Raw genomic sequence first — 57,671 nt, forward strand, 5'->3', positions numbered from 1 at the left:
GGTGATCGCTCCCTGGTTTTTCAAGATCATGAGCAACAAGAATATGTTTACAGATATTGTCCATGGAGCACGGACCCTCGGATTTATCATCGGTGGTTTTATCATAGTTGGTGGCATACTTCCGGCTATTTTCAACAAAGAGCGATTCGGCAACTTAGCGAAACCTGAAAAAGGCAAGGGTCTTCTGAATAAACTGAAAGATTTCTTCAAAGGTTTCGCGATTACTTTGAAATGTCGTCCATTTGTCAAACTTTGCGCAGCGACATTCTTGATCTTCAACGGATTCATGCTCGCTTCCGCCTTCTCAGCCTATGTTATTTTCTTCTACGTTTATGGCGGCGATTATTCAAAAGGCGGGACATTGCTCGGTTGGTTTGGATCGATCAGTTCCGTTTGTACTTTTTGCGTCATCTTCTTGACCACATGGATCTCCACAAAGATCGGAAAGCGAAAGACCTTTTTAATCACCATTTCCCTTTCGATCATCGGTTACGCTTTGAAATGGATAGGGTATAATCCAGATCAGCCATATTTACTGCTGATCGCTGCTCCATTCATAGCGTTTGGCCTGGGATCTCTCTTCACGCTGACCGGTTCCATGGTAGCTGATGTTTGTGACCTTGACGAACTCCAGACCGGCACACGCAGAGAAGGTATGTTTAGCGCTATTTACTGGTGGATGGTAAAACTAGGATTAGCAGTTGCATCGCTTCTTTCCGGAATCCTCCTCAACGCGACTGGTTTCGATGTTGCGTTAGGCGCTAACCAAACAGTCAAAACTTTATTGTGGATGAGGATCTGTGATATCGGCATTCCGATTATAGCCTCTATTGCTGCTATTTTTATTATTATGACCTTTAAGATCTCAGAAGCTAAGGCATATGACATTCGTGAACAGGTCGAAAGACGAAGAAAAGAAAGACGAGGAGAACAAAGACGAGGAGAAGAAAGACGAAGAGAAGCGTAATATAGACAGCTTGTGCCGTTTAAAACCTCGTACCAAGGGACAAGTGACAAGCAACAAGGGACAAGGAGTATCTAAGCCCCCTTGTCTCTTGTCCCCTGTCCCTTGTCACTAAAGTATCAACATCGTATAGCCATATCCTGCTATAATATTCCATTATGACCAAGAAAAGAATCTGCATCCGCACTTTTGGCTGTCACTTCGACTCGCTTCTCGCACTTTGTGCTCGGCGCTCGCTCAGGATTAACCAAAAGCTTCGAAGAAAGGAATAAGCCTTTATGAATAAAAAATTCTATCTTCGAACTTTTGGTTGTCAGATGAATGAGCATGATTCTGGGAGGGTAAGGGATTTGCTTTTGCAGGAGGGGTATTTTCTTAGCAAAGATCTGGAAGAGGCAGATGTCTTACTTTTCAATACATGCAGTGTTCGTAAGCATGCTGAGGATAGGGTGTTTGGGAGAGTGGGTTCTCTTGAAAAGCGGCCTGGTGTGGTTTTTGGAATCATAGGCTGCATGGCAGAGGCGCAAAAGGATTTGATATTTAGAAAACTTCCGCATGTGGATTTTATATGCGGGCCAGCTGATTTAGATAGGATCCCAGGGATTATAAAGAGGGTAAGATCTGGTGCTGGACATATTATTTGTATCGGAGGCCATAGCGCTAAAAAGATCCCGGATTTTCCTAAGGAAAGAGGCGTGGGTAAAAATGCGCATGTTAAGATAATGGAAGGTTGCGCTAATTTTTGCTCATACTGTATTGTCCCTTATGTAAGAGGCCCTGAGAGAAGCAGGCCTTCAGTGGAAATTTTAGAAGAGATAGAGGGGCTTGCAGGTAAAGGTGTTGAGAAGATCACTCTCCTGGGGCAAAATGTCAATTCTTACGGAAGAGGGTTAAAGGAGAAGATTAGTTTTTCAGGACTTTTGAGAAAGATAGACGAGCTTGCTAACAGGAATAGTAGGCCAGGTTTAAACCCGGCCTACAGTTGCAAGTCAAAGAGCAGCATAAGGATAGATTTTATGACTTCTCATCCTAAAGACGCGGGAATAGATCTATTTAAGGCAATGGCAGAGACTGAGTCTCTTTCAAAACAGCTGCACCTGCCTTTACAGTCTGGGTCGAACAAGATCCTGAAGAGAATGAACAGGGGTTACACTGTTGAGCGATACAAGAAGCTCATAAAGGATTTTAGACGAATAGTTAAAGATGGAAAGATTGCCTCGGATTTCATAGTAGGTTTTCCAGGAGAGACAAGAAAGGATTTTAATGATACGCTAAAGGCAATCAAAGAGATCCGCTTCTGCAATGCTTATATATTTAAATATTCGCCAAGGCCTTTTACAAAGGCCGGAAAGTTCAAGGATAATGTCTTAAAAGAGGAAAAAGAAAGACGTCACGCCTTGCTTTTGGAGACACAAAAGAAGATTTCATTATGCAGGTAATATTTTTAGTAGGACCTACCGCATCAGGTAAGACCAAGGTTTCCCTTAAATTAGCCAAAAAGCTCAACGCAGAGATAGTGTCCTGTGATTCCATGTGCGTATATAAAGGTATGGATATTCTTACTTCTAAGCCGAGTAAGAGCGACAGGCGAAAGGTAAAACATCATCTAATAGATATCATCCCTCCTACTAAAGAATTTAGCGTGTCTGAATATAGAAGATTGGCGATTGCTGCAATAGAAGATATATTTAAGCGCGGCAAGACTCCATTGTTTGTAGGAGGCAGTGGTTTATATGTTAAGGCTATGGTCGACGGGTTATTTACTTCAGCAGGAAAGGACGAGAAATTTAGAAAGGCTCAGTATGTCCTGGCAGGGAAATATGGCAATAAGTATCTTTACAATAAGCTAAAAAAGGTAGATTCAGAGAGGGCTAAGAAGATACACCTGAATGACCTGAGAAGGATAGTAAGGGCGCTGGAGATCTATCGCACTGAGAAGAGGCGGCCATCTGAATTATTGAAGAAGAGAGAAGCGCTGGGTTATTCTTTTAAGATCTTTGGTATAGACAGGCCCCGTGAAGAACTCTATAAAAATATAGACGAACGGGTAGAAGATATGTTCAGGCAGGGCATAGTAAAAGAGGTAAGAAATCTATCTCGCAGGAAATTGAGCCTTACGGCAAAAAAGGCTTTAGGGTATAATGAGGTAATGGGGTATATTAAAGGAGATCTTTCACTTGGCCAAGCAAAGGAGCTTTTAAAGAAGAACACAAGGCATTTTGCCAAGCGCCAACTAACCTGGTTCCGTCCAGACAAGCGCATCCAATGGAAAAGGCTATACTAGTAACAGTTGATTTGAAGAAAGAAAAAGGGTGGTCGGCAGAGGATCGCGCTAACGAGCTCAAAGAGCTTGCGTGTTCGAGTGGCGCGTCTATAGAGGCAGAGATCGTATGTCATAGAGAGAGGCCCACGCCTGATCTATTTATTGGCAAAGGTAAGTTCGAAGAAATAGCTTTGCTTTCAAAGAAGAAGAGCGCGAAATCAGTTATTTTTAATAATGACCTTACGCCTACGCAGCTCAGGAATTTAGAAAAAGGGCTTGATGGCATCAAAGTCATTGACAGGACCCAGCTCATACTTGACATATTTTCCCAGCATGCAAGGAGCATGGAGGGCAAGGTCCAGGTAGAGCTGGCACAGTTACAATATTTATTGCCAAGGCTTACTGGCAAGGGCATTGAGCTTTCAAGGCTTGGCGGTGGTATTGGTACGCGCGGCCCAGGAGAAAAAATACTTGAGCATGACAGGCGAAGGATCGGGGATCGCATTGCAAGGCTAAAGAAAGAATTAAAGGACTTAGAGAAAAGGCGTCATGCCTTACGGAAAAGGCGCAAGGACGCTATGCTTGCCACTGTTTCAATCGTGGGCTATACCAACGCAGGCAAGACCACTCTTTTAAACCACCTCACCAACTCCAGAAAATTAACTGCTGACAAACTTTTTAGCACACTTGATCCTATAGCAAGGAGTTATGTGCTTCCGAATAACCTGAAGATCCTGTTTAGTGATACAGTAGGGTTTTTGTATAAACTTCCGCATCATCTTATAGAGTCGTTCAAGGCTACGCTGGAAGAGGTCAAGGAGGCAGATCTACTGATACACGTGCTTGACTGTTCGAATCCTCGCGTTCAAGAGCTGAATGAGGCAGTGTATAGTGTATTAAAGGAGTTAGGAGCAGAAGGCAAGACTATAATCAATGTGCTCAACAAGGTCGATCTGGTAGAGAATGGGTATCATTTGGACCGCATTAAAAGTAAATTCAGAGACCCAGTATTAGTTTCTGCATTACGTGGGCATGGCATAGAGGATCTCATAAGCGAAATTTCAAATCTCTTGTCAAACCTTGTCACAAAGGTAAAAATCGAGATCCCGAACAATAGGATGGACAAGGTGAATTTGATCTACGAACACGGCAAGGTCCATAAAAGAGAGGACAGGCCTACCTCGGTTTATATAGAAGCCATAATACCTTTAAGACTAAAGAATCAGCTCAAATTTTAGAATAAGATCCTTCGTCCGCCTGCGGCAGACTCAGGATCAATAAAAATCTGCTAAAAATTTAGCAGATTTTTATTGACAGGTAGCACTCTGGGTGTTAGAGTGCTAATCTGCTTCGCCGAGTAGCTTGCGTGCTTGGCTTCGCAGAATTTAAGGAGAGCAGTTTTCTGTCTCTTGGTAGGCCAGGTTTAAACCTGGCCTACTATCGAAGATAGCAACAGTAAGAGCCGTGTTCGTAAGGGCGTAGGAATCTACGGGATGCAGTAATATGAAACATGTGGATATCGAACAAAGACAGAAGAAGGTGCTCTCGGCTATAGTGGAGTCGTACATTGACGGTGCCGCGCCTGTTGGGTCGCGTGCTGTGTCGCAGAGATTCCGCTGGTCTATGAGCCCCGCGACTATACGCAATGTAATGGCTGATCTGGAAGAGGCAGGCCTTATCACACACCCGCATACCTCTGCTGGAAGGGTACCTACTGACAAAGGTTATAGATTTTATGTGAATTCTCTCCTGGAGCCAAAACATCTGACAAAGGAAGAAGAATCTATAATAGTTAGGATGCTCAATAGAAAGAGCGAGGATTTTGAGTCATTGATGCAAAATGCCTCAAGGGCGATCAGTATGATAACGAATGAGGCAGGCATAGTGCTCACGCCCAGGCTCAAGAAGAGTATTTTCAAGAGGATCGAATTTATTCCTGTAGATTCCTCGCGAGCCCTGACAATACTTATTACCAGATCCGGCATTGTAAAGAATGCAGTTCTGGATATGGAAGAAGGCCTTACCAAATCAGAGCTTTTCAGGATATCAGAATTTTTAAATCAGGAATTAGAGGGTATGTTTCTGGGCGAGATCAGGAATCATCTTACACGCAGGCTGCTTGAGGAAAGAGATTCTTTTTATACATTTTTAAAAAAGGCAGTCAGCATGCTTTCAAATCCAAATTTTTTCAAGATGGAAGAGCGGCTCTATTTTGAGGGCACGAGCGGCCTCATGTCGCATCCTGAGTTCGAGGACATAAAAAAGGCAAGGGTATTTTTGAAACTCTTTGAAGATAAAACAGATCTGGTGGATCTATTCAATGAGGATATGGAGAGCGACGGTATCAAGGTGCATATCGGCAAGGAAAATAACTGCAAGCATATACAGGATTGCACCATAGTGACCTGTAACTACCAGATAAATGGCAGGACAATAGGCGCACTGGGCGCGATCGGACCTACCAGGATGGAATACGGCAAGGTCATATCTGCTGTGGATTATCTTTCAAAGGTATTGGGAAGGGTGTTGGAAGATCTTGGCTAAGAATATACTTTTAAATTCTAAGGAATACAAGTCTTTAAAGGAAAAGGCAGAGAAGGTAGAGGAGTGCCTTGACAGGCTTTTAAGGCTGCAGGCGGATTTTGACAATTATAAAAAGCGACTAGATAAAGACAGGATAGAATTTATCAAATTCGCTAATGAAGAGATAGTCGTAGACATATTGAAAATAGTGGATGACTTTGAGCGCGCGGTAAAGGCAGGTAAATCCAAACACGACTTTGATGTTCTATATAAAGGTATTGAGATGATACACAAGGATATGAAGGAATTTTTAAAAAATAACGGTGTAACAGAGATAGACGCAAAAGGTAAACCATTTAATCCTCATGAGCATGAGGCAATGATGCAGGAAGAGACAGACGAACATCCTGAGGACCATGTTAGCGAGGAGTTTCAAAAAGGATACATGTTGAATGGCCGGATTATTCGACCGGCGAAGGTAAAGGTTTCTAAAAAACCAAACAAGGAGGTTTAAAATGAGTAAAGTTATTGGAATCGATCTAGGTACATCTAATTCAGCAGCGGCAGTTATGGAAGGGGGCCGGCCTGCGATAATACCCAGCGCGGAAGGCGCGGGTGTTGCGAGCGGCAAGGCATTTCCGTCATTTGTGGCATTTACAAAGGATGGACAGAAACTTGTTGGTGAGCCAGCAAGGCGCCAGGCTGCTGTAAACGCAGAAGGCACTATCTACGCGGCAAAGAGAAAGATGGGTACTGACCACAAATTCAAGATCTACGGCAAGGAGTATACGCCGCAGGAGATCTCAGCATTTATATTGCAGAAGGTAAAGCAGGATGCTGAGGCGTATCTTGGGGATAAGGTAGAAGAAGTAGTCATTACCTGTCCTGCTTATTTTAATGATAATCAGCGCCAGGCAACAAAGGATGCGGGCGAGATAGCGGGCTTAAAGGTCCTGAGGATAATCAACGAGCCTACTGCCGCGTGCCTTGCATATGGCCTGGACAAGGTCGGCAAAGAGATGAAGATAATGGTGTTTGACTTTGGCGGCGGCACGCTTGACGTCACTATTATGGATATGTGGTATGACAAAGAGCATAGTGCCAGCGGATTTGAAGTAAAATCCACAAATGGCGACACACATCTTGGCGGAACAGACATGGATAATGTATTGATAGATCATATTGCAAATCAATTTAAAAAAGAGACAGGTATAGATCTGAAGAGCGACAAAATGGCAACGCAGCGTTTAAGAGAAGCAGCTGAAAAGGCAAAGGTCGAACTCTCAAGCACAGTTACAACAGACATAAACCTACCTTTTATTACAGCAGATAGCAGTGGGCCAAAGCACTTGACCATGGCTATAAACAGGGCAAAGTTAGAGGAATTGGTCGGCCCCATAGTGGATCGCTGCAGCGAGCCTGTTGACAATGCGCTTAAGGACTCAGGACTTACACCTAATGACATAGACAAGATCATTATGGTGGGCGGCCCTACCAGGATGCCTATTGTGCAGAAGTTTTTAGAAGAGCATGTTGGCAAAAAGATAGAACGCGGCATAGATCCGATGGAGTGCGTTGCGCTGGGCGCGGCAACTCAGGCTGCTATTATAAAGGGTGACGCAAAGGAAGTCTTGCTTTTGGATGTCACGCCGCTTTCTCTGGGTATAGAGACGTTAGGAAGTGTTTGTACGAAACTTATTGAGCGCAACACTACAATACCTACGAAAAAGAGCCAGGTATTTTCAACAGCTGCAGACAATCAGCCGGCAGTTACAGTGAGGGTCTTGCAGGGCGAGCGCCAGATGGCAAATGACAATACTGAGCTTGGTAGATTTGATCTCGTAGGCATACCGCCAGCGCCTCGCGGCATACCGCAGATAGAAGTCACATTTGATATCGACAGGGATGGCATCGTGCATGTGGGCGCAAAGGATCTTGGTACAGGCAAGGAACAGACGATCAAGATAACAGCCCCTAGGAAGCTCTCAAAAGAAGAGATAGAAAAGATGGTCAAGGACGCGGAGAAATTTTCCGAAGAGGATAAGAAAAAGAAAGAAGAGGTAGAGGTAAAGAATCAGGCAGACACCCTGGTGTATTCTGTTGAAAAATCTTTAAAGGATTTTGGAGACAAGGTCACACAGGATGAAAAATTAAAGATAGAACAGGGCCTGAATGATTTGAAAGAGGCAATAAAAGGTAATGATATTGAAAAGATCAAGAAAGGCATGGAGGAGCTGTCCAAGGCAGCGCATAAGTTAGCTGAAGAAGTGTATAAGGCAGCTCAGGCAAAACAGGCCCAGGCGCAGTCAGGAACTGCTGGCCCACAGCCAGACGCGGCTAAGCCTGAAGAGCCAAAGAAAAAAGAAGGCGACGACGTTATTGATGCGGAGTTTAAAGAGAAATAATGACGACTAAAAGAGACTACTACGAGATATTGGGTGTACAAAAAGGCGCGAGTGTGGATGAGATAAAGCGCGCGTACAGGGGCCTTGCGCTTAAACATCATCCTGATAGAGTGTCTCCAGATAAAAAGAAAGAGGCAGAGGATAGGTTTAAGGAGATCTCAGAGGCCTATGCTGTGCTTTCTGATCCTCAGAAAAAGAGCCAGTATGACCAGTTTGGCCACGCTGGAATAGATTCTCGTTATAGCGCGGAGGATATTTTTGGAGGAGCTGATTTTAGCAGTATCTTTGAGGACATGGGTTTTGGCGGCGGCCTTGGAGATATGCTTAGCGGTATATTCGGTGGTGGTTTTTCTTCCAGAAGAAGAGGCGGGCCCATGGCTGGCAGGGATCTGGAATATGAGATCGAGATCTCTTTTGAAGATGCCGCGTTTGGAATAAAAAAGACAATAAATATACCACGTTACGAGACATGCGAGACATGTAAAGGCGATGGCGCAAGACCTGGCACTAAGAGGACCAGCTGTTCAAATTGCGGAGGCAAAGGTCAGATCCTGCAGTCAGCAGGCTTTTTCAGTATCAGGCAGACGTGTCCCAGGTGCAGGGGCGAAGGCATGATCATAAAAAGTCCATGCGTGAAGTGCGCTGGCAGTGGAAAGACCAGGATCGCCAAGAAGCTCGAGGTGAGCATACCTGCTGGAGTTGATACTGGTTCGCGGCTGCGTATCCAGTCCGAGGGCGAAGCAGGTTCAAAAGGCGGACCAAGGGGCGACTTGTATATTTATGTACATGTAAAAGATCATGCTATATTTGAAAGACATGGTTATGATATAATATGCGATGTGCCAATAGACTTTCCTACAGCTGCCCTGGGGGGAGAAGTAGAGATCCCGACCTTAAATGGAAAGGTATCAATGAAGATCCCTGATGGTACGCAGAGCGGAAAGGTCTTCAGGCTCCAGTCTAAAGGCGTGAAAAGACTAAGGGGTCACGGACACGGGGATGAGCTCGTGAGGATCATTATCGAGACACCGACGCGCCTAAATTCCCAGCAGAAACGCGCATTAAAAGAATTCGCAAAATCCTGTGACGAGAAAGTCAATCCGCTTTCAAAGTCATTTATGGATAAAGCTAAAAAGATATTCGGGAGATAATAATGCCGACATATGAATACGAATGCCAGAAATGCGGGAAGAGATTTGACTTTTTTCAGAAGATGAGCGATGAGCCCCTGTCTATTTGTCCTGAACAGAATTGCAAAGGAGCTGTAAAAAGACTCTTGAGCGCGGGCGCTGGTTTTATCTTTAAGGGCTCAGGATTTTACGCCACTGACTACAGGAGCAAGAATTACAAAGAGAGAGAAAAAGAAGAAAAGCCAAAGTCCGAATCTCCTTGCCAGGGTTGCGATAAAAAAGAAAGCTGCAAAGTTGACGAATAATATTGTCAAATATTGGATACCCTTATATCTATATGCAGGTTTGATATTTTACGTCTCGGGCATATCAAGGCCCTTACCTGGAGTCAGCATACCTTTTCTTGATAAGTTCCTGCACATATGCGAATACGCGGTTTTTGGTATTCTCGCGGCAAGGGCTTTTAAGAATTCTTCCAGAAAAACATTTTTTGAAAATTTTAAGATCTTTGCTATAATAGTATCTATCGTATATGGCATTTCAGATGAATTCCACCAGAGTTTTATACCGTTGCGTCAGTTTAGTATGCTTGATATGATGGCTGATGGTATAGGTGGGGTAATAGGAGTAATTTTATATGGCAAATGTAATCCCGTTTAAAGGCACACTCTATAATCCAGAAAAGATAAAAGACCTCTCAAAGGTAATGGCGCCGCCCTATGATGTCATCTCGCCGCAAGAACAGGCCCAGCTTTACGATTCCGAGGCCCATAACATAATTCACATATTACTGGGTAAGGTCAAGCCGGATGACAATGAAAAAGAAGATAAATATACAAGGGCCGCGGGATGTTTAAAGGACTGGCAGGCACAGGACGTGTTAAAAAAGGACAACGAACCCTGTATCTATGTTTACGAACAGGAATTTGAGGTGGATGGGAGAGACCTGCGCAGACTGGGCTTTATCTCGCTTTTGAAATTAGAGGAGTTTGATAGAGAGGATTCGAGCATCCATCCTCACGAAAATACACTTAGCGCGCCAAAGAAGGACCGTACTAAACTTATCAGTTCAATAGAGTCTAATCTGGGACCTATATTCGCGATATTCGCGGACGATAATCAATCTATCGATAATATTCTAGCACAGGCAACAAAATCACAGCCGATTATAGATGTCGTGGATCACCACGGTATAAAAAATAGGCTCTGGAGACTTTCTGATAAGGAAAGAATAGAAAAAATAGTCAACCTGATGAAGGACAAAAAACTTTTTATCGCAGATGGCCATCACAGGTATGAGGTCGGGCTTGAATTCAGTAAGACCAAGAAGGATCCAAAATTCGGTTATATACTCACTTATTTTACAGACCTTTGCGCTGATGGAATAGTGGTTTTACCGACACACAGGTTGATCAGCGGAGTGGATAAAAGTAAATTATCTGAACTAAAGCAGGATCTAAAAAAACATTTTACAACCGAAGAGATTTCTTCGAAGGAAAAGGCTAAGGATTTTCTTTCTAAGGCAGTACCTCCTGAAAAGAGATTTGTAATATATGAGAAAGACGGATTTACAGGATTGTGCGTAAAGAGCAATAATTCTCTGGATGTCAGCGTGCTTCACGATATGGTCATAGAGCCATTAAAGAAAAAGGTCGCCTCGCTTTCAATAGATTTCACAAAGGACATAGAATATGCTGTTAAAGAGGTGAATGAAGGAAGATTTTCTTTGTCCGTCATATTGAACTCCACAAAGGTTACTGAGGTTAGAGACATGGCGCTTTCAGGTAAACGCATGCCTCAGAAATCAACCTACTTTTATCCCAAGGTCCTGACAGGCCTGGTGATTAATGTGTTTTAATGACGAGGTTTCGTAAAGTTGCGTTAGGTTTCGTTAGGTTGCGTAAGGTTGCAGAAGCAAAATTTGAATTCTAGTTTTTTGTAACTTTACGAAACATTACGAAACTTCACGAAACCTTACGTAACCTCCATTGGGTTTATAAGGAGCATAGGATGCCTCTATTCAAGAAACCAAAATATAAAGTTGTAAAGGTCTCGAATCGCAAGGGCGTGCCTGACGGGAGTTGGCTTAAGTGCGGCGGGTGCTCGGACATGATATACAAAAAGACCCTTGATGAAAACTTAAGGGTCTGCCCGAAGTGCGGCTATCATTTTATACTCGGCGCATATGAACGCATCAATATGTTTCTTGATCAGGGCAGTTTTGAGGAGTTTGAAAAAGGAATGAAGCCGCGGGATATCCTGAAATTCAAGGGGCCTAAGAGTTATGTGGAAAAGATAGAAAAGGATACATTGACGACTGGCATGGAAGAGGCAGCAGTAGTGGGAAAGGGCCGCGTCAATAACAGGAAGATTGCGCTGGGCGTGACTGATTCGCGTTTTATAATGGGATCAATGGGCTATGTGGTGGGCGAGAAGATAACCAGGATCACAGAGTATGCCACTGAGAATGAATTGCCGCTGGCGATCATCTCTGGTTCAGGGGGAGGCGCAAGGATGTACGAAGGCATGATCTCGCTTATGCAGATGGCAAAGACCTCAGCCGCGCTCGCAAGACACAATGAAGCAGGAGGCCTGTACATATCTATTTTGACAAATCCTACAATGGCAGGAGTCTTAGCGAGCTTTGCTTCTCTGGGGGATATTATTATTGCTGAACCAAGAGCCCTTATTGGGTTTACAGGGCCCAGGGTTATAGAGCAGACCATACATCAAAAACTCCCTGAGGGCTTTCAAACATCAGAGTTTCTCCTGGAACACGGGCTTATAGATATGGTGGTAAGCCGCAAGAATCTAAACGACACTGTTACCCAGATCGTTGATTATACGACTTGATATTTAATGGCATTGGAAAATGGAAAATCGCAGCAAGATAAAGAACGGCATAATTTGTGGTGCCAGCTTTATTATTGTCTCCTTCCTGGTATTTCGCACTGATCTACCTAAGATCCCCACTATTTTTCTGTACAATCTGATCATTATAATGAGCCTGCAGGACCTTGGTTATTATCGAGGTCTTTTTTTTCTTGGCGCTTCGATCTTTCTCACGATCCTGACTTCTCTCGCAGTGAATTTTAACTATGTCTGGGGAGTACCGATGTTCTTCGTAACATTTTTGATCGTGGACGATCAGATAAAGAAACATAACTATGCTAGACATATTATTGAAACGCGCACAGAGGAACTTAGTAAGAGTACTGATCTTCTCACAGATGAACATTTAAGGCATAAAAGAGAAGCAGTCTCTCTTGAAAAGAAAGAAAGAAGATTCAATCTGCTCAAGGATATGACTGCCTGTCTTGGCTCTACGCTTTCCCTTGACGATGTTTCTAAAATTATTTTAGATAACGCGCTGAGTATAGTAGGAAAATCAGAATCAGCGCTTTTATTTTTAGTGGACACTGAAAAACAGGAATTAAATCTTGTTACGTCCAGGATGGAGAAGGTAAAGGCTAAAAAAGTAGATCTTCTGGACAAATGGGTTTTTAAACAGAGACAGTGTCTTCTTATCGAGGATATCAGAAAGGATTCTAGATTTGGCGAAGAAGAGAAAGGAGTTTTTCGTTCAATTATCTCTTCACCACTCATAGAAGAGAAAAAGGTCATAGGCATAGTGCGGCTTGAACATTCAAAACCTTATGCATATACCTCTGAGGATCTGCGGCTTTTGGACATACTGTGTGATCTGGGTGCTGCGAGTCTTGGCAATGCCAGGCTCTATCAACAGATGCTAACAGTTAACAGCTAACATGAAATTTCTAGTGTATTTTATAATTTCAGCGGTGGTATTATTTTTGAGCTACAGGATCAGTCTGTCTAAGGCCTTAACGTGGTCTGCATTGGCTAGTGTATTTATTCTGATCAGGGGGCTTAGAGCGTTTCCATATGAGACTATGGTCTTTGTATTAGCTATAAATGCCCTACCTTTTATTACGGATAGATTCAAGAAAGACTTTGATCACCATAAAGAGTCTATGCGCGCCAGATTTGAAGAAGTAAAGACGCGTTATGAGGATTTGGTGCGCCAGAATAATGGCGAGATAGAATCAAACCTTGAGAGAGAAAAGAAATTACAGCAGGTGCTTTCCCTGTACGAGATCTCTAAAGACATGTCCGGCTGTCTCTCGCTCGAGGATATATTAAGTATATTTTCGTCGACGCTGAGAAAGTCTTTCAGGTTCAGGGCTTCCAGGCTCGCGCTTTTAAATGATTCCCGAGAGGTAGTATCGGTTTATCAGATTAAGACCGGACAGACGATCAGCAAGGTCAGTCCTGATGACTTCGATAAAGAACTCGCTGTTATTATGATCGAAGAAAAAAAAGTGATCTCACTGTTTTCTCAAGTCGAGGCACGACTCTTAAAAAGGCTGGCCATTGTAAAGGATTTTGGGACGCTTGTAGCGATTCCTCTTTTTGTCGAGGAAAGGCTCGCGGGGATATTGTATATAGAAAATCTCCCTAGGCCGTATTTTGAGAATTTTATTATTCTTGGTAGCCAGTTTGCGATACAGTTTCAGAAGGTTGTCCTCTATAAGAAGGTGCAGGAGGCGTCTATTACAGATTCTCTGACAGGTGTTTCTACGAGGAGGCATTTTTTAGAGAGGTTGGCAAGGGAGCTAAGGCGTTCAATGCGTGGCAAGACGAATCTGTCCTTTCTTATGCTGGACCTGGACCATTTTAAGGAAAAGAATGATCGCCTTGGCCATTTGGTAGGGGATGTTGTTTTAAAAGAGGTAGCAGGTATTATCAAATCTAATCTGCGGGAAATAGATATTTTAGGAAGATACGGCGGCGAAGAATTTGCAATAGCGCTTGCTGATACAGATAAAGAGGGAGCCTTGCAGGTAGCTGAGCATATCAGGAGAAGCATCGAGTCTGCTATATTCAAGGCCTACGACGAGGTCACATCCAGCACTGTAAGCATAGGCATAAGTACTTTTCCAGAAAACGGAGCAGACGCAAACTCCCTAATCGAATCCTCCGACCGCGCCCTGTACAAGGCAAAGGAGTCCGGTCGCAATCGGGTGTGTTGACAAGCCAAAGGAAGTCCTGTTCGCTCAAGTGAAACTTTCCCCCTCGCTTTGCTCGGGGTCGCCTTTCATTTTGCATTTTGGTGGGGGTGAAAAAACTTACCCGACACCATAGGTGTCGGGGTCGAACAGTTTTCGCCCTTTTTGTCTCATAAAATGTGACAAAATAAACCCCCAAAATGCAAAATGAAAGGCTAAATTTTCAATTCGCTCCCAGGACTTCCTTTGGCTTGGAATAATTTGTTGCAGTAGGGTGTACCCAAATAGGACGTTTGTAGTATAGTATATAATATAGTACTTAAATTTTAGATTGCAAATGCCGTATTTGTATGATATAATTAAAATTACTAGATAGATAGAATAAATATATAGCCTTATAAAAAAACAAGGCTTATTTTTTATGTGGATTATGAGAAAGTTTAAAAAACATTACAATTTCAATATAAAGATTATATTCTTCATAGTTTCTGTTACATTTATATTTACAACCATTGTTCATTCTTGCCCAATTTCAAGAGGCTCACTAAGAGTTCCTTTTTTATTTCAAGACACAAGTAAAAAAGAGATAAAAGATAAGCCTAATGCATTTATAATTAATGGAAAGAAACTATCCCCTTTGATTGCACCAACGGCAATTACTCACCGATTTGAAAGTGATGATTCTAGTGTTGCATGTATTCGTGAGCTCGCGCCAAATGTCGCATGTGACCTTGTTATAAAGTCTGAGACTCAAGTTTTTATTTTTTTACCAGGAGATATAGAAGAATTAAAGAAAAATTTTACTTTAAGCGAGGCAGAGGAGTTGCTACAAAAAGCTAAATTTGGAAAGAATTCTGGTTTCTTCAAGCTGGGTAAAGAAGGAAGCATCCCTGAGTCAATGGGTATTGAATATATAGAATTAGTTCAACAGGCACTAGTCGAATTGGGCGAAACAAGAGAGTTTATTGCGATAGGAAACACCAGCAAGGCCAAAACACAAGAGGAAGCCATAATAATGGCAGGACTGTGGGCCGGATTTTTAAAAATGCCTTATGTTAAGCTTGAGATCAGAGATCAAGATCTAATGACAAAGAATGATGAAATAATAGATACTGTAGAACGATTGATCAAACTTAACAAGGATATTAAAATCCTCCCCTTAATAGGAAAAGGAATAACAAAAAAAATGCTAAAGAAATTATTGAACTTGAATCAAGTCATTGCGTTGCGTATCGAAGGAACGCAACCAGGCTCAGGTAAAGGTTTGGGAACAGAAAAGGAGAAAGATCGAATAAAAAAGATTATTACTTGGGTTAAAGAGATAAAACCAGATATTCCATTGATTGCCGAATGTGGTATAGGTATGCCTGAACATGCTAAGGAAGCAATGAATATGGGATTCGATGCTGTTTTAGTAAACGCGGCTATCACTGAATCTGATACTCCAGTTGAACTCGCTGTTGAATTCGCCAAAGCTGTTAACGATGCTACAAGGGTATCGCAACCACATATCTGGCTTAAAAGAGAAAATATAGATAAATTTTATACCCAGTTCTTGAAGAAAAATATATTATCTGAGATTCTCGAAAAGGTAAATGAGGCGATTAGACAAGGCCGCACTCGCAAGTTTTTTGTTGGCAAATATGAGTTACTTAAATTGCCGTCATCAAATATAGTTATGGCAAAGATTACATTTCCTGATTTGGTTAAGCCGAGAGCAACTACAAATGCAATAGAAGCAGGTAAGAGCACTCTTGTAAAGCCAAGTTTTTTAAAAGTAGACCAAGATGATTTACTATATGATTTAGATAAAATAGGATTACCATATAATTTTTTAGTTAGACATGCACCTTTTTGTAAAGATCAATTTATGTTTTGTAACAAGAAAGATAAATATATTGGCTTTGTACCGTTAATGATTATGTATGTTTTAGGAAAGATAAACCCTGATATTAGATGCTATCATCAATCTTCAGGTGCTGGAGCCACAGATCCCACTTTTCCTCACTATTCGTTCTTTTTTAAGATAGATATGAATGATATAAAGAATCCTGTTGTAGAAAATGAACTATTCAATACATCAATCGATCTAAGCGCACCTATTTTATCATTACCAACAAAGAAGATGCAAGACTATCCCAACTTACCTATTAATATGCTACCAAATTATCCTGGGGCTAATTTTATCATTGAAGGGGAGGATATAGTAAAAAATATCTTCATCACTCTGTTTATAATAAGATTGTTGGATGAGTTAAAATTATCATATAATTTTATTTATGCTGATGGTCGTTATTATATTTTTGTAAAATCAACTCAATATGGCGGAGAAGGAATTTTTAGTACTCTGAAAGTAGGGATATTAGAAACAATCGGTTATTTTGTTCTTGATGGAAGATCTTGTAAGGAGATTGAAGAGTCTTTAGTCAGAGACAGAATGAATCTGGAGTTTAACAGCTTAGACGGCCATATGTATGAGGAAATATTGAAAGACATTTTGTCTAAAGAGAAAGACCTCGAATTTGTTTACAAAAGACTAAAAAAACTTGATCAATGGTTTGCGGTTTTAGAATCACTAAACCTAGCTCCTGTAGAAGAAATTTTATCACGATTATCTCCGATATTGTCAGATAGAAAAAATAACATAAGTGCTTTTATTGAATCATTGCCTATAGATAAAAATCTTATATCTGAGTTACTAGGTGATAAATTGCTAGACCAGGTTAGGGCCATTGATTTTTATTTGTAGGTGTTAGAGGTATTAGTAAAGTATTAGGGACGGTTCTCAGCCCAATCCCAGGCCTGTCTTTAAAATTCAATAAAGTCCAATCAGTTTTCACTTAACTTTACATTTTAGGTCTTGCTTTAAATGTAAAGTTATTTTTTTGTGATTGACTAAAATCTTGAGTTACGGTATTATAAGTGGCAATGAGTAAACGGCTTAAGATAGGGATTGATTTGGGGGCTACTCGGATAAAGATGGGGCTTGTGGGCCGAGGTGGTAGGGTTTTGGCTCGGCGCGAGGTGGATACTCCTTTTAATGCGAAAAGAGTCGAGCTTATTAGTATTTTAGTGGGGAATATAGATTATATAATAAAAGAATCTAGATTTAATAGGAGAGATATCGCGGGCATAGGAATAGGTGTGCCTGGACCTGTGGACTCAAAGAAGGGTATAGTGCGTTATTTTCCTAACATAAAAGGATGGGAGAATGTCCCACTTAAGTCTATATTGCAGAGACGATTAGGTTTAAAGGTCAACCTGGACAATGACGTGAACGCAATGACACTTGCAGAGCACAAGTTTGGCGCTGGCAAAGGCGCGGATAATCTCGTCTGCCTTACTCTTGGCACAGGTGTTGGCGGCGGCATTATACTTAGTGGAGAGCTATATAGAGGCAGTACAATGGTCGCGGGAGAGATAGGCCATATTCCTATAAATGAAAAAGGACCCCGGTGTAATTGCAGAGGGACTGCGTGTATTGAAAGATATGTAGGAAACAGATATATACTGAATAGAGCAAGAAAGATCTTCGGAAAAAATATAACACTTAAGCGCATAGATAAACTTGCAAAGAACGGCAATAAAAAAGCAATAGGTATTTGGGCTGATGTTGGCATAAAGCTAGGCGTCATGCTTACAGGTGTAGTAAATCTCTTAAATCCTGACAAGATCATTATAGGTGGTGGTGTTTCAAAGGCAGGCGAGTTGATTCTAAAGCCTCTGAGACAAGAGTTAAAGACACGCGCAATGAAAGACCCTGCTGCTCACATAAAGATAGTTCGCGCAAAGCTTGGCACTGACGCAGGAATAATCGGAGCATCCTTACTGTGAAATCCCAAATCCCAAATTCAAAATCCCAAATAAATCCCAAATCCCAAATCCCAAAACATGGTTGGGATTTTGAAATTGGGATTTATTTGGTAGTATTGGTATTATTGGGATTTGGGATTTTCGTGCATATTTTTTTTATGCCCGATGTAGCTAGCGCTCAAGAGGCCGCACGGCCCGTAGAAGTAAACGGCGATCAGGTGGAGTATTTCCCAAAAGAAAAAAAGGTCACTGGTGTTGGCGACGTGTCTGTTGATTACGAGGACGTGAGACTTACGTGCGATAAGATAACAGTGTACACAGAGACAAAAGACGCGGACGCGGAAGGGAATGTACTCATAAAGAGCCTGGCTAGCGAAATAAAGGGCGAGAGGGTAAAATATAATTTTGAAACTAAGGTAGGAGAAATATTAGAACCCAGGATAAAATCAGGCGAGTGGTATGCTGGAGGAGACAGGGCAGAGTTTGTCTCAGATGGTTCAATAAATGTCGGAGAGGGTTACATGACAAGCTGCGATCTCGACAAGCCGCACTATAAGATCAGCTCAAAGAATATCATAATATATCCTGACAATAAGGTCGTGGCAAAGAATGTGATCTTCAAGGTCGGCAAGGTGCCGGTCGCGTATTTGCCGCGATATGATTATTCTCTGGATACAGACTGGCCCACAGTGGATGTGATCCCCGGTAAAAAGAAAAAATGGGGCGCATTTGCCCTTACCAGCTACAGGTATGCGTTGAACGAAGACAATAAGCTGACGCTCAGGCTGGACGAAAGAGAGAAATGGGGATTTGGCGAGGGCATTGATTATAAATATGGATCCGGAGAGGTTGGCGAGGGTATTCTGCGGACATATTATACACATCAGAGAGATAGGGATAGGGGCGAGGTTGGCATAAGGGCGGAAGAGGAAAGATTCAGGATACAGCTGCGGCATCGCTCAGATATAACTGATACAACAAGCGCCATAATCGAATATCACGAGCTCAGTGACGTGGATTTCACAAAGGATTTTTTTTACAGGGAAGAGTATGACAGCGAATCATCACCTGAGTCATATTTTTATCTATTAGATACGCAGCCAGAGTATTCCCTGAGCCTTCTGGCGCGCAAAAGGATGAATCGATTTCAGAGCGTTGTTGAGCGCTTACCAGAAGCAAGGTTTGACCTTAAAGACCAGAAGATGTTTGATCTGCCAATCTACTTTAAAACAGACACGGCTTTTAGCAGTCTGAGCTCTAAGACAGGAAACAGCTCTACAGATAGCGATGTCATAAGATTTGATACATATAATAAGTTAAGCGCGCCTCTGCACCTCGTAGATTTCCTGAGTGTTTCACCTTTTGTTGGGACCCGGGGCACCTTTTATACCAAGGACATAGACGGTGACGAGGAAGAATTCAGGACAGCCTTTTACACAGGTGTAGACCTGAGTACAAAGTTCGCAAAGACATATGATGCATCAGGTAGTTTTCTCGGAGTTGATTTTGACAGGCTTCATCACGTCATTACTCCTACGATAGAATACGAGTATATACATGAGCCATCTATGACGCCGGGTAATCTGCAGCAGTTCGACGATATTGATAATGTAGAGAGAAAAAGCGCCTTTGGCCTGGGCTTTGAAAACAGGCTACAGACAAAGAGATTAGTCGATGGTAAATTAAGGACAGTAGATCTTGGATGGTTTTTATTGACAGGAGATTATCTGTATAAGCCGGAAAACGGTAGCCGTTTTTCAGATGTAAAAGGAGATCTGGAGCTTACACCTTTTGACTGGCTCAGGATAGAGTCAGATACAGAGTATGATCCTGCTACCAGAGATTTTCAGAGCTGGAATGTGGATTTGAATATCAATAAGAATGAAGACTGGCAGCTGGGGTTTGGTTCCAGGTACTGGCAGGATGAAGAACATGAACTTACCTCGCAATTATTCTATAGGCTGAATAATGAGTGGGCGGTCAGGCTTTTTGGCAGATATGATTTAAAGGAGGTCGAACCTGATGGCCATAAGATAATCAATAGGTTTGACACAAAGGAGATAACTGTTATAAAAGATTTACACTGCTGGATAGCTGAGGCAAGTCTTGAGATAGGCAGGGATGGCGGCATAACTGCCTGGTTTACCATGAAGCTCAAGGCCTCCCCCAAAGTGCCCTTTGATTTTGGAGACTACTATGCGTATCCAAAGGAGAAACCATGAATATTTGTATAATCGGCGCAGGTTACGTGGGATTAGTGACAGGCGCGTGTTTTGCTGATCTAGGTCATAAAGTCATCTGCGTGGATAATGATAAGAAGAAGGTAGAGACGCTGAAAAGGTCAAAGATACCTTTTTATGAAAAAGGCCTCGGGGATATGGTGAGGAGAAATATAAAGGCCGGGCGGTTATCTTTTACAGATAGCATAAAAGATGGCGTAAAGAAATCCCTTGTTATTTTTATTTGCGTTGGCACCCCGAGTCGACAAAACGGAGAAGCTGACCTTTCGTACGTAGAGACAGTGGCAAAAGAGATCGCCGCGAACATGACTTCGTATCGCCTTATAGTCGAGAAAAGCACAGTCCCTGTTGAGACGGGAAAATGGGTAGAGCATACGATAAAGTTAAACATCAAGAAGAAAGTAAAGTTTGACGTTGCCTCTAATCCGGAATTTTTACGAGAGGGCACAGCGATACAGGATTTTTTGCATCCTGACAGGGTCGTAATAGGCGTAGGGTCTAAAAAGGCAGAGGAGATCCTTCTGGAATTATACAGGCGGATCAGCACAGAGATCGTAGTGACTGACATAGCGAGCGCAGAGCTTATAAAACATGCCGCAAATTCTTTTCTTGCCACAAAAATATCTTTTATAAATTCAGTCGCGAATATCTGCGAGCGCACAGGAGCAGACATTAAAAAGGTAGCGCGCGGCATGGGCCTTGATGCCAGGATAGGAAGGGGCTTTCTAAATAGCGGCATAGGTTATGGAGGCTCGTGTTTTCCTAAGGATGTAGACGCGTTTATCCATATATCAGGTAAATTAGGATATGACTTTGGCATCCTTAAGGCCGCGAGAAAGGTAAACGAGGAGCAAAAGGCGCTTTTTGTCCGGAAGATCGAAGAAGCGCTCTGGATAGTGAAAGGCAAGACCATAGCTGTCCTGGGAGTTTCTTTTAAGCCAAATACCGATGATATGAGAAGCGCTCCATCAATAGATATTATAAATTCTCTAAAAGAGGACGACGCTAAAGTAAGGGTCTATGATCCACAGGCAATGAAAAAGGCAAAGGCCGTAATAAAGGGAAAAGGCGTTACTTTTTGTAAGACCGCATATGATGCAGTCAAGAATAGCGATGCGCTTGTAATAGTTACAGAATGGCATGAGTTCGAAGTCCTGGATCTGAGTCGTATAAAGAGATCAATGAAGAATCCGTTAGTTATAGATGGGAGAAATATTTTTGAACCTGATAAGATGAAGAAGTTGGGATTTAAGTATATTTCAATAGGCAGATGATAAAAGACGTTAAGATAAAAAAACTCAAGTTAATTCCTGATGAGCGGGGCAGGCTCATGGAGATCCTTCGTTCAGATGATGAGATATTTCAGCGGTTCGGCCAGGTGTATATGACGACTGCTTATCCTGGAGTAATAAAGGCATGGCATTATCATAAAAAACAGGATGATCATTTTACATGCATATCCGGTACAATGCGGCTCGCGCTTTATGATGCACGCAAGGATTCTGATACATATAAAGAAGTTAACGAGTTTATTGTAGGTCTGGACGATCCTATGCTGGTCAAGATACCAAAATGCGTATACCATGGATTCAAGTGCGTTAGCGACAAAGAGGCAATTGTAATAAATACGCCCACACTGCCATATAACAGCAAAGAACCAGACGAATACCGTGTGGACGCGTTTGAGAATGATATTCCTTATGATTGGAGGAAATGATAATGAAGGGTGTAATATTAGCTGGAGGACTCGGTAAGCGACTTGAACCCTTGACTCGGATCACAAACAAGCATCTTTTGCCTGTGTATGATAAGCCCATGATATATTATCCTATACAGACTCTTGTGGAAGCGGGAATAAAGGATATCCTTATTGTTACTGGCGAGAATCATGCAGGCGAGTTCTTAAGGCTATTAGGCAATGGCAAAGAATTCGGCTTAAAGCATATAAATTATATTTACCAAAAGGGCGAGGGGGGTATTGCAGAGGCGTTGGGCCTTGCAGAACATTTTGTAGATAATGGCAAGGTGATAGTGGTTCTTGGCGATAATATCATTGAAAAATCAATAAAGCAACATATCGAAGATTTTAAAAAACAACAAAAAGGCGCGAAGATCCTTATAAAGGAAGTGGATGACCCTGAGAGATTTGGCGTGCCTGAGCTAAAAAATGACAAGATCGTAAAAATAGAAGAAAAACCAAAAAGGCCTAAATCAAAATACGCTGTCACAGGCATTTACATGTATGATACAAGGGTCTTTGAGATAATAAAGACATTGAAGCCATCTGATAGAGGCGAGCTTGAGATCACGGATGTGAATAATGATTATATTACTCGCAGCGAGATGACGTTTTCTGTTTTAGATGGCTGGTGGACAGACTGCGGCACGCACGAGTCGCTACTGAGTGCGAGCAATCTAGTGGAGAAAAAAGTTAAATGAGATTATTGATTACAGGTGGGTGCGGGTTTATTGGATCTAATTTCATTCGCTATATGCTCAAGAAGCACCCATCTTACAGGATTATAAATCTGGATAAGCTTACATATTGCGGTCGCCGGGAAAATCTCAAGGATGTTGAAAGGGATAAGCGCTATACATTTGTAAAGGGCGATATCTGCAACGAGAAGCTGGTCGCTAAATCAATGAAGAATTGTGACGCTGTGATAAACTTCGCAGCTGAATCGCATGTCGATAGATCTATTAGCGATGCCTCGGATTTCATCCGCACTAATGTGCACGGCGTGCAGGTACTTTTGGACGCTGCGAGAAAAAATAGAATTAAGAAATTCATTCAGATCTCAACAGATGAAACATACGGCAGCATTAAAAGAGGTTCTTTTAAGGAGACGAGCCTCTTACATCCTAACAGTCCTTATGCTGCATCTAAGGCAGGCGGAGACCATCTGGCATTGGCGTACTATACGACATTTAAGACACCTGTTATTGTCACAAGGAGCAGCAATAATTTTGGGCCATACCAGTTTCCTGAAAAGGTAATGCCACTTTTTATTACAAACCTCCTGGAGAACAAAAAGGTGCCTCTTTATGGAGATGGGATGAATGTGCGTGACTGGTTGTATGTCCTGGACAACTGCAGGGCCATAGATGTAATTTTACATAGGGGTAAGAACGGTGAGATCTATAATATCGGCGGCAGTTATGAGATACCTAATATAAAACTCACGCGCATGATATTAAAACTCCTGGGCAAATCCAGCAGGATGATAAAATATGTGCCTGACAGACTTGGCCATGACAGACGCTATTCTCTAAGTTCATCAAAGATAAAAAGGCTTGGCTGGCAACCAACAAAGGATTTTAACGCGGCAATAAAAGAGACAATTGAATGGTACAAGGACAATAAATCGTGGTGGAAGAGGCTAAAATGATAAACCAATTGAAATCTAAAATTACAGACAAGAGCGCGAATATCGGCATAATCGGACTTGGTTATGTGGGGCTTCCGCTTGCAGTAGAATTCGCAAAGGCAGGATTCAGTGTGACAGGTTTTGACGCTGATAATGAAAAGCTCTCCCAGATTCACAAGGGGGAATCTTATATATTGGATGTTTCGTCAAAGGATGTAAGGGATTTAACCTCGTCCAAAAAATTAATTGCCACGCCTGACAAGGCCTTGCTTAACAAGATGGACGCGATTATTATCTGTGTGCCTACGCCTCTTCGCAAGACAAAGGAACCAGATATCTCATTCATACTTTCAGCTGCAGAGGATATAGTAGCCAGTCTCAGAAAAGGTCAACTCGTAGTACTTGAGAGTACGACCTATCCAGGCACTACTGATGAAGTAATACTCGCTAAGTTAGGCGCAGACAGCTTAAAAGTTGGAAAGGATTTTTTTCTCGCGTTTTCTCCTGAGAGAGTAGACCCTGGAAATCCAAAATACAAGACAAAGGACATCCCGAAAGTAGTTGGAGGTGTTACTGAGACATGCACTGAACTTACAAAGCTTTTGTATTCTCAGATAATTAAAGAGGTGATTCCTGTATCCAGCACGCGTTCAGCAGAGATGGTAAAACTTCTTGAAAATACATTTCGCGCTGTAAACATAGGCCTTATTAATGAACTGGCCCTTATGTGCAATAAGATGAATCTTGATATCTGGGAAATCATAGACGCTGCCAAGACAAAACCATTCGGGTTTATGCCGTTTTATCCTGGCCCTGGCTGGGGAGGGCATTGCATTCCGTGCGATCCAATATATCTTTCGTGGAAGGCGAGACTACATGGTTTTGAAGCAAGATTTATAGAGCTGGCAGCAGAGATAAACTCTTATATGCCGCATCATGTCGTAGAGAAAATTTCAGATGGATTAAACAACCAGAAGAAGGCCCTGAAGGGCTCAAAGATCCTTATAATAGGTATCACATATAAGAAAGACATCAATGATATGAGGGAATCGCCTTCACTCGCGATAATAAATGCGCTTATTGAAAAAGAGGCAAAGGTTCAGTATCATGATCCCCTGGTGCCGAGTTTTAAAATAGATGGATTAAAGCTCGACTCTGTAGATTTGACAAAAGAAAATATCTCTTCAAGCGATTGTGCCGTACTTGTTACAGATCACACGTCACTGAATTATAGACTGATAGCGGATAACGCAAAACTGATCCTTGATACTCGCAATGCGTTGAAAGAGTTTAAAAAGAATGGGAATGTAATAACTTTATAGAGAGGATAGGTTATGAAATTTTTAGTTACAGGCGGCGCAGGTTTTATTGGGTCGCATATTGTTGAAAGTTTAGTAAATAATGGCGATAAAGTGACAGTTATCGATGATTTAAGTTCAGGTCAGCTTAGAAACTTAGAATCTGTAAGAGGTAAGATAAAGTTTGTAAAGGCGGATATAAGGGACAAGGGACAAGGGACATGGGACATGCAGGGGATTGATTATGTTTTGCACCAGGCAGCATTGAGGAGTGTACCAAAGTCACTTGGGAATCCAAAACTTTACAATGATGTAAACATAAACGGGACCTTGAATATCCTGACCGCGGCAAAAGATGCAAAGGTAAAAAGAGTGGTATTTGCCTCCTCAAGCTCTATCTACGGAGAGACAAAGACGCTCCCTAACAAAGAAGATTTTTACCCGCTTTTGATATCGCCTTACGCTCTTACAAAGCTGGCAGGTGAATACTACTGCAGGATCTTCAGTGAGATATATGGACTGGAGACAGCAAGCCTTCGTTATTTCAATGTGTTCGGGCCAAGGCAGAGCCTTGAGAATGAATATGCTGTTGTTATACCGAAGTTTATAACCTGCATACTAAAAGATGAACAGCCGCCTGTTCATGGTGACGGCAAACAGACACGTGACTTCACATATGTAGAAAATGTTGTTCAGGCCAATATTAAAGCTGCCACAATGCCAGGCGTAAAATGTGAGGTTTTTAACATCGCTTGTGGAAAGGCATACACAGTTCTTGATATAGTCAAATACACAAATAAGATCCTCAAAAAAGACATAAAACCAAAGCTAGATCCAGTGAGACCAGGGGATGTAAAACATACACTCGCAGACATAAGCAAGGCAAAGAAACTCATAAAATTTGATCCTAAGGTTAGTTTTGAAGAGGGGCTTGCGAAGACGGTAGAGTATTTTTCTAGACTCCATGTAGGCCAGGTTTAAACCTGGCCTACTGCTACTGCTAAAAAGGAGAGGCAATGAAGAAGGCACTCATAACAGGCATCACCGGACAGGATGGCGTGTATTTATCAAGGCTGCTGCTGGAAAAGGGCTACGAGGTCCATGGTATTGTCAGGCGCGTTGCGCTGGAAGATCCCGAGCATCGTCTGTGGCGCATAAAGGATGTGTTAAAAAAAATAAAGCTCCATTCAGGTTCTCTTGAGAGCTACGCGAGTTTATTTGATGTGGTGGAAAAAGTAAAGCCTGACGAATGCTATCATTTGGGCGCGCAGAGTTTTGTGAGTTATTCTTTCGAAGATGAATTCTCTACTATAAGTACCAATATAAACGGTACGCATTACGTACTCTCCGCGATAAAAAATAGGGCGCCCAAGTGCAAGTTTTATTTTGCCGCGTCGAGCGAAATGTTTGGCCAGGTAAGAGAAGTGCCGCAGAAGGAGACCACGCCTTTTCATCCACGTTCGCCTTACGGAATTTCCAAGGTGGCTGGTTTTGATCTAACCCGTAATTATCGCGAGGCCTACGGCCTCTTTGCATGCAATGGCATACTTTTTAACCACGAATCTCCCATGCGCGGTTATGAATTTGTAACGCGTAAGATATCAAGAGGTGTTGCCAGGATAAAAAAGGGCATTGCTAAAGAATTACGTCTCGGCAACCTGGACGCTAAGAGGGATTGGGGTTTTGCGGGAGATTATGTCGAAGCAATGTATTTAATGCTCCAGCAGGATAAACCTGACGACTATGTGATAGCTACAGGCGAGACGCATACGGTCAAGGAATTCGCAGAACTTGCCTTTAAACATGCGGGGCTTAACTGGAAAGATCATGTAAAGGTAGATGAATCATTATTTCGTCCTGCCGAGGTCCATGAGCTCAGAGGCGACTGCGCTAAAGCCAAAAAAACATTAAACTGGAAACCAAAGGTCAATTTTGAAGAATTGGTCAGGATGATGGTGGCTGAGGATTTAAAAAGGATCAAGACATGACAAAGACGATTTTAATTACAGGCGGCGCGGGTTTTTTAGGTTCACATCTAAGCGATCGTTTTCTTAAAGAAGGTTATAAGGTTATCTGCATGGATAATCTTATAACAGGCAGCCTTTCAAATGTTTCTCATCTTGAAAAAGATCCAAAATTTAGATTTATAAAACATGATATCTCAAAGTATATAGATATTGACGAGAAAATAGACATTATCCTGCACTTTGCCTCCCCTGCAAGTCCGATAGATTATCTGAAGTATCCTATACAGACGCTTAAGGTCGGTTCATTGGGTACACACAATGCACTTGGTGTTGCAAAAGCAAAAAAGGCTTCGTTTCTACTTGCCTCTACCTCTGAGGTCTATGGAGATCCAAAAGTCCACCCTCAGCCAGAGACTTATTATGGCCATGTGAATTGCATCGGGCCACGTGGAGTTTACGATGAGGCCAAGCGTTTCGCGGAGGCGATTACTATGGCCTATCATAAGACACACGGCCTTGATACTCATATAGTGCGCATATTTAATACATATGGGCCGCGGATGCGAAAGAAGGATGGCAGGGCAATCCCTAATTTTATAAGCCAGGCGTTAAAAAATGAGCCGATAACCGTATATGGCAAGGGTTCTCAGACCAGGAGTTTTTGTTTTGCCTCAGATCTGATAGAGGGGATCTATTTATTGAGCCAGTCTGATATCCATGATCCTGTAAATATAGGTAATCCTGTCGAATTAAGCATCATAGACCTTGCCAAAAAAATAATAAAACTCACGCGAAGTAAAAGTAAGATTATACACAAGGATCTTCCGGAAGACGACCCAAAGGTAAGACAGCCAGACATAACCAGGGCAACAAAACTTCTTAAGTGGAAACCAAAGATAAAACTAGAAAAGGGATTAAAAGAGACTATCGAGTGGTTCGCCTAGCCAGTTTTTTAATTTTTTGTTCTATTTTTTTAGCCCCTTCGATTCTATTGGCAAATCCCTCCGTCGATGTGCCTGTAAGGCATTGGAGCTATAATGCGATAGAGAAATTGGCCATATTGGATCTTGCTGATATCGCGGATATTGGTTTCAGGCCGATCTCTCGCATAAAAATGGCGCATATGATAAAAAGCGCCATTGAAAAATCAGCTGATTATGAGCAAAGTTTTGAATGGGCACAGCAGGAATATTTAGAGATACTTTTATATAACCTGATAGATGAATTCAGGGAAGAATTAGTTACGATAGGAGTTGATGTTGCCGCAGTAGGAGATGATGGGCCAAGAAAATATATCTTAAGCTCTCCAGAACTGAATATTGAAAAGATCTACGCGAATATAGATTCAGACCAACGGCTCTTTGAAAACAAAGAAGGCTGGAAACTAAAAGACGGTTTTAATCTTCGCGCCAGACTGAACACATGGGCAAAGGTCGCGAATCTCTTTGCGATCTCTTTAACCCCTGGACTCAGGTACACCCCTGAGGATATAGACGCGGATCTGGAAAAAGGCCATATAAGAGTCGCCCATCCGAGCTTTAATATGGAGCTTTCAATGGGCCGCAGTTCAATGTGGTGGGGTCCTGGGTTTCATGGCGCATTGCTTTTAACAGATAATGCCTTTCCTCTGGATATGGTAAAGTGGAATAATATCCATCCTTTCAGGCTTCCATTTATTTTAAGAAAGATCGGCAGGTTTAACGCGCAATTTTTTGTCTCCAGACTTGAAGACAAAAGAACTGTGCCCGGAGCGTTTGTAACAGGATGGCGCCTGGATTATACCCCGTGGAATTTTCTGAAATTCGGATTCGGGCATATCCTGATGCACGGTGGTAAGGGTGTAAAAAACCTTGGTTTTGCTAATTTCTGGAGTTCAGCGTCGCTGGTATTTAGCGCGGCAGGCGGCGGCACAGAGACAGAAAATCATATAATCTCAGGCGATGTCCAGTTATTTATCCGGCGCATAGATAGATTTTTGCCGATCGCGACAGGCGCAAAATTATATACAGAATGGGGCGCGGAAGACGAAGCAGGTAATGTCCCGATAAATCTAGCTTCTATTACGGGCATTTATCTTACGGATGTGTTTAAAATTCCAGGGTTTGATGGTAAAATAGAATTTGCCAAGCTTGATAATATTTTTTATGACCATTTTAGATATGCCTCGGGCTATACTCGTCGAGGAAGCATAATAGGCCATCGCATAGGAGGCGATTCAGAGGAGATAGCAGTAACAGCTATATTTAATCTTCCCCGGGAATACAGCATGAGTACCACCTTCAGTCATCAGCGCCGGGGCCTCCAGAAGACCAGCGTAGAGACCGTAAATGAATTAAGGATAGAATTTAGTGTAATAGACGCCCTGAAGATGTATAATATACACGGCATTGAAGTCGATGTGTTCTACGAATTCGAAGACATAGATAATTACGATAATACTTCAAACGCGGCAAGGAATCATATCGTAGGTGTTGAAGCAAAAAGAAAATTTTAAGGAGGCAGCGATGATCAGGAGACTTTTAAGTATCAATTTAATTTTTGCATGTATTTTTTTGGTGAGCGTAATTTTGCCTGTGCAGGCCTTTTCATATGAGACTTCAGCTGATGGTTTTCAGCTTGAACGCGTAGATGAATCTCTTGGCTATAAGCCCGCTGCGTATAAAAAAATCCGGTGTCCGCGCTGCGGCATGGAGTTCTATTATATCGAAGGGAAGGAAGGCCCTCATTCTCATTGGGTGCATTACGAGATCTCCGAGGAAAAGGGAAGCGATATCGAGATGTCTGAACAGAATAAGAATGGAGAAGGGAAACAAAAAGGCATCTTTGATCTTTCCGAACAAAAAAAAGAGCTTGATAGGCTTAAGGCAAGTCTTTCTAGGGCAGAACAAAGAAATGAAAGCCTGGCCCTTACCCAGCTCGATAGGTTAAAAGGACCGCAGTATGAACTTCGACAGAAACTCACCTGTCCGTACGACGGACATAATTTTTTCCCGGAAGGCACTGTTATAGAAAATAGAAAATTGATGCAGAAGTCTTTATTTGCGGAAAAACCATCCAGCATAGAAGAAAGCTTTGCAAAATCCATTCCTTTTGGCGTTTCAAAGGATTTGAAGCAGTTCGGTTATGACCTGTTTTTAATACCTGAAGAACGCGATGAAAAAGAAGAATCCGCGGCCAGGGAAGAAACGGGCCAGGCATTAGGCGCCCTTGGCATATTAAGCGCCGCGTTCAGCACTAAGTCTTCTTCTCCCGCGCTTTCATTGCAGTCCACTTCTAAAGCAGCAGTTGTACCGATCGGGCCGGATTATGTAGTAGGACCAGGGGATACACTTGTTATCAATATTTGGGGTAGTGTCCAGGAAAGTTTTCCAGTAGAGGTGGACCGCGAAGGCAAGATCATGCTCCCAAAGGCAGGGCCGCTCTATGTCTGGGGCTTGAAGATCAAAGAGACTGAAGACCGCATTAAAAAGATGCTCAAACAGCATTACACGAATTTCTACATGGACCTTTCAATGGGTAAATTGCGCGATATCCAGGTCTATGTAATGGGCGAGGTGAAGAAACCAGGGTCTTACACCATAAGCTCTCAATCAAGCATCTTCCAGGCGCTCTATGCAGCCGGAGGGCCTACCAAGCTCGGCTCACTAAGAAAGGCCAAACTTATAAAGGCAGATGGCCAGACAGAGAAGATAGACCTTTATCCTTTTCTTTTAGAGGGCAAGATGGTAAGGCCCACCAGGGTGCAGTCAGGCGATACTATTTTTATTCCTACAGTGGGCGATGTGGTTGCTATAGCCGGCAATATAAAGCGCCCTGCAATATACGAGACAAGGGGTGAGACACCTTTGCAAGAACTTTTGAATTTTGCAGGCGGTGTTACGCCTACAGGAGACCTCCAGCGGATACAGGTAGAACGTATCGAGAACAATGAAAGACGCGTGATGCTTGATATTGAATTAAAGCGCACGGATGTTGGAAAATTTTCATTGGAAGATATCAGCCTGCAGAATGGCGATGTGGTGATCATTTCGCCTATAGTAAGACTAAAACATAACTTTGTATCTATTGTTGGAAATGTTGAGCGGCCAGGCGATTACGCGTTGACAAACGATATGAGCGTAAGTGACATTATAGACAGGGCAAAGGGATTTTTGCCAGGCACATATTTAGACAGGGCTGAGATAGCAAGAGTGACTGATGACAGGACCAGACAGATCATACCGATAGACTTGAATAGTATACTGCTTGATGAAGAAGATCTGGAACTCTTTTTAGACGAATGGGACATTCTACTTGTGTATTCTGAGTCTCAGGTCAGGCCGCCTTTGTTTGTGGAAATAGACGGAGCTGTTAATCGGCCAGGGAAATACGAGCTGACACCAGATATGAAGGTTTCAGATCTTATTTTTAAGGCAGGGGGCGTTAAGCCTGATGAGGTCATAAGAGGGGCTGAATTATTTCATATTATACCAGGAGAACAGCCTGTTGTGCGGGATATCGCGATAAGGCGCGTATCTGATGTCAGTGTATCACTTGATAAAGATATAATCCTGCATGCAGGAGACGCCCTTTCTGTAAAATCAGAGCCAAAACTTACTGAAAGAAGGGTAATTACAATCAAGGGTGAAGTAAGGTATCCAGGGGCATATTCAGCAAGAAAAGGTGAGAGATTAAGCTCTCTTATTGAACGTTCAGGAGGGTTTACAGAAGAGGCATTTTTAAATGGAAGTATCTTTACGCGCGAATCCATAAAAAAAGCTCAGGAAAAGATGAGACGGCGTTTTATCGAGAGGGAGAATAGGAGTTTATTGGAAGAGCAGCAATCGATACTGCTAAGGAGGACAGATAGGTCTAATCCATCTGCTGTGGCTGAGTCCTTAAAGACAAGGAGAGAGATGCTGGAGTTTATATCCTCGGCTGATATAGAAGGCCGCATGGTAATCAAGCTCAAGCCGCTTGACCAGTTAAAAGATACCAAGTATGACATCCTGCTGGAGGACGGAGACAGCCTTACAGTGCCTCAGATACCTTCAGCTATCGCGGTAATCGGCAGTGTGAATAATCCCACATCTGTTCCTTTTGAAGCAAGTAAAGGCCTTGAATATTACGTTCGCAAGACAGGCGGCCTTACAAAACACGCAGATAAGGTCGGTATCTATGTTATAAAGGCCAATGGCGAGGCAGTCAGTAAATTCATGATGTCCAAGAGGATCACAAGAGGCGATAGCATAGTCGTTCCCCAGGAGTTCAAATACTGGACACCACCAGGCCAGCTCTTACGAGATACCGTAGAGATCCTATCGCGCGTAGCAGTAGGTGTAGGCATCATTGCTGCACTGAATTAATCTGCTGTAATATATAAATATATATACTAAACAAATCTTCTTGACTGAGATACTCTCCTGTCGTACAATAGTGTTCAATGATTGAACAGGCCCCAAAAGAAGAAGTTCTTCATATCATCAAGCACGTAGAGACAGATCCTGCTGTCAGCCAGCGAATTCTCTCCAACAGGCTCAATATCTCCTTAGGAAAGACCAATTATCTCCTCAAAGAGCTCATCAAAAAGGGCTTTATCAAGGCCCATGATTTCTCGCATAATTCAGGCAAACTGAGAAAAGCAAATTATCTCCTTACAAAGGAAGGCATAGAAGAAAAACTGCGCCTTACCCGTTATTTTTTAGAGACCAAAGAGCAGGAATACAAGATCATGAAAAAGGAGTGGGACGAGTTAACGAATGGGAAGGCCGTATGAACGTCTTTATGATCTATCCATGTCAGGGTAATATGGTCAGCTTTAATTACGGCCTGGCTTCGGTTATTGCGGTTTTAAAAGAGGCAGGGCACAAGGTTAAACTATTCATAGTAGATGATTATTCCGGGATAAGGCGCATTATAAAGGATATATTAGACTTCAATTCAGATGTCATAGGCTTTTCCTGCATGTCCAATTACTGGCAGTATACAAAGGAACTCTCCAAAAAGATAAAATCCACCCCGGCATTGAAAAATATCCCGATATTAGCAGGCGGGCCGCATGCCATAGTCTGCCCGTCATCCATTAAAGAGAGCGCGCATATAGACGGCCTTTGTATCGGCGAAGGAGAGCACGCCTTTTTAGAGGTAGTCAATAAGATAGCGCAGGGCAAGGATTTTAAGGATACATCAAATTTCTATTTCAATAGCAAGGAAGGTGTTATAAAAAATGAACTCAGGATGTTGATAGGAGACCTGGATGGGTTACCTTTTCCTGACAGAGATGTGTTCCCCGACAAGGTTTTTACCAGTTACGCGAATTTTACGCTTTCAAGAGGATGCCCATATTCATGCAGTTATTGCTGTAATTCCGCGTTTCATAAGATATTTAAGGACAAAGGAAGTAAAATACGGCATAGAAGCGTATCAAAGGCTCTGGAAGAAATAGAACTGTTTGTTAAAAGATATAAGCCAGCCGTATTGAGTTTTGACGACGATTGTTTTAACAAGAATCCAGGATGGTTTAAATCTTTTTGTTCGGAGTATAGGGAAAGAATAGGGATTCCGTATACCTGCAATACAAGGCCTGAACTGTTAGACAGCGAAAGCGCGAAACTCTTAAAGGAATCAGGCTGTAAAAAGATCAATATCGGGATCGAGTCAGGGGATGAACATTTGAGAAGATCTGTTCTTAATCGCAACATAAAAGACGAGCAGATCATAAGGGCATTCGGCTATGCCAGGGAGAATGGACTGGAGACAATGTCTTTCAATATACTAGGCTTTCCCGGAGAGACCAGGCAGAGCATCAGAAAGACCATAGATCTTAATAAGAGAATAAGGCCTGATTACGCTCAGGTCTCTATATTCTATCCCTACGCTGGCACGCCTCTCGGGGAGCTATGTAAAGAAAAAAAATATCTGCGAAGCAATAAATATCAATTCACGTATTTCGGGGAAGGCTCTTCTGTGCTGGAACTGCCCGGCATTTCGAAAAGCGACATAAAGGACGCCTATCTCAGGTTTGATTTGGAACTCTGCAGTAACGGAAATAATTTTAAAAAGGCATACAGGATGAAAAAGATAAAAAACTCGGCCCATAGCTTATATAGAAAACTGCCCTTATCTTTAAAAAACATACTAAGGGCAATAAAAAGAAGGAGAGCCTCATGAGATACGATATAGATATTTTCCACTACCTTGATATCTACAAGAAACATTGCAAAAGAATTATAGCCCTCATAATATTAACCGTATTTGTTACCTTTTTTGCGCAGAGTTTTCAGCCAAAGGTCTACAGGTCTACTCTTATTGCCTTATCTGCCAAGGAAGCAGGGGAGGCTTCTAATCTGGGGTCGTATCTTGGCCTTCCAAATCTCGCCATAGGCAGCTCTTCTAATGACCTTGTTTTTTCCATGTTAAAGAGCAGGCGCATGAGCAAAGATATAAACAAGCATTTTAACCTTAATAACCGGTCTAAGTTCTGGTGGAGCCTTGACACTTACATTGTAACAGGCGGTTTTGCCGTGGAAGTAAAAGGGTCTGATCCTAAATTTACAAGGGACATAGCGAATTTCGCGGTAGAGAATTTAGACAAGATAAATCTGGAACTAAAGGTCACATCTCAGAAACCCATGATCAAGGTCCTGGACTCTGCTTTAAAAGGCGTTCCCGCAGAAAAGAATACAGCCAAGAAGGCCATAGCCGGTGGACTTTTTGTTTTTTTGGCATATACGCTATTTATATTCTTTAAAGAATATTTTTCACAGATGAAGAGGTCAAGATAATAGTATGATTAAAAAAAATATAAAAAACCTAATAGAGTCGTTAATGTCCTTGCTTCTTAAGCCATTTGTAGTTTTATGGTTTTGGTTTTTACGCTGGTTTAGACATAACAGGCTTTTGGCAGGACTTGGCAATAAAGAGATAGGAAGACATTCTGTTTTTTATATTCCATTTGCTTATATCAGCAGATTCTCATCTTTTTTGAAAGCTACATGGAATTCAGAATTTGCAGAGTATACTTTAAAGAAATATAAAAATTTTTTAAAGATTCACTATTCAAAAGATGGTCTTGGATATTTTGATTATGATGGACTATCAGAATCTGATTGTTTAAAAATATATAGGGACATGGAGAGTCGTATAGCCTATTACATTAAACATAACTCAGTTTGTATGGGGTATGAAAATGGAGATTCTTTTTTGGATGCAGGATGCGGCAAGGGGCAGAGTATCAAAGAATTGGTCAAGTATTACCCTGATTCTCAAATTAAAGGATTTGATGTTAACGCAGGTGCTTTGCGGATAATACAGATAGCTTTAAAGGATAAAAAAAATGTTAAAGTAGAGAAGGGAAGTGTAGTTGATTTTAAATATCTTGAGTCCTATCCTGCGAAATCTTACGATCATCTTGTTGTTTCGCATGTCTTTTCTTTTTTAACTGGTTCAAATATTGAAGAGACGAGAAAATTAAGGCAGGTATTGATAGGCCATTTTATAAGGATTGCAGCTAAGAGCGTTTTAATTATGGACGGCGATATTTTATCAGAACGAAAAGAGCCTGAAGTTATTATAGAGCAAAATACCAGATATTTTTTTAGAGAATCCTTGGTGTCGTATTTTTCAAAGCATGCTTTGAGCGGTGAGCTTTATGCTATGTTTTCACCTGAGAATGAAGCGGTTATATTTAAATTAAAAAGATAATTAAATTGTATGACATTGTCTGAAAATGTTAAAGAAATTAGCGCAGGAGTGGATATAGAAAATATTGATAGGTTTACAAAATTAAGCTTTAAAAAAAATAGATATTTTTTTGACCTGATATATACGCCAAAAGAAATGGAGTATTGTTTTTCTAAGCCAAATCCTTATCCTCATTTTGCAGCCAGATTTGCAGGTAAGGAGGCAGTGATTAAAGCTGTCAGTGGTTTTGGCAACCTTATAAATCCTAAGGAAGTAGAGATTTTGATTAATAGCCAAGGTGTCCCTGTAGCATATATTAATAATAAAAATGCCGGTCACATAAAGGTTATACTAAGCCTGTCGCATTCTAAAGATAGAGCCATTGCTTTTGCCTTAGGGGTTAAAAATGGAAACCATAAATAAGATACTCGCGGATAAAAACCCTGAAAGTATCAGTGATTACTTTGCGGCGCATAGAAAAATAGAAACCGAGAAGGCGAAAAGAAAGATATGCGCGGAAAAAACCATAAAAATCGCGATACTTTATAGTTTCACAGTCACAGGGGTAAAAGAGGCGCTTGGGGTTAAATGTTTTTATTCAGGGATAGTGCCGGAGTTTTATGAGGCTCCATATGGCCAGTATGAACAGGAGGCTTTTAATAAAAATAGCGGGTTGTATGAATTTGATCCGGAGTTAACAATAGTTTTTATTGATATAGTAAAACTATTGGGTGATGTTTTCTTTTTTCCTTACAGGCTTTCTGACAAAGAGCGCATAAGGATGGTTACTGAAAAACACGGAACTATTGTAAAGTTAATTAAAATATTATCTAAAAATGTATCCGGAAAAATAGTTTTTCATAATTTTGAAGTTCCTGTATATTCTCCCCTGGGGATTCTCGAAAATAAGCAAGATTTCGGATTTCTTGAAATGGTTAGAACGCTGAATGATAAGATTGCCAAAAGTTTTAAGGATAATAGTGAAGTCTTTATTTTTGATTATGATTCTTTCTGCTCCAAACATGGTAAAAAGCAGATAGCTAATTATAAATTATATTATATGGGGGACATCAAGATTAGCCTTGATCTTGTACCATCTTTATGCGAAGAATATATGGGCTTCATAAAGCCGATGAAGTCGATTATAAAGAAATGCATTGTGCTGGACATGGATAACACCCTTTGGGGGGGGACAGTGGGGGAAGATGGTTTTGACGGGATTAAGTTAGGGCCTGACCCTGAAGGAAAACCTTTTTTAGATTTTCAGAAACACATCCTTAGCCTCTTTGAGAGAGGGGTTATGCTGGCTGTAAATAGCCGTAATAATTTAGAAGATGTTCTTAAGGTTATAAGAAAGCACCCTTATATGGTTTTAAAAGAGGAACATTTCACGTCAATGCAGGTGAACTGGAATGACAAGATATTCAATACAAAAGCCATTGCAGAGGACATAAACATAGGATTGGATAGCTTGATATTTATTGATGATGATAAGATTAATAGAGAAATGGTAAAAAAGGTATTGCCTCAGGTATCTGTCGTGGAACTGCCTGACGATGTTTCCCTGTATTCGAAAACCTTGATGGAACTGAACGATTTTAATACATGTCAAATTACAGAAGAGGATAAGAAAAAAGGCGGGATATATTCGGATCAGAAGAAAAGAAACGAATATAAAAAAAATGTGAAAGATATCAAGGAATACCTTAAAGGGTTAGATATCGTAATGACAGTCCAGAAAGCCAATTCTTTTAGCATCCCTAGGATCTCTCAGCTCACGCAGAAAACGAATCAATTCAATATGACTACCAGAAGATACTCAGAAAAAGACATCAGGGATATCTTAGATAGCGGTAGATATCTCGTAGCTTCTGTGAGTGTAAAGGACAAATTTGGTGATAATGGGATTACAGGAGTCATTATAGTAGAAAAAGGCGCTGGAATCTGTAGGATAGACACTTTTTTACTGAGCTGTAGGATTTTAGGAAGAGAGATAGAAAAAGCGCTTTTGGCTTTTATTGTGCAGGAGGTGAAAAGAGAAGGATGTAAAAGGTTAATAGGAGAGTTTATCTCCACGAAGAAAAACGCGCCTGCAAAGGATTTTTACCTGAATAATAATTTTAAATTAGTATCTCCAGGCAATGCCGATGTCCAGAAATGGGAATTGGATATCGATTCTTCTAACTGCGCTGAGGTTGATTTCATAAAGGTATTTTGTGAATAAAATAAATATTGCATTGATAGATGCAAATCCTCCCTGGCTTGACGCCAGGAAAACCGGAGAAATAAAAGAGCAGGTTGCCCTGCCTCTAGGATTGATGTATATCAGTTCTTATCTTAAAATGAAATTTTCGGGAGCCGTAAATACAAAGTTAATAAATACTATTATAGATGAATCGGATTTATCCGCTATTATAGCTGATTTAAAAGCGTTTAGAACGCAAGTTGTCGGTATCAGGGCCTTATCCATGTGCAAGGATTATTTTTATAAACTGGCTGACAAAATAAAAAGCGAAATTGAAGGTATAAAAGTATACGCCGGGGGCCCTTTTATTTCATCAGAGCCTTATAAGGTATTGTCTGAAAGCATGGTGGATGGGATTATAGTAGGCGAGGGGGAGGAGGCGTTTGCGGAAATAATAGGGGCGTTATTGAAATCACAGCCGCTTGAATCCATAAAGAATTACGGATACAGGAAGAAGAACGGAGAAATTATAATAAATGGCCAACGCGATTTTATCAAAGACATCAATGAACTGCCTTTTCCTGATTATTCTATAATTGACATAGAAAAGTACAGCAGGGTGATAAGCTATGGCTACACCATAAGAAAGCAGGCAATGCTTTTGACATCCAGAGGGTGCCCGTTCGGCTGTAAGTATTGCTTTAATTTTTTAGGAAGGTTATTTCGACCAAGAAGCCCTGAAAATGTGTTTGAAGAAATTAAATATCTTCATGAAACTTACGGGATAGGGGATTTCTTTATCGTTGACGATACTTTTAATATTCAAAAGCAGAGGTCTGCGGATTTGCTGGAATTGATTATTTCCTGGGGGGTTAAGATAAGGCTGTATTTTACAAGTGGGCTAAGGGGGGATATTCTTGATAGGGATTTAATAGACCTGATGGTTAAGGCAGGCACTATATGGGTATCTTTCGGCGTAGAAAGCGTAAATAAAAGGATTCAAAAATTAATCGGAAGAACTGCTAATGTTAAAAAACTGGAAGATGCTATAAAATATTGCTGCGATAAAGAGATCATGGTGGGAATTTTCTTTATGGTATGCTTTCCGACAGAAACAGTTGAAGAAGCAATGGAGACCATAAACTTTGTAAAAAGTTTAAAGAGAGTCACCATGCCTTATTTTTTTGGGGTAAGGTATTTTCCGAAAACAGAATTGTTTGATATAGCAGTTAAAGAAAACATTATCACTGATAAACTAATGGCTTCTATTTATATGCCATACCACGATACTACAGGATTAGAAACCCCGACCATGCCTAACCTTGAGTTTAAAAAATTATTTATGTGCTATTTAAAAGAAATATTTCTCGATAAAGAACGGTTGTACCATGCTTTGTCTATACAAGAGAAATATTTGTCTAAAGAGGAGCTGGGGTATGTGTACAGTTCTATACTGCGCAGAAAAATAACGTCTCCCAGGGAAGACCTGAAGGCTTTTCTGGTTAATCGAGGGATATGATTAAAAAGTTAAAGGATTTACTATCTCTAATATTGGATGTGCCTATTGAAGCCATAAAGGACGATTCAGGGCCTCATAACATTGATACATGGGATTCTTTTAACGGGTTATTGATAGCCTCGGAGCTTGAAAGGGTATTCAATGTAAAATTTACAATGGATGAGATTGTTTCCGTGAAAACAGTAAAGGACATTAAGGAGGCATTGGAACGGTACGGCGTCAAAATGACAGAAGATGATTAAAAAAGCCAATGTATTTGAATATAGGGATATCCATGTGGGCCAAAAAGCGGAGTTTTCTATTGTTGTTACTGAGGAGATGGTAAATAAATTTGCAGAGCTTACAGGTGATTTTAATCCACTGCATACAGATGAAAAATACGCGGGGCAGACTAAATTTAAAGGAAAACTTGCGCATGGAATGCTTGCCGCTTCATTTTTTTCAACGCTTGTAGGCATGTATTGTCCAGGAGAAAAAAATCTGTACCTATCTCAAAATTTGCAGTTCAAGTCTCCTTTAAGGGCCAATGACCCTATTAAAGTTGTAGGAGAAATTACGCAAAAGGTGGACAGCTTAAAAATAATTTCTATCAAAACAACGATATATAATGAAAAGAATAACAGCATAATAATTAACGGAGAAGCAAAGGTGATGGTAAGGGAGGATGCGTGAAGGCGTTGTATTATTATGATTCCATGTCTATTACCCGTGAAGGCATAGAGGACGCGTTTAAAAAATCAGGTTTGAGAAACGGAGATGTGGTAATGGTGCATTCCGATGTAGGGCGTTTTGGAAGATTAGGCGATATTCATAATAGAGAAAATTTTCTTGATTCTATATTGGACGCATTTTTGAATGTCTTAGGGAAAAAGGGGACGCTGATAGTTCCGACGTTTACGTATAGCTTTTGCAATAACAAGGTTTTTGATGTCAGAAACACGCCTTCTACAGTGGGCATTTTTACGGAACACGTTAGAAGAAAAAACAGGGCAGTGAGAAGTGCGGAACCGATTTTTTCCTGCGCAGGAATAGGCAGGCATGCTAAAAAATTACTTGAGAAGGTAGGCAATGAATGTTTTGGCGAGGATTCCCTGTTTGACAGGCTGCATAAAATAGACGGGAAATTAATGCTATTCGGCAGGCCTTTTGACATCACCTATACGCATTATGTTGAAAAGGCGTTTGGTGTAAAATACAGGTTTGATAAGATTTTTTCTGGAATGATAATAAACGGAAGCGGCAAATCGTATTTTTCAGAATTTTGTTATTTCGCGCGCTACCTTGACAGGAATGTTAATTATAAAATGGAATACCTGGGAAATGAATTGTTCAAAAGAGGCCTTTTAAAAAAGGTCGGGTTGGGTCATAGCAGCATATTGTTATGCAGGGCGAAAGACGTATTTAATGTAGGCATTGAAATGTTGAAGAATAACAAATATGCTTTTTTGGCAAATATACAGGATAGGATAAATGATGTTAAAAATAATTGAGGATTTGTGGTTTAAGAGGCGGGACCTGATTTCAGATGGATACGATGAGTCCCTGGCTTACCTTTCAAAAATCATTCCATTCAAGACCCATGAAATCCCGACCGGGACTAAGTGCTGGACATGGGTTGTTCCTGAGAAATGGGCAGTAAAAGAAGCGTATATAGAGGATTTAAACGGCCACAGGCTTCTTGAATTGAAAGATCACCCTTTGCATGTAGTTTCCTATTCTTTGCCTGTGGATAAGGTTGTTACAAAAGAAGAGCTGATGAAACACTTGCATACAAACCCTAAAAGGTCAGGGGCTATTCCTTTTGAATTCAAGTATTATGAAAAGGATTGGGGTTTTTGCATCCAGCATGACAAGCTAAAGGATTTTACGCAAGATAAATATAAGGTTTTTATTGATTCAAGATTTGAAAAAGGGACGCTAAAGGTCGGTGATTATACTATTAAAGGAGAGACTGATGACATAATAGTTTTAGCCGCTCATCTCTGTCATCCGGCCATGGTGAATGATGACCTGACAGGAGTTTCCGCGCTTGTAGAAATTGCCAAAAAATTGAGCGAGATAAAAAGGCATTATACTTATAAGATACTGCTTGTCCCTGAAACAATAGGCTCTATAGCGTATTTAAGCCGGAATGAGAATATTATCCCGAAATTGAAATTTGGCATCTTTGTGGACATGCTAGGCAATAATAATATTCACGCCCTTCAGTTGAGCAGGCAGGGAGATACCAAATTAGACAGGATTGCCAGGTATGTAATGAAAAGAAAATTAAAAAGCTTCAGGGAAGGTACTTTCAGGAAAATCGCAGGAAATGATGAGATGGTGTTTAACGGGCCAGGCGTGAATATGCCCATGATATCTATTACTAGATTTCCTTACCCGGAATATCATACCAGCGATGATAATCCCGGCATTATTTCAAAGGAAAATTTAACCGAATCTAAAGATTTGATCTTAGAAATTCTCAATATCCTTGACAGCGATTATATCCCTAAAAGGAAATTTAAAGGCCCTGTATTTTTATCCGGATATGGGTTATGGGTTAACTGGAGAGTTAATAAAAAATTGAATCAGGATATGGAACAGATTATGCTTAGGCTCGAAGGAGATAAAAGCGTATTTGACATAGCAGAGGAACTAGATCTGGAATTTACTGATGTCTTAAAATATATAGATAAATTTAATGAAAAAGGGCTGATCATAAAAATATAAGGATATAACAGGTTATGGCTAAGAAGGTTATGGTATCGAAGTCCTCTTATGGCGTTGAATTTAAGTATATGATTGACTATAAGATGGAACAGAAAAGAATAGATTCTTTTATCAATAAAAGAAAGACTGTCGTGGTACAAGGCTTGGGATTCGTCGGTTCTGCAATGGTTGCCGCTCTTTGTAATGCAAGAAATAGTGACGGATTATTGTATAACGTTATAGGTGTTGATTTGCCAGATCAAAAGAATTATTGGAAAATAGCCATGGCAAATATCGGTAAGTCTCCAATAGTATCTTCGGATGTCGAATTAGATATTGCTTACAAAAATGCTTATAAAAATAAAAATCTTATGGCCACTTATAGTGAATACGCGTACTCAAAGGCGGATGTGGTTATAGTAGATATAAACTTTGATATTAAGAAGAAAAAAATAGGAAATCCGCATGGCTGTTTTTTCGGTCTTGAAGAATATAAAACAGCTATATCGATAATCGCTGAGAATATAAAAGAAAATACAATTGTTATAATAGAAACTACTGTCCCTCCTGGAACTACGGAGAGTATTATTTTTCCTATATTTAAAAATTGTTTTTCAAAGAGAGGTTTGGATATAAATAAATTATATCTAGGGTATGCATTTGAAAGGGTGATGCCTGGTTTGGATTATCTGAGCTCTATTTCTAATTTTTACAGGGTTTATTCAGGGGTAAACAGAAAGTCTAAAGAAAATATCAGGCAATTTCTAGGAACATTTATCAATACAAAAGACTACCCGTTGTTTGAGATGGATTCGCCTGCTGCAGCAGAGATGGCAAAGGTACTTGAGAATTCTTTTAGGGCCATGAATATTGCTTTTATACAGGAGTGGACTGAATACGCCCAGAAAGCGGAAGTTAATCTTTTTGAGGTAGTAGACAGTATAAGAAAAAGGCCGACTCATAAAAATATTATGTTGCCTGGATTTGGAGTCGGAGGGTATTGCCTGACAAAAGATCCCTTATTGGCAGATTGGTCGTATGCCAATTTATTCAAAGGAAAAAACAGGCTTCGAATATCACTTGAGGCAGTATCCATAAATGATTTAATGCCAATGTACGCTTTTTCGTTGTTGAAAGATAAAATAGGCAGCCTAAAGGGAAGAAGCGTAACCATTATGGGCATTAGCTATAAGAGCGATGTATCTGATACAAGAAACTCTCCCACAGAACTTTTTTATGATAAATGCGTGGAGGAGGAGGCGACGATATTTTTGCATGATTCAATAGTTTCTTTCTGGCAGGAGAAAAATATCGATATAGATCGCAATATCAATAATTTGAAAAATAAAAATCATGATATAGTGGTTTTTGCGGTTTGCCATAATGATTATTCGAATATGTCCGCCGGGGACATATTATCTATTTTTAAAGGCGTAAAGGTTATAGTAGACGCGAATAATATTTTTAATGATGAAAAGGCAAGCGAATTATCGAAAAAGGGAATAATTATAATAGGTGTAGGAAAAGGGCATTGGGGAAAATTTAAAGGCAATGAATAAAATTCTTATAACTGGCGGAGCGGGATTTATAGGATATTTTTTAGCTAAGAGATTGTCAGAGGACAGTAATAATTATATTACTATACTAGACAACTTATCTCGGGGAAAAATGGATCTTGATATGGAGAGGTTGGTGGAGAAAGAAAATGTAGAATTTATACAGGCGGATTTGACAGATCAGAAAATGTTTCTTAATCTTTCCAATAATTATAATTATATATATCATTTTGCCGCTATAATTGGAGTAAAAAATGTTTTAAAAGATCCTGACAAGGTTTTACGCGTAAACGCTGTTTCTACGCTGAATGTATTTGAGTATGCTAAAAAAATAAAAGACATTAAAAGAGTATTTTTTTCATCTACCAGCGAAATATATGCAGGTACACTGAAACGTTTCACTATCAGTATCCCCACGGGCGAAGACGTGCCATTAGCTATAGAGGATATCTCGGCATACAGGACCACATATGCGTTAAGCAAGATGTATGGAGAGTCAATAGCGTTGGTTTACGCTAAAAAGTATGGCATTGCTGTAACCATAGGAAGGTTTCACAATGTTTATGGTCCGCGAATGGGATTTGATCATGTAATACCAGAAACCTTTATTAAGATTAACAAAAGCAATAAAGTTGATGTTCCATCGCAAAATCATACAAGAGCGTTCTGTTTTATACATGATGCCATAGAAGCTACCATTAAGGCATGTACAAGCGAAAATACTAAAAATGAAATATTACATATAGGAAATCCCAAAGAAGAAATCAGCATAAAAGAACTTGTTTTAAAGATAGCGCATATTATGGATAAAAAAATTACAATTAACGAGCTATTGGATACCCCTGGTTCTCCGGTAAGACGGTGTCCAGATACATCGAAAGTAGAAAGATTAACCGGATACAGCCCTGTTATCCTGTTGGAAAAAGGGATTCTGGATACATATAAATGGTATAAAGAGCATTTGGATGCTGTTAGCGTGAGGTAGGATTAATATGGAATTAGATGCCCCCAATGTGGGAAGTATTGAAAAGCGATTTATTAATAAGGCGATTGATAGTGGTTATGTGTCTACCTTCGGCCCTTTTATTACGGAATTTGAAAATGTTTTTGCCTGGTATTTACGCATAAGTAAAGCTGTTTCTACTCAGAGCGGGACGGAAGCAATCCACATCGCTTTACATGAACTCGGGATCGGTAAAGGAGACGAGGTGATTGTCCCGGCTTTAACTTTTATTGCAACGGCAAACCCTGTTGTGTATACAGGAGCAAAGCCTGTTTTTGCGGATGTTGATATAAAAACATGGAATATCGACCCCGAAGAGATAGAAAAACGTATAACCAAAAAAACAAAGGCAATAATTCCTGTTCATTTTTATGGCAATCTTTGTGACATGGATAGGATAATAAAGATAGCTAAAAAATATGATCTTTTCATAATAGAAGACGCGACAGAAAGCTTGGGCGCAAAATATAAAGGTAAGTATGCGGGGACACTCGGAGACTTAGGATGTTTTAGTTTCAACGGAAATAAGATTATTACGACAGGCGGAGGAGGAATGGTTGTAGGCAGGAATAATAAAAGATTAGAGCATATAAAATTTTTAGTAAATCAGGCAAGGGATGGATCAAGAGGATATTATCATCCTGAAGTAGGATTTAACTACAGGATGACGAACATAGAGGCGTCTTTAGGACTTGCTCAGATGAAAAGATTGAAAGAATTTTTAAAGAAGAAAAAAAGATTTAATGATATATACAGGAAAGAACTAGGAGGTGTCAAGTTTATCTATTTTCAAGAAGAATATAAAGGCGCGGAAGCTTCATGGTGGCTTTCGTGTATTAGATTTGATAAAGATATAAATATAGGGTCTTTACAGGCAGAATTAAAAGATAAAAAAATTCCCACAAGAAGAATTTTTACGCCTTTAACGGAATTCCCACCTTATAAAAGAGAAAAAAAGACATATAGAAATTCTTATGAGATATATGAAAAAGGCTTATGTCTGCCAAGCTCGACGCTTAATTCAGAAGATGATGTGTATTATGTTTGCGATACATTAAAGCAATTATTGCGAGGATATTAAAATGAAAGAAAATATTATATTGATAGGCGGAGGGGGACACTGCAAAGCATGTATAGATGTTATAGAATCTGAAGATAGGTTTAGGATAGCCGGTATAGTCGATATAAAAGAAAAACTGCATCAAAAAGTTTTAGGATATGAAATAATAGCCTGCGATGAAGATCTTGGGGATCTGGTTAAAACATATAGAAATTTTTTAATAGCCATTGCCCAGATAAAAAACCCTGGTAAAAGAGTGGAAAAATTTAAACAGTTAAAAAAAATAAAGGCATGTTTGCCTGTGATTGTTTCTCCCCTGGCGTACATTTCAAAACATGCTGATATCGCAGAAGGCACCATTGTATTGCATGAAGCATTTATAAATTCAGGCGCTAAGATAGGCAAAAATTGCATAATCAATACAAATGCTATTGTAGAACACGATGTTATCATAGAGGATAATTGTCACATATCTACTGGTAGTATTGTAAATGGAGAAAGTTGTATCCAAGAAAGAACATTTATAGGAAGTAACAGCGTGATAGGGAATAATGTCAATATAGCTAAAAATACTGTAGTAGGGGCAGGTTCTGTTGTCGCAAGGTCAATTGATGAATCGGGCATCTATGCGGGGAATCCTGCAAAGAGGTTGCATGAAAATGGATAAAGTGTTTATTATAGCCGAGGCCGGAGTCAATCATAATGGAAGCGTTGATATTGCGAAGAGGATGGTGGATGCGGCAATAGAAGCAGATGTTGACGCTATAAAATTTCAGACGTTCAAGGCAGAAAAGATTATAACTAAATCTGCGCCAAAAGCCGAATATCAGAAAGATACAACAGACAAGGAAGAATCTCATTTTGATATGATAAAAAAACTGGAATTGGATATGAAAGCGCATTTAGAAATTTTGGATTATTGCAAGAAAAATAAAATAGCATTTCTTTCGTCGCCTTTTGATTCAGAAAGTATAGATTTACTTGATAAATTAGGGCTTAATCTTTTTAAGATTCCCTCGGGAGAGATAACAAATCTGCCTTATATTAGAAAGATAGGAAGTCTTAAAAAAGAAATTATACTATCGACTGGCATGTCTGATTTAAAGGAAATAGAGAATGCATTAAATATTTTGGAAGCATTCGGCACACCAAAGGGAAGAATAACAGTTTTACATTGTAATACAGAATACCCTACTCCCATTGAAGATGTAAATTTGCAGGCTATGGTTACTATGAAAGATACCTTTGGAGTTAATGTGGGGTATTCTGATCATACCTGCGGTATAGAAGTTTCGATTGCGGCAGTGGCTATGGGAGCAAGTGTCATAGAAAAGCACTTTACTCTTGATAAAAATATGCAAGGACCTGATCATAAGGCCTCTTTGGAACCTGATGAGTTGAAGGCAATGACAAAAGCAATAAGGAATACGGAAAAGGCCATGGGCGATGGTGTAAAAAGAGCATCGCAGTCAGAATTGAAAAACAAAGTTGTTGTCCGTAAAAGTATAGTTGCATCAAGAGGCATTATAAAGGATGAGATATTTACTGAAAAAAGCATTATTCCTAAAAGGCCGGGATCAGGCATAAGCCCTATGGAGTGGGATAATATTATCGGCAAGAAAGCCAAAAGAAACTTTAATGAAGGTGAGATGATAGAACTATGAAAAGAAATATTTGTGTAGTGACGGGCTCTAGAGCAGAATATGGGCTTTTGAGACCGTTGTTAGAAAAAATAAAAAATACCAACGGATTAAAGTTGAGTCTTATTGTTACTGGAATGCACTTGTCTTCTGACTTTGGATTAACTTACAAAGAAATAGAAAGAGATGGATTTTGCATAGATGAAAAAGTCAACATATCTATTGTTTCCGATACGCCTTTAGGGGTTTCAAGGTCAATGGGGCTAGCTATGCGAGGTATTTCAAGAGCTTATGAAAGGATCAAACCAGATATTGTAGTTATGCTTGGAGACAGGTTTGAGATTTTTAGCGCAGCTTCCGCAGCGCTTATAGCAAGAATACCCGTTGCTCATATTCATGGCGGAGAGATTACGGAAGGCGCATTCGATGATGCTATGAGGCATTCTATAACCAAAATGAGTCATTTGCATTTTACTTCAACTGAGGAATACAGAAAAAGAGTTATTCAATTGGGAGAACAGCCAAATAGGGTATTTAATGTAGGGGCAATAGGATTGGACAATATTAACAAAATAAAGTTATTGTCAAAAGCGACACTGGAAAAGAAGTTGAACTTAAAATTTAATAAACATAATTTATTAGTTACTTTTCATCCTGTTACCTTAGAGAATAATACTTCAAAGATACAGTTTAATAATTTATTAAAAGCATTAGATAGGTTAAAAGATACTTATATTATTTTTACAAAATCAAATGCCGATACATACGGCAGGATAATCAATAAAATGATTGATGAATATGTATCAAGAAAGTCTGATAAAGCTATTTCATTTACTTCAATGGGTCAATTAAAGTATCTTTCAACAATGCAATTTGTCGATGCTGTGGTAGGAAATTCATCAAGCGGGATCATAGAAGCGCCTAGTTTTAAGATAGGCACTATAAATATAGGAGATAGACAAAAAGGTAGAATCAGGGCAAAAAGCATTATAGATTGTGCTCCAATACAAAAGGATATAAACAGGGCATTTGGTAAATTATATTCTAAAAAATTCCAGGATTCCCTTAGAAGCGTAAAGAATCTTCATGGTAACAGCGGATCCGCGAAAAAAATAACCGAGATATTAAAGAGCTATAACTTAAAAGATATAATTAAAAAACATTTTTTTGATGTAAATTTTGAATTTTAACAGGTAAGAGAGGAAGCTAAAATGGTCACAAAAACCTTAAGAGAGAAGACGCTTGAGAAGCAGATCGCTATTCAACCAAAAGATGTAAAATTTTGCAAAAGATGTGTTATGTCAAACCAGAGACCGCGGATTGTTTTTGATGAGGAAGGGGTCTGTAGCGCATGCAGGTATGCAGATGAGAAGAAAAACACAATAGACTGGAAAACGCGAGAGAACGAATTGCTAAAACTACTGGATAAGCATCGCAGAAATGACGGTCAGTGGGATGTATTGGTGCCTTGTAGCGGAGGCAAAGATGCCTCTTATGTGGCTCATCAATTAAAGCATAGATATGGTATGCACCCTTTGACAATAACATGGGCTCCTTTGAAATATACTGACATAGGATTTTCTAATTTGCAAAATTTTATAAATTCCGGATTCAACAATCTTCTTGGTTCTTCAAGCGGAAAGTTACAGCGCAAGCTTGCAAGGGTGGCTTTTGAAGAAGTAGGAGATCTCTTTTTACCATTTATCTATGGACAAATGTGTTTTCCTTTTCACATGGCCTTAAGATTGGGAATAAAGCTTGTATTTTATGGCGAAAATGGCGAAGCTGAATATGGTGGTAATCCTAAAAATAATAATAGATCATATATGCCTTTAGAAGATTGGGCAGAGGCTTATTGGAAAGGCACAGCAATAGATAATCTCATAGATTACGCGTTGAAAAACAAAGATTATTTTAGCAAAAAAGATTTTGATAGTTCGGATCTAATTTTATACCGGCCGCCATCTATTGAAGAGCTTAAACTTGCTAACATACAGATGCATTGGTATTCTTATTATCATAAATGGATCCCCCAGGAGAACTATTATTATTCTTCACAGAACACAGGGTTTAAAGCTAATCCTGAGCGTTCCGAAGGAACTTATTCTAAATATGCCAGTTTAGATGATAAAACAGACGGATTTCACTATTATATGGCTTTTATAAAATTCGGTATAGGCAGGGCAATGTCTGATGCTGCTCATGAAATCAGAGATGGGCATATTACCAGGGATGAAGGAGTCAACCTTGTAAGGCGTTATGATGGAGAGCTTCCGAAAAAATATTTTAAGGAAACCTTGGAATATCTTGATTTAACTGAAGATGATTTTTGGAATGTTGTTGATAGTTTTAGACAGCCGCATTTATGGGTAAAAGCAAACGGAAAATGGAAGCTGAAGCACCAAGTTTCTTAAGAGACAAAACTATGAATTTAGGAGTTATTTGTTTGACAGGAGGCAGTGTATTATATGACAAAAAAGAATAATCCCAAAAAAATGAGAGAAAATATCAATTTATTCTTGGTCAATAAAAGGCTTACCATAAAAGATGCCATGAAAAGAATGGATCAGGCAGGTGAAAAAATTTTATTTCTCGTAGATAAAAACATGAGGCTATTAGGCTCTTTAACGGACGGGGATATGAGAAGATGGATACTGAACGAAGGAGTCTTATCCGAAAAAATAGATAAAGTGTTCAATTCTAATCCTTTTTTCGTCAAGGAAGATTATGATTTAGAAGCAGTGAAGGATCTCATGATCAAAGAAAAAATAGAATGGTTACCTGTAATAGACAGAAAACGTAGAGTAATCGATATACTTTTTTGGGAAGATATTTTTCAGAAAAAGAAAAAAAATGGAAACAATTTAAATATACCTGTTGTAGTAATGGCAGGAGGAGAAGGATTGCGTCTAAATCCTTTTACAAGGATATTGCCTAAACCCCTGATTCCCATAGGGGAAGATCCTGTAAGCAAGATAATCATGGATCGTTTTAGCGGATTTGGGTGTAAGAATTTTTATATGATTTTATGCTATAAATCTGAGATGGTTAAGACTTATTTCAGCAACGTAAGAAAGGGTTATGAAATTAACTATATTCAGGAAAAGAAACCTCTTGGCACTGCAGGAGGGTTACAGTTTTTACCTAAAGACATAGCTGAGGATTTTTTTGTTACAAATTGCGATGCTATTATCAAGGCGGATTACAGTGACATATACAGATTTCACAAAGAAAAAAGACACGATATAACATTAATCGCTTCAATGCAGCACTTAAAGGTGCCATATGGAGTCGTTGAAATTGATAATCCGGGATCTTTGAAGAAGATAGTTGAAAAACCGGAATATGATTTTCTGGCAAATACAGGCATGTATGTTTTAAGTAAAAAAGTTTTAGATTTTATTCCTAAGAATAAAGTTTTCCATATTACGGATTTGATCCATGCTATTAAAAAAGCGGGAAGAAATGTCGGAGTTTATCCTGTATCTGGAAAATCGTGGATGGATGTGGGGCAGTGGGAGGAGTACAGAAAGACGTTGACGGAATTTAATGAATGGGTGAAAACATGATTCAAGGGAAAAAGGTTTTATCTTTAATTTCAGCAAGAGGGGGCTCAAAGAGGTTACCCGGAAAGAATATTAGAGACATTGCCGGAAAACCTCTTATTGCTTGGACAATTGAACAGGCGAAGAACAGCAAATATATAGACAGGGTAATTGTTTCAACGGATGATAGGAAAATATCCGAGGTGGCGACAAGGTATGGCGCAGATATGCCATTTTTAAGGCCATGGGAATTAGCGAAAGATGATAGCAAGGGGATTGACGTTGCTGTACATGCTATAGAATGGATGGAAAAAAACAATACCCCGTATGATTTATTAATATTGCTTCAGCCTACTTCTCCTCTTAGGAGATCAGTGGATATAGATAAAGCGATAGAGTCTATATTTTTAAAAAATGCCAGTGCTATTGTTTCAGTTTGTGAAACAGAACACCATCCTTTTTGGGCAAATATTTTGCCCGAGAATGGATGTATGAAAAATTTTTTGGATAAACGAATAGTTAATAAAAATAGACAAGAATTACCGTTGTTTTATAGATTAAACGGCGCAATTTATATTGCCTATGCGGATTACATAAAATCACATAAGACTTTTTTTGGCAATAAAACCTATGCTTATATAATGCCGACAGAGAGATCAGTAGATATTGATTCTGAAATAGATATTAAATTTGCAGAATTTTTATTATATGATAAATATTTCACAAAGAAGGGAACAAATGATTAAAAGAGTAATTTTTCTTATCGAGTCGCCTTTTAATTTAAGAGATTATAAGCGATTTGGAATTGAAATACTAGAGAAAGATGGATTTTATGTAGAAGTGTGGGATTTAAGCCCTCTTTTATACTCTAGTTTTTCAAAGATATACTCGCCTCCTGATGCATTTAAGTATGAAAAATTGACTATATTAGATAATAAGGTTGAAATGTGTGACAAATTATCCAATTTATCACACAGTGATTTTGTTATAAATTTTATAGCTTATAATTTTAAAGGCCTTGAAATTTACAGGGCACTAAGCAAATCATCTGCAGATTACGCGGTTTGTCATATTAATATCATTCCGATATCTAAAATTAGCAAGTCTACAATATCTTCTAAATTGCTGAAAGTAATTAAGCAATTGGCCAGCATAAGATATCCTAGCGTTTGGAAAAGACTATTTATGAAGTTACCACCGCGTTGTATTGGAGTAAGAGCACCCAAGTTGATCCTGCTTGGAGGAAATAAGTGCGCTGATAATCATTATCCTGCTGATAAGCATACTGAAAATATACAGATTCATTCTTTAGATTATGATTTATATTTAGAAAATAAAAACAATATTTTTGCAGAGAAACCTGTTGCTGTTTTTTTGGATGAATTTCTTCCTTTTCATTCTGATTTTATCCTAATGGGCAGGCCTTCACCGGCTAAACCGGAAATATATTATAAATTACTTAATGATTTTTTTGATATCGTAGAAAAGGAAACAGGGCTTGAAGTGGTTATAGCAGCTCATCCAAGGTCGACTTATGAAAACTTCCCTGATTATTTTAATGGCAGGAAATGCATAAGAGGTAAGACGGTAGAGCTCACAAGGGATTGCAAGTTAATTTTGACTCATTGCAGTACGTCTCTTAATTTTGCCAATCTTTTTTATAAGTCTATTATTTTTATCACTTATTCAGATATAGATAGTTCTTATGAAGGTTGTCAGATCAAGATGACTGCCAAATGCTATGGAAAAAGACCTATTTTTATAGATAAAGACAGACAAATTGATTTTCAGAAAGAATTTTTAGTGAATAAAAATTGTTATGACAATTTTCGGCGAGAACATATAAAAGCAGACAATAGTGAGGATTTGTTGTTTTGGCAGATAGTTTCAAATAGGTTAAAGAAGATGTAAGGTTGTAATTATCAATAAGGAGGGAATACTTATGTTTAATAACAAAGCTGTATTAATAACAGGCGGAACAGGGTCGTTTGGAAAAAAGTTTACGGAAATAGTGCTTAAAAAATATAAGCCTAAGAAAGTAATAATTTACAGCAGGGACGAATTTAAGCAGTATGAGATGCAAAAGCATTTTAAAGAATATAAAAACATAAGATTTTTTATAGGGGATGTAAGAGACAAGGATAGGTTGCTTGTTGCTTTTCAAGGTGTTGATTTCGTAGTGCATGCTGCTGCGCTTAAGCATGTTCCTGCGATGGAATATAATCCTGCAGAAGCAGTGAAGACTAATACCCTTGGCGCGATGAATATCATAGATGCTGCGGTAGAGCGTTGCGTAAAGAAAGTAATAGCATTAAGTACTGATAAGGCCTGTAATCCTATCAATCTTTACGGTGCGACCAAGCTATGTTCGGATAAGTTGTTTATCGCCGGGAATGCTTATTCAGGAAAAGCAGATACCAGATTCAGCGTTGTCAGATATGGTAATGTAATGGGGAGCAGAGGCAGTGTCATACCATTTTTTACCGAGAGCGTAAAAAGTGGAGTTATTCCGATAACAGATGATAGGATGACACGTTTCCTGATCACGCTTGAGCAATCTGTAGAGTTTGTTATCAAGTGTTTTAGCTTGATGCACGGAGGCGAACTTTTTGTGCCAAAGATTCCGAGCACGAAGATCATAGATTTAGCCAGAGCTATCGGGCCTAGATGCAAGATAAAGTCAGTCGGCATAAGACCAGGTGAGAAACTTCACGAAGTCATGGTTTCAGAAGATGATGCAAGGAATGCAATGGAATTTAAAGATTATTATATAGTAAAGCCCAGTTTTCCCTGGTGGAAAGATAAGAATCATTCGGGAGGGAAAAGAGTACCGGATGGTTTTAGGTACGCCAGTAATAATAATAAAGATTGGCTTAAGGGCGAGAGGTTAAAGAAATTTTTGAACCTGACATAAAAGGCATAGATATGAAAAGATTTATCCCATACGCGAGACAGTCAGTGGACTCTGACGATATAAAAGCGGTTGCAGATGTTCTGAGATCTGATTATCTGACGCAAGGTCCGAAGGTGCATGAATTTGAAAAAAAGGTAGCGGACTATTGCGGCGCAAAGTATGCCGTAGCTTTGAATTCAGGCACGTCAGCTTTACATGCGGCATGTTTTGTATCAGGCATTAAGCAGGGGGATGAGGTCATAACATCACCGATAAGTTTTGCGGCATCAAGCAATTGCGTTTTGTATTGCGGTGGTACGCCGAAATTTGTGGATATACTTGAAGATACTATAGCGATAGATCCTTGTGAGATTCAAAAGGCAATAACAAAAAGGACAAAAGCCATCATCCCTGTGGATTTTGCAGGGCATCCTGCGGAATTGAATGAGATAAAAAGAATTGCTTCTAAGTACGGGCTTGTGGTTATAGAAGACGCTGCCCACGCGTTAGGCGCAGAGTATAGGGGTAATAAAACAGGCTGTGGAAAATATTCAGATATGACGATTTTGAGTTTTCACGCGGTAAAACATATAACCACAGGCGAAGGCGGAATGGTACTGACCAATAGAAAAGACCTGTATGATAAATTGGTCATGTTCAGGACACATGGTATCACACGCGATAAAAAGATGCTGTTAGATAAGAATAAGCCTGAATGGTTTTATGAGATGCAGTTTCCCGGTTTTAATTACAGGATTGCGGATATCCAGTGCGCTCTGGGATTGAGCCAGATGGAGAAACTTGATTCTTTTGTGAAAATGCGAAGAAAGATAGCAGGTTTGTATAAAGAGAGTTTCAGTGATATCAACGATATTACCTGTTTGACTGAGAGGAAATACGCTAAATCGAGCTGGCATATTTTTCCTGTGTGTATAAAGAGGAATAGGGATATGGTTTTTGACAGGCTCAGGCGCAGAGGCATAGGAGCAAATCTTCATTATATCCCGATCTATCTGCACCCGTATTATAAAAAGTTGGGATATAAGAAAGGGCTGTGCCCTAAAGCAGAGGGGTATTATAAAAAAACAATAACCCTGCCTCTCTATCCAGTTATGTCTATTAATCAGGTTGAAAGAGTAATTAACGCTGTTAAAGATGCTGCAAATAGCTTATGAAAATTTTGTTAATTAAGGATTTAATGATGGAATTAAATTCAAAACATTACAGCTCTGTTGAAACACAAAAGCGGCCGGAATATCTCGAGTGGGCTGGTTCAAATATAGCTGATATGGCTAATGAATTTGTTCAAAAAAATAAGTTACTGGATTCATATTTTATTAAAGGAATGAACAGGATTTTTAGAACCAGCCGTTTTGAACTTTTATTAAAAAGGTGGATAGTGGCTTATTTATGGGATTTTTTCAGCATGCTGGATGATTTTTTATCATATCATTCACAATTAAACGAGGAATTAGTTTTAGAAGACATGCCTTTAAGCAGATTTGGAATTATGAAATATTATTCCAGATTCGGTTTAATGTCTAAGATAAAATGGAAAAAACAGGCAAATTTATTGCAGAAAATTTTCAGCATTTCGCTGAAATCTTTAAGTATTTTTTATCTTAGCTTATCTAAAGGATTGAGGATATATGGGAAAAGAAAACAATACAAAGTAATGCGCGAAGCAATATGGGGCTTATATGATACTGGCGGAAATTATCTTCACGACGATTTTTTTATAGACGACAATAAGATTAAAAAAGAAGAGTTTCTTTTATTTTCAAGAGGGATTCCTAAGGAGAAGGGCAGGCTGAAAGGATATCATGATGCAAAAAAATCCCCTTATGCCCATTTCGATCTCTCATCCTTGCCATTAGGAATCAACTCTTTTTTATCGCGAATAATTCCTAAATATATTATTTCAGCCAGTATTGCATTATTTAAAGAAATGTATTCCAGTAACTTTTCGTTGTATTGGAGCGTTTATCTGTCTTTTATATACAGCGCCATGCCATATGAAAAAGTATTTTCTAATTATGAGGTAGTTTCTGAGTTAGGGCATAATTATTTTTCTGCCGGTCATATTGCAGAGGCAATTATATGCGAGAATTATGGTACAAAATACTATTTAATGCACTTGTCTGACCACGCCGTATCTATAAATAAGTTTCTATTTTCATACTTAGGGTGCGATGGTCTTTTGTTGTGGGGCAAAGCGCATGCTGAAGATGCAATAATCGATGATAAAATTTTGAAACCTATGGGGTATGTTTTTAAAAAATTTATCAAAGAGGCGATTATTAACAGAGACAAGGTTATAAACGAGATAGGCATAAAGGTAAAAGGTAAGGTAATAACTTTTTTTGACGAAAGCTTTGGCGGCAGGTGCAAGATGACAGGGGATAATTATGTAACGTTCTGGGATACAGCATTAAGGCTGGCGCAACAAACAGAAAGAGATAATGTCATATTGATAAAGCCCAAAGATCTATCCAGAGCGGACAATCTATCAAGAAATCTGTTAGAGAAGTTTATTGATATAAAAAATAAGCTGGAAAAGATGGAAAATGTTCGTATCATAACTTCCGATAAGTGGTCTTTTATGGAGGTTATAGGAATATCCGATATAGTGGTGACGCAGGGCATGACCAGTTCAGCTACGATAGCTATCATTTGCGGGATTCAGGGCATGTATCTGGATCAGGCGCAATACGACCATCCATTTTCAAAGGCCTTTAAAGACGCGATAGTATTCGATAATCCAGAAAAAATACTGTTAATGATTCAAAAGATATTAATAGGCAAGGAAAACCCATTAAAAAATATTCCGGAGGGCACGTTAAGAGCTTTTGATGAATATCAGGATGAGAGAGGCATAGACCTGTTTCGGGATATTCTGTCAGGAAAAACTCGCAGGCGCGTTGGAGTCATTATTCAGGCCAGGATGGGCTCAACCAGATTGCCGGGAAAAGCAATGAGGCCCATATTGAATAAACCAATACTGGAAATTTTAGTAGAAAGGCTGCGAAGATGCAAAAAGACAGATTTGTTGAGCATTGCTACAACGATAAATAAGAATGATGATATTATTGAGGCCTTAGCCCGCAAGCTAAAAGTGGAGTGTTTTAGAGGCGACGAGGAAGATGTACTTGGTAGATATTACGAGGCAGCTAAGAAATATGGCTTAGACATAATTGTTAGAATTACTTCAGATTGCCCTTTAACAGATCCATCCCTGGTTGATGATGTGATAGTATATTATCTTGACAACCCACAGGTAGATTATGTGTCAAATGTTATAAACAGGACATATCCTCGGGGGTTTGATATAGAGGTGTTTAGTTTTCAAAGCTTAAAAAAGGCCTCAGAAAAAGCTGTTAAGCCGTATCAAAGGGAACATGTTACCCCTTTTATCTATGAAAATATGGGATGTCTTAATTATGAAGACGACAGGGATTCTTCAAAATACAGAGTTACAGTAGATACAGTAGAGGACTTTGAGTTAGTTTCGGCCATATACGATATTTTAAATAAAGGCGCTCAGTTTGGTTACAGGCAGGTTGTTGACCTGCTTGATTCAAGGCCGGATCTGGTTGCGCTTAATCAGTTTGTGGAGCAAAAAGCTGTAAAATGAAAATAGTTATTATTACTGAAGGCGGAAGAAACGTAGGATTTGGGCATATAACCCGTTGTTTAGGATTGCGCTCAGAACTTGAGAAGAAAAGAATAGAAGTTTGTTTCATAATAAATGATGATGTTAACGCAGCAGAAAAGATAAAAGGCAAGAATTTCAAAATATATAAAAATAATGAGGATATATTAAGATTAGTTAGAGGATCTGATTGCGCGATAGTCGATTCATATATATTAAACAAAGATGTTTATTTGGAAATCAAGAATTCAGTACGGCTTCTGGTCTC

General features: G+C 39.8%; 52 protein-coding genes (2 of these 52 running past the window's edge). All 52 read left to right on the plus strand.

The window, feature by feature from the left end:
* Positions 1-967, plus strand: the 3' portion of a protein-coding gene (locus P9L93_06455; protein ID MDP8230722.1) for an MFS transporter. Its footprint begins 503 nt before the window's first position; 967 of the gene's 1,470 nt are visible here — the last part of the coding sequence; its start codon lies off the left edge, out of view; it ends in the stop codon at positions 965-967.
* A 275-nt stretch (positions 968-1,242) separates the two neighbouring features.
* Entirely contained in the window at positions 1,243-2,403 is a 1,161-nt protein-coding gene (miaB, locus tag P9L93_06460; GenBank protein MDP8230723.1) for a tRNA (N6-isopentenyl adenosine(37)-C2)-methylthiotransferase MiaB, read from the plus strand.
* Positions 2,394-3,248, plus strand: coding sequence for a tRNA (adenosine(37)-N6)-dimethylallyltransferase MiaA (gene miaA / locus P9L93_06465; GenBank protein MDP8230724.1), 855 nt, complete (start codon positions 2,394-2,396; stop codon positions 3,246-3,248). The genes miaB and miaA overlap by 10 nt, the downstream gene beginning before the upstream one ends.
* On the plus strand, positions 3,230-4,465 hold the full coding sequence (hflX, locus tag P9L93_06470; protein MDP8230725.1) for a GTPase HflX: 1,236 nt from the start codon (positions 3,230-3,232) through the stop codon (positions 4,463-4,465). Before miaA ends, hflX begins: the two co-directional genes overlap by 19 nt.
* 265 nt (positions 4,466-4,730) lie before the next feature.
* Positions 4,731-5,771, plus strand: a complete 1,041-nt coding sequence (gene hrcA / locus P9L93_06475; GenBank protein MDP8230726.1) for a heat-inducible transcriptional repressor HrcA — start codon at positions 4,731-4,733, stop codon at positions 5,769-5,771.
* Positions 5,764-6,264 carry a nucleotide exchange factor GrpE gene (grpE, locus tag P9L93_06480; protein ID MDP8230727.1) on the plus strand — a complete coding sequence of 167 codons (501 nt, stop codon included), beginning with the start codon at positions 5,764-5,766 and terminating at the stop codon, positions 6,262-6,264. Before hrcA ends, grpE begins: the two co-directional genes overlap by 8 nt.
* Before the next feature lies 1 nt (position 6,265).
* A complete protein-coding gene (gene dnaK / locus P9L93_06485) occupies positions 6,266-8,155 on the plus strand; it encodes a molecular chaperone DnaK (GenBank protein ID MDP8230728.1) in 1,890 nt (629 codons plus the stop codon).
* A complete protein-coding gene (dnaJ, locus tag P9L93_06490) occupies positions 8,155-9,306 on the plus strand; it encodes a molecular chaperone DnaJ (protein ID MDP8230729.1) in 1,152 nt (383 codons plus the stop codon). The genes dnaK and dnaJ overlap by 1 nt, the downstream gene beginning before the upstream one ends.
* Positions 9,307-9,308: 2 nt before the next feature.
* Positions 9,309-9,590, plus strand: coding sequence for a zinc ribbon domain-containing protein (locus P9L93_06495; protein MDP8230730.1), 282 nt, complete (start codon positions 9,309-9,311; stop codon positions 9,588-9,590).
* Positions 9,591-9,630: 40 nt separating this feature from the next.
* Entirely contained in the window at positions 9,631-9,945 is a 315-nt protein-coding gene (locus P9L93_06500) for a VanZ family protein (protein MDP8230731.1), read from the plus strand.
* Entirely contained in the window at positions 9,923-11,143 is a 1,221-nt protein-coding gene (locus P9L93_06505) for a DUF1015 domain-containing protein (protein ID MDP8230732.1), read from the plus strand. The genes P9L93_06500 and P9L93_06505 overlap by 23 nt, the downstream gene beginning before the upstream one ends.
* A 152-nt stretch (positions 11,144-11,295) precedes the next feature.
* Positions 11,296-12,138, plus strand: coding sequence for an acetyl-CoA carboxylase, carboxyltransferase subunit beta (accD, locus tag P9L93_06510; GenBank protein ID MDP8230733.1), 843 nt, complete (start codon positions 11,296-11,298; stop codon positions 12,136-12,138).
* A gap of 19 nt (positions 12,139-12,157) precedes the next feature.
* Positions 12,158-13,051: a GAF domain-containing protein gene (locus P9L93_06515; GenBank protein ID MDP8230734.1), complete on the plus strand. Its 894-nt coding sequence runs from the start codon at positions 12,158-12,160 to the stop codon at positions 13,049-13,051.
* 1 nt (position 13,052) lies between these two features.
* On the plus strand, positions 13,053-14,336 hold the full coding sequence (locus P9L93_06520) for a GGDEF domain-containing protein (protein ID MDP8230735.1): 1,284 nt from the start codon (positions 13,053-13,055) through the stop codon (positions 14,334-14,336).
* Positions 14,337-14,742: 406 nt separating this feature from the next.
* Complete coding sequence (locus P9L93_06525) at positions 14,743-17,061, plus strand: hypothetical protein (protein ID MDP8230736.1); 2,319 nt, start codon at positions 14,743-14,745, stop codon at positions 17,059-17,061.
* A 179-nt stretch (positions 17,062-17,240) separates the two neighbouring features.
* Complete coding sequence (locus P9L93_06530; GenBank protein MDP8230737.1) at positions 17,241-18,146, plus strand: ROK family protein; 906 nt, start codon at positions 17,241-17,243, stop codon at positions 18,144-18,146.
* A gap of 137 nt (positions 18,147-18,283) precedes the next feature.
* Positions 18,284-20,347 (plus strand): LPS assembly protein LptD, encoded by a 2,064-nt coding sequence (lptD, locus tag P9L93_06535; protein ID MDP8230738.1) that lies wholly within the window; start codon positions 18,284-18,286, stop codon positions 20,345-20,347.
* On the plus strand, positions 20,344-21,639 hold the full coding sequence (locus P9L93_06540; protein ID MDP8230739.1) for a UDP-glucose/GDP-mannose dehydrogenase family protein: 1,296 nt from the start codon (positions 20,344-20,346) through the stop codon (positions 21,637-21,639). The genes lptD and P9L93_06540 overlap by 4 nt, the downstream gene beginning before the upstream one ends.
* Positions 21,636-22,082: a dTDP-4-dehydrorhamnose 3,5-epimerase family protein gene (locus P9L93_06545; GenBank protein MDP8230740.1), complete on the plus strand. Its 447-nt coding sequence runs from the start codon at positions 21,636-21,638 to the stop codon at positions 22,080-22,082. Before P9L93_06540 ends, P9L93_06545 begins: the two co-directional genes overlap by 4 nt.
* Before the next feature lie 2 nt (positions 22,083-22,084).
* On the plus strand, positions 22,085-22,804 hold the full coding sequence (locus tag P9L93_06550) for a sugar phosphate nucleotidyltransferase (protein MDP8230741.1): 720 nt from the start codon (positions 22,085-22,087) through the stop codon (positions 22,802-22,804).
* The gene (gene rfbB, locus P9L93_06555; protein MDP8230742.1) at positions 22,801-23,754 is read left to right on the plus strand and encodes a dTDP-glucose 4,6-dehydratase; all 954 of its coding nucleotides are present in this window, start codon (positions 22,801-22,803) and stop codon (positions 23,752-23,754) included. The genes P9L93_06550 and rfbB overlap by 4 nt, the downstream gene beginning before the upstream one ends.
* Positions 23,751-25,055: a nucleotide sugar dehydrogenase gene (locus tag P9L93_06560; protein MDP8230743.1), complete on the plus strand. Its 1,305-nt coding sequence runs from the start codon at positions 23,751-23,753 to the stop codon at positions 25,053-25,055. Before rfbB ends, P9L93_06560 begins: the two co-directional genes overlap by 4 nt.
* Positions 25,056-25,067: 12 nt before the next feature.
* Complete coding sequence (locus tag P9L93_06565; GenBank protein ID MDP8230744.1) at positions 25,068-26,012, plus strand: SDR family oxidoreductase; 945 nt, start codon at positions 25,068-25,070, stop codon at positions 26,010-26,012.
* A 35-nt stretch (positions 26,013-26,047) separates the two neighbouring features.
* Positions 26,048-27,019 (plus strand): GDP-mannose 4,6-dehydratase, encoded by a 972-nt coding sequence (gene gmd / locus P9L93_06570; protein ID MDP8230745.1) that lies wholly within the window; start codon positions 26,048-26,050, stop codon positions 27,017-27,019.
* Positions 27,016-27,942, plus strand: coding sequence for an SDR family oxidoreductase (locus P9L93_06575; protein ID MDP8230746.1), 927 nt, complete (start codon positions 27,016-27,018; stop codon positions 27,940-27,942). Before gmd ends, P9L93_06575 begins: the two co-directional genes overlap by 4 nt.
* A gap of 68 nt (positions 27,943-28,010) precedes the next feature.
* Positions 28,011-29,492: a capsule assembly Wzi family protein gene (locus tag P9L93_06580; GenBank protein ID MDP8230747.1), complete on the plus strand. Its 1,482-nt coding sequence runs from the start codon at positions 28,011-28,013 to the stop codon at positions 29,490-29,492.
* Positions 29,493-29,502: 10 nt separating this feature from the next.
* Positions 29,503-32,343 carry an SLBB domain-containing protein gene (locus P9L93_06585; protein MDP8230748.1) on the plus strand — a complete coding sequence of 947 codons (2,841 nt, stop codon included), beginning with the start codon at positions 29,503-29,505 and terminating at the stop codon, positions 32,341-32,343.
* Positions 32,344-32,420: 77 nt separating this feature from the next.
* Positions 32,421-32,753: a MarR family EPS-associated transcriptional regulator gene (locus P9L93_06590; GenBank protein MDP8230749.1), complete on the plus strand. Its 333-nt coding sequence runs from the start codon at positions 32,421-32,423 to the stop codon at positions 32,751-32,753.
* A complete protein-coding gene (locus tag P9L93_06595; GenBank protein ID MDP8230750.1) occupies positions 32,750-34,147 on the plus strand; it encodes a radical SAM protein in 1,398 nt (465 codons plus the stop codon). The genes P9L93_06590 and P9L93_06595 overlap by 4 nt, the downstream gene beginning before the upstream one ends.
* The gene (locus tag P9L93_06600) at positions 34,144-34,761 is read left to right on the plus strand and encodes a hypothetical protein (protein MDP8230751.1); all 618 of its coding nucleotides are present in this window, start codon (positions 34,144-34,146) and stop codon (positions 34,759-34,761) included. The genes P9L93_06595 and P9L93_06600 overlap by 4 nt, the downstream gene beginning before the upstream one ends.
* 4 nt (positions 34,762-34,765) lie before the next feature.
* Complete coding sequence (locus P9L93_06605) at positions 34,766-35,680, plus strand: class I SAM-dependent methyltransferase (GenBank protein MDP8230752.1); 915 nt, start codon at positions 34,766-34,768, stop codon at positions 35,678-35,680.
* A gap of 9 nt (positions 35,681-35,689) precedes the next feature.
* A complete protein-coding gene (locus tag P9L93_06610; protein ID MDP8230753.1) occupies positions 35,690-36,082 on the plus strand; it encodes a holo-ACP synthase in 393 nt (130 codons plus the stop codon).
* Positions 36,066-37,883, plus strand: a complete 1,818-nt coding sequence (locus P9L93_06615; GenBank protein MDP8230754.1) for an HAD-IIIC family phosphatase — start codon at positions 36,066-36,068, stop codon at positions 37,881-37,883. Before P9L93_06610 ends, P9L93_06615 begins: the two co-directional genes overlap by 17 nt.
* Entirely contained in the window at positions 37,876-39,363 is a 1,488-nt protein-coding gene (locus P9L93_06620; GenBank protein ID MDP8230755.1) for a radical SAM protein, read from the plus strand. Before P9L93_06615 ends, P9L93_06620 begins: the two co-directional genes overlap by 8 nt.
* On the plus strand, positions 39,360-39,605 hold the full coding sequence (locus tag P9L93_06625; protein MDP8230756.1) for an acyl carrier protein: 246 nt from the start codon (positions 39,360-39,362) through the stop codon (positions 39,603-39,605). The genes P9L93_06620 and P9L93_06625 overlap by 4 nt, the downstream gene beginning before the upstream one ends.
* Positions 39,598-40,035 carry a MaoC family dehydratase gene (locus tag P9L93_06630; GenBank protein MDP8230757.1) on the plus strand — a complete coding sequence of 146 codons (438 nt, stop codon included), beginning with the start codon at positions 39,598-39,600 and terminating at the stop codon, positions 40,033-40,035. Before P9L93_06625 ends, P9L93_06630 begins: the two co-directional genes overlap by 8 nt.
* A complete protein-coding gene (locus tag P9L93_06635; GenBank protein ID MDP8230758.1) occupies positions 40,032-40,853 on the plus strand; it encodes an AAC(3) family N-acetyltransferase in 822 nt (273 codons plus the stop codon). Before P9L93_06630 ends, P9L93_06635 begins: the two co-directional genes overlap by 4 nt.
* Positions 40,834-42,075 (plus strand): DUF4910 domain-containing protein, encoded by a 1,242-nt coding sequence (locus P9L93_06640; protein MDP8230759.1) that lies wholly within the window; start codon positions 40,834-40,836, stop codon positions 42,073-42,075. The genes P9L93_06635 and P9L93_06640 overlap by 20 nt, the downstream gene beginning before the upstream one ends.
* Positions 42,076-42,089: 14 nt before the next feature.
* The gene (locus tag P9L93_06645) at positions 42,090-43,613 is read left to right on the plus strand and encodes a nucleotide sugar dehydrogenase (protein ID MDP8230760.1); all 1,524 of its coding nucleotides are present in this window, start codon (positions 42,090-42,092) and stop codon (positions 43,611-43,613) included.
* Positions 43,606-44,595, plus strand: a complete 990-nt coding sequence (locus P9L93_06650) for a GDP-mannose 4,6-dehydratase (GenBank protein MDP8230761.1) — start codon at positions 43,606-43,608, stop codon at positions 44,593-44,595. Before P9L93_06645 ends, P9L93_06650 begins: the two co-directional genes overlap by 8 nt.
* A gap of 7 nt (positions 44,596-44,602) precedes the next feature.
* Positions 44,603-45,694: an aminotransferase class V-fold PLP-dependent enzyme gene (locus P9L93_06655; protein MDP8230762.1), complete on the plus strand. Its 1,092-nt coding sequence runs from the start codon at positions 44,603-44,605 to the stop codon at positions 45,692-45,694.
* A gap of 1 nt (position 45,695) precedes the next feature.
* Entirely contained in the window at positions 45,696-46,340 is a 645-nt protein-coding gene (locus P9L93_06660; GenBank protein MDP8230763.1) for an acetyltransferase, read from the plus strand.
* Positions 46,333-47,337, plus strand: coding sequence for an N-acetylneuraminate synthase (gene neuB, locus P9L93_06665; GenBank protein MDP8230764.1), 1,005 nt, complete (start codon positions 46,333-46,335; stop codon positions 47,335-47,337). Before P9L93_06660 ends, neuB begins: the two co-directional genes overlap by 8 nt.
* Positions 47,334-48,503, plus strand: coding sequence for a UDP-N-acetylglucosamine 2-epimerase (gene neuC, locus P9L93_06670; GenBank protein MDP8230765.1), 1,170 nt, complete (start codon positions 47,334-47,336; stop codon positions 48,501-48,503). Before neuB ends, neuC begins: the two co-directional genes overlap by 4 nt.
* Before the next feature lie 21 nt (positions 48,504-48,524).
* On the plus strand, positions 48,525-49,727 hold the full coding sequence (locus P9L93_06675) for an N-acetyl sugar amidotransferase (GenBank protein ID MDP8230766.1): 1,203 nt from the start codon (positions 48,525-48,527) through the stop codon (positions 49,725-49,727).
* Positions 49,728-49,781: 54 nt separating this feature from the next.
* Complete coding sequence (locus P9L93_06680; protein MDP8230767.1) at positions 49,782-50,882, plus strand: nucleotidyltransferase family protein; 1,101 nt, start codon at positions 49,782-49,784, stop codon at positions 50,880-50,882.
* Positions 50,879-51,604: an acylneuraminate cytidylyltransferase family protein gene (locus tag P9L93_06685; GenBank protein ID MDP8230768.1), complete on the plus strand. Its 726-nt coding sequence runs from the start codon at positions 50,879-50,881 to the stop codon at positions 51,602-51,604. Before P9L93_06680 ends, P9L93_06685 begins: the two co-directional genes overlap by 4 nt.
* The gene (locus tag P9L93_06690; protein MDP8230769.1) at positions 51,597-52,769 is read left to right on the plus strand and encodes a hypothetical protein; all 1,173 of its coding nucleotides are present in this window, start codon (positions 51,597-51,599) and stop codon (positions 52,767-52,769) included. Before P9L93_06685 ends, P9L93_06690 begins: the two co-directional genes overlap by 8 nt.
* Positions 52,770-52,800: 31 nt before the next feature.
* Complete coding sequence (pseB, locus tag P9L93_06695; GenBank protein MDP8230770.1) at positions 52,801-53,772, plus strand: UDP-N-acetylglucosamine 4,6-dehydratase (inverting); 972 nt, start codon at positions 52,801-52,803, stop codon at positions 53,770-53,772.
* An 11-nt stretch (positions 53,773-53,783) separates the two neighbouring features.
* A complete protein-coding gene (pseC, locus tag P9L93_06700) occupies positions 53,784-54,926 on the plus strand; it encodes a UDP-4-amino-4,6-dideoxy-N-acetyl-beta-L-altrosamine transaminase (GenBank protein MDP8230771.1) in 1,143 nt (380 codons plus the stop codon).
* Complete coding sequence (locus P9L93_06705) at positions 54,923-57,385, plus strand: glycosyltransferase family protein (protein MDP8230772.1); 2,463 nt, start codon at positions 54,923-54,925, stop codon at positions 57,383-57,385. The genes pseC and P9L93_06705 overlap by 4 nt, the downstream gene beginning before the upstream one ends.
* On the plus strand, positions 57,382-57,671 hold the start of the coding sequence (locus P9L93_06710; protein MDP8230773.1) for a glycosyltransferase. The gene runs 631 nt beyond the window's last position; only the first 290 of its 921 coding nucleotides appear in the window; its start codon is at positions 57,382-57,384; its stop codon lies beyond the right edge, outside the window. Before P9L93_06705 ends, P9L93_06710 begins: the two co-directional genes overlap by 4 nt.

This window comes from Candidatus Gorgyraea atricola, assembly GCA_030765235.1.
Taxonomy (GTDB): Bacteria; Omnitrophota; Gorgyraeia; order Gorgyraeales; family Gorgyraeaceae; genus Gorgyraea; species Gorgyraea atricola.

What these genes read in the sequence shown, in the direction of transcription:
- miaB (MDP8230723.1), top strand. Translation starts at nt 1,243, where the DNA reads ATGAATAAAAAATTCTATCTTCGAACTTTTGGTTGTCAGATGAATGAG.
- miaA (MDP8230724.1), top strand. Translation starts at nt 2,394, where the DNA reads ATGCAGGTAATATTTTTAGTAGGACCTACCGCATCAGGTAAGACCAAG.
- hflX (MDP8230725.1), top strand. Translation starts at nt 3,230, where the DNA reads ATGGAAAAGGCTATACTAGTAACAGTTGATTTGAAGAAAGAAAAAGGG.
- hrcA (MDP8230726.1), top strand. Translation starts at nt 4,731, where the DNA reads ATGAAACATGTGGATATCGAACAAAGACAGAAGAAGGTGCTCTCGGCT.
- dnaK (MDP8230728.1), top strand. Translation starts at nt 6,266, where the DNA reads ATGAGTAAAGTTATTGGAATCGATCTAGGTACATCTAATTCAGCAGCG.
- dnaJ (MDP8230729.1), top strand. Translation starts at nt 8,155, where the DNA reads ATGACGACTAAAAGAGACTACTACGAGATATTGGGTGTACAAAAAGGC.
- P9L93_06495 (MDP8230730.1), top strand. Translation starts at nt 9,309, where the DNA reads ATGCCGACATATGAATACGAATGCCAGAAATGCGGGAAGAGATTTGAC.
- P9L93_06505 (MDP8230732.1), top strand. Translation starts at nt 9,923, where the DNA reads ATGGCAAATGTAATCCCGTTTAAAGGCACACTCTATAATCCAGAAAAG.
- accD (MDP8230733.1), top strand. Translation starts at nt 11,296, where the DNA reads ATGCCTCTATTCAAGAAACCAAAATATAAAGTTGTAAAGGTCTCGAAT.
- P9L93_06515 (MDP8230734.1), top strand. Translation starts at nt 12,158, where the DNA reads ATGGAAAATCGCAGCAAGATAAAGAACGGCATAATTTGTGGTGCCAGC.
- P9L93_06520 (MDP8230735.1), top strand. Translation starts at nt 13,053, where the DNA reads ATGAAATTTCTAGTGTATTTTATAATTTCAGCGGTGGTATTATTTTTG.
- P9L93_06525 (MDP8230736.1), top strand. Translation starts at nt 14,743, where the DNA reads ATGAGAAAGTTTAAAAAACATTACAATTTCAATATAAAGATTATATTC.
- P9L93_06530 (MDP8230737.1), top strand. Translation starts at nt 17,241, where the DNA reads ATGAGTAAACGGCTTAAGATAGGGATTGATTTGGGGGCTACTCGGATA.
- lptD (MDP8230738.1), top strand. Translation starts at nt 18,284, where the DNA reads ATGCCCGATGTAGCTAGCGCTCAAGAGGCCGCACGGCCCGTAGAAGTA.
- P9L93_06540 (MDP8230739.1), top strand. Translation starts at nt 20,344, where the DNA reads ATGAATATTTGTATAATCGGCGCAGGTTACGTGGGATTAGTGACAGGC.
- P9L93_06545 (MDP8230740.1), top strand. Translation starts at nt 21,636, where the DNA reads ATGATAAAAGACGTTAAGATAAAAAAACTCAAGTTAATTCCTGATGAG.
- P9L93_06550 (MDP8230741.1), top strand. Translation starts at nt 22,085, where the DNA reads ATGAAGGGTGTAATATTAGCTGGAGGACTCGGTAAGCGACTTGAACCC.
- rfbB (MDP8230742.1), top strand. Translation starts at nt 22,801, where the DNA reads ATGAGATTATTGATTACAGGTGGGTGCGGGTTTATTGGATCTAATTTC.
- P9L93_06560 (MDP8230743.1), top strand. Translation starts at nt 23,751, where the DNA reads ATGATAAACCAATTGAAATCTAAAATTACAGACAAGAGCGCGAATATC.
- P9L93_06565 (MDP8230744.1), top strand. Translation starts at nt 25,068, where the DNA reads ATGAAATTTTTAGTTACAGGCGGCGCAGGTTTTATTGGGTCGCATATT.
- gmd (MDP8230745.1), top strand. Translation starts at nt 26,048, where the DNA reads ATGAAGAAGGCACTCATAACAGGCATCACCGGACAGGATGGCGTGTAT.
- P9L93_06575 (MDP8230746.1), top strand. Translation starts at nt 27,016, where the DNA reads ATGACAAAGACGATTTTAATTACAGGCGGCGCGGGTTTTTTAGGTTCA.
- P9L93_06585 (MDP8230748.1), top strand. Translation starts at nt 29,503, where the DNA reads ATGATCAGGAGACTTTTAAGTATCAATTTAATTTTTGCATGTATTTTT.
- P9L93_06590 (MDP8230749.1), top strand. Translation starts at nt 32,421, where the DNA reads ATGATTGAACAGGCCCCAAAAGAAGAAGTTCTTCATATCATCAAGCAC.
- P9L93_06595 (MDP8230750.1), top strand. Translation starts at nt 32,750, where the DNA reads ATGAACGTCTTTATGATCTATCCATGTCAGGGTAATATGGTCAGCTTT.
- P9L93_06600 (MDP8230751.1), top strand. Translation starts at nt 34,144, where the DNA reads ATGAGATACGATATAGATATTTTCCACTACCTTGATATCTACAAGAAA.
- P9L93_06605 (MDP8230752.1), top strand. Translation starts at nt 34,766, where the DNA reads ATGATTAAAAAAAATATAAAAAACCTAATAGAGTCGTTAATGTCCTTG.
- P9L93_06610 (MDP8230753.1), top strand. Translation starts at nt 35,690, where the DNA reads ATGACATTGTCTGAAAATGTTAAAGAAATTAGCGCAGGAGTGGATATA.
- P9L93_06615 (MDP8230754.1), top strand. Translation starts at nt 36,066, where the DNA reads ATGGAAACCATAAATAAGATACTCGCGGATAAAAACCCTGAAAGTATC.
- P9L93_06625 (MDP8230756.1), top strand. Translation starts at nt 39,360, where the DNA reads ATGATTAAAAAGTTAAAGGATTTACTATCTCTAATATTGGATGTGCCT.
- P9L93_06630 (MDP8230757.1), top strand. Translation starts at nt 39,598, where the DNA reads ATGATTAAAAAAGCCAATGTATTTGAATATAGGGATATCCATGTGGGC.
- P9L93_06640 (MDP8230759.1), top strand. Translation starts at nt 40,834, where the DNA reads ATGATGTTAAAAATAATTGAGGATTTGTGGTTTAAGAGGCGGGACCTG.
- P9L93_06645 (MDP8230760.1), top strand. Translation starts at nt 42,090, where the DNA reads ATGGCTAAGAAGGTTATGGTATCGAAGTCCTCTTATGGCGTTGAATTT.
- P9L93_06650 (MDP8230761.1), top strand. Translation starts at nt 43,606, where the DNA reads ATGAATAAAATTCTTATAACTGGCGGAGCGGGATTTATAGGATATTTT.
- P9L93_06655 (MDP8230762.1), top strand. Translation starts at nt 44,603, where the DNA reads ATGGAATTAGATGCCCCCAATGTGGGAAGTATTGAAAAGCGATTTATT.
- P9L93_06660 (MDP8230763.1), top strand. Translation starts at nt 45,696, where the DNA reads ATGAAAGAAAATATTATATTGATAGGCGGAGGGGGACACTGCAAAGCA.
- neuB (MDP8230764.1), top strand. Translation starts at nt 46,333, where the DNA reads ATGGATAAAGTGTTTATTATAGCCGAGGCCGGAGTCAATCATAATGGA.
- neuC (MDP8230765.1), top strand. Translation starts at nt 47,334, where the DNA reads ATGAAAAGAAATATTTGTGTAGTGACGGGCTCTAGAGCAGAATATGGG.
- P9L93_06675 (MDP8230766.1), top strand. Translation starts at nt 48,525, where the DNA reads ATGGTCACAAAAACCTTAAGAGAGAAGACGCTTGAGAAGCAGATCGCT.
- P9L93_06680 (MDP8230767.1), top strand. Translation starts at nt 49,782, where the DNA reads ATGACAAAAAAGAATAATCCCAAAAAAATGAGAGAAAATATCAATTTA.
- P9L93_06685 (MDP8230768.1), top strand. Translation starts at nt 50,879, where the DNA reads ATGATTCAAGGGAAAAAGGTTTTATCTTTAATTTCAGCAAGAGGGGGC.
- P9L93_06690 (MDP8230769.1), top strand. Translation starts at nt 51,597, where the DNA reads ATGATTAAAAGAGTAATTTTTCTTATCGAGTCGCCTTTTAATTTAAGA.
- pseB (MDP8230770.1), top strand. Translation starts at nt 52,801, where the DNA reads ATGTTTAATAACAAAGCTGTATTAATAACAGGCGGAACAGGGTCGTTT.
- pseC (MDP8230771.1), top strand. Translation starts at nt 53,784, where the DNA reads ATGAAAAGATTTATCCCATACGCGAGACAGTCAGTGGACTCTGACGAT.
- P9L93_06705 (MDP8230772.1), top strand. Translation starts at nt 54,923, where the DNA reads ATGAAAATTTTGTTAATTAAGGATTTAATGATGGAATTAAATTCAAAA.